Below are 46,042 nucleotides of genomic sequence, written 5' to 3'. Positions count from 1 at the left end.
CTCAGGCTGTCGAGAAAGTCTCGACAGCCTTTATTCTTTTGATACACTTTAATAATTCACCGCGTTAATATGTTATAATATATTTAATAAATTAGGGTTGGTGATATTGTGTTAAATACTAGGGAAAATACACAAAATGAAATTGAATTTGTATCAATTGACGAGCTTGTTCCAGATAACCATCTGTTACGAAAAATAGATAAATACATAGATTTTTCTTTTATAATTGAGAGAGTAAAACCTTACTACTCTGAAGATAATGGTCGACCTTCGATCGACCCTCTTGTTCTTTTTAAAATGATGTTTATTGGATATTTTTATGGTATCCGTTCCGAAAGACAGCTTGAACAAGAGATAAAACTTAATGTCGCATATCGTTGGTTTTTAGGTCTCAGATTTAAAGATCCTGTACCACATCATTCCACAATAAGCTGGAATCGTCATAAGCGTTTTAAAGATACAGACATCTTCCAAGAAATCTTTGATGAAATTGTTCTTCTTGCAATGAATCACAAAATGGTTGGCGGAAGAGTCTTATTTACGGACTCCACTCATCTCAAAGCTAATGCGAATAAACATAAATTTACAAGGGAAGAAGTTGAAGTAGAAACTCGTGAATATTTAAATGAGTTAAATAAGGCAATTGAAGAAGATCGTGCTGAACATGGAAAAAAGCCTTTAAAGGAAAAGGAGGAGGTGAAAGAAACAAAAGAGATTAGAGTAAGTACCACAGATCCAGAAAGTGGGTTTATGTCGCGAGACAATAAGCAAGAGATGTTCTGTTATTTAGACCATCGGACAACAGATTTGAAGTTTAACATTATAACTGATGCATTCGTAACTCCAGGTAATGTCCATGATTCAATACCATATCTTAGCCGTTTAGATCGTCAAATCTTACGATTTAACTTTAATGTGGAAGCTGTTGCTCTTGACTCTGGATACTTAACTAATCCGATTTGCAAAGGATTATCAGATCGTAAGATCTTTGGAGTTATTGCCCATAGAAGGTATCAACCAACAAAAGGACTCTTTCCAAAATGGAAGTTTAAATATAATAAAGAAAATGACATTTATGTTTGTCCAAATAGCGAGGAACTAACATATCGTTCAACTACAAGAGAAGGTTACCGAGAGTACAAGTCAGATCCCAAGAAATGTTCAACCTGCCCTCTTCTTGAACAATGCACTAGATCCCGGAATAAGCAAAAAGTTGTTACTCGTCATGTTTGGGAAGATCATAAAGATAAGGTGAGGCTAAATCGCCTCTCTCTGGAAGGGAAAATTCTTTATAAGTTTAGAAAAGAAACCGTAGAGCGAAGCTTCGCAGACTCAAAAGAGCTGCATGGGCTTCGCTACTGTAGGTTACGGGGAATTAAAAATGCTAGTGAGCAGGTATTACTTACAGCAGCCTGCCAGAACATGAAAAAGATTGCCAACCACCTAGCCAAGCAAGGCTAGATGGTTGGGAGTGATATTTTCAAGATTTTTGATAAAGAATAATGTCAACTTACAACTACAAAAACCACCGAAAACAAAAAGTGTAGAGAAAAAATACCCCTTTCTCTACACTCTGAGAGAGGGAAATCCCTCTCTTTTTTTGAATCTACTTTAGTTAAGAATCAAACCTCTTTCTTGTATAGTGAGTTGCACCAAGGTAAACTCCAATAAGGGTGAACAAAATACCAACTACTAGCCAGTTGTATATTGAAGTACTGGTCTTAGGTAGCTTCTTATTATCTGTTGGTTTCTCATTGTCTTTAGATGTGGCTTCTGAATGATCAGATCCTGGTGCTTGATTACCAGGCTGGGAGTTATCAGGGTTTTTATCAATTGGTTGGTTCGTTCCTGGTGTTTTATCGTCTGGTTGTTGTGTTCCAGGATTTTCATTCTCTGGTTCCTCTGTTTCTGGATTCTCCTCACCTGGTTTATCAGGTTCCTCGGTCATTGGTTCGTTGTATTGTGCAATAAAATCACCAAAAACACTCCAAACCCCGTTCCAATTAATATTCCCTTTCTGATCTCGCTCAAAGTCTTGAATAGATGCCAATGATTGGATCACATCAGGTGGTAGTGAAATTCCAGATTTATTAATGGAATCTATTCCGTTATACATAAAATTCTTTTCTGACTCTTGATGTTGATAGTTGTCCTTTGTTTTCTTTTCTCTCTCATCTGTATAGAACGAGATAAACCCATCAATTGAAAAATCTGGGGTAATATGGCCATATGTAGTGAACACCATATTTCCACCGTCATTGTTAAAGGCATAGTTGTTTCTCGCAATCACACCTGGATTACTATTACTTGTAAAACCAGCAGCACCGTTTCCAAATGCAACACTATTTTTGATGATATGTGGTACATGAACCCCTTCACCGCCTAGCTTAAATCCGTTCTTGTCTCCTGCACCAACAGTGCCATCTGTTAAGAACCCATTGTTATATGCAATACTATCCTCAATCGTTACTGCTCCAATTGCACCTGTACCAACTTTTGTGTAAAGGTCCCAGCCATCATCAATATTGTTATGAGCGACTGTTCCTCTAAAGATATTCCCTTCACCAACAGTTAATTTTGCGGCAAATCCGTCTGCATTATTATCGGATGGGTCACGGTTATCGAACGAAACACTATTTAGAATAAGGTTATAAGATGGCCAATCAGCGATATGATTGGAATTATCTGTACGACTAATTTGTAACCCTGTGTCACCATTTGCATATGTTTGAATATTTTCAATAATATTGAAACTCCCGCCAACTGTGTAGCCTTTCGTGTTACCAGCAGACTGAGTGAAGTCTATACCATTTACATGCCAGTAATTGCCACTGTGTACAACTCCTTCTGTTTTTCTATCAAAATCAATAACAGGTCTCGTTTTAGCAGCAGGATCAGCCCACAAGTACTTCAGTGAACTTTCAGTACCATCATTATATTTCTTAATCTCTAGTTTACTATTTCTTATATAATGACCTTCCATCACGTAAATGTATTGACCTGGTTTCACAAATTCAATGGCAGTATCTAAGTCTAAAGGACTGGCCTTAGATCCGTCTCCAGAACTTGTCCCATTTGGTGAAACATAAATATGCCCATTATCAGCATATGTTTTCATTTCAACTGTAAAGTTTCGAATAATTCGATCATAGTTTGTAAGTGTTTGAGTTTCATCGGGAATAAAAACAAAACTGTAGTTTGTGTTTCGATTACTCTCGATTGTTGTTTCAATTTCAAGTTTTTGACCAGCATTCATTGGTTCATCATAACGAATCACTTTATTTCCTTCTTTAATGGTAACAGAACCATTAACATTCGACTGGACAATTAGACGATAATTTGTAACAGATGTCTTGTCTAATGACAGAACATCAAATTGAGGTGACACCTCTTTAACAGGTGCTTCACCTTTAGGAGCATCTGTCGCTGCTGCTGTTACGTTAAGCTCGATATTACTAATCTCAATTGTCGCGACACGTGCAGTGTAGAAACCTACATATGCTTTCCCATTTTGCACATTTAAGATATCTGGTGCATATATTTCTTTTTCAAATATAGTTTTACCATCATCAAGTATTCCTGTAAAACCACTATTCGTTTTCCTAAGAGTAAGGCGGTATTCTTTTGTATTTTCTGGAGTAGGTTTTTCATTCTTTATCATTTCTCTTTGAATACCTAGACTTCCAGTTCCATCAGGTGATGTTACGCCTGTTCTTACAAATAGTTGTGTTCCATTATTCTCCCGTGTACCGCCAGAGTATCCTCCAATTGCAGCAATATTACTTGAGAAGATTCCTTTTTGATCACCACTCTCGAAAATGGCATCCCTCGCCATAATACCAAAGGATTCCTGGCCATCATGTGGATTCTTTGCATAATCTATTACTTTAATATCCGCTGATAGCTCGAAGTTATCTTCGTTGGCATCAATTTCAGTGTAATAGAAAGAAATTCCGTCATGGTCACCCGTGATTTTTCCAGCACCATCAATTGCTGCTAGACGAACGGCATCATTCTCTACATACTCAATGGTGTTCTTCTCGTCAGATGTAGATTGTCCAAAGCGAATAAATTCAAATGGATATTCGGTTTTCTCCCTAACTGTGACTTCATACGTAATAGGGGCAAGGTCCAAATCTGTCGTTGGAGTCACGGTAATGGGAAATGTACCAGGCGTATCACTATTAAAGGAACTAGAGTCAATAGTATATGCGTCAGTAGATAATACTTCTAGATCTCCATTATCATAGACTTTTGAAACAACTAACTCATCGGTTGTAAAGGTATCACCTACTGTAAAAGTGGTTGTAGGATACTGAGTAATTTTTAATTCGATCGCTTCTTTCTCTTTTACATTAAAAGTAATCGTTTCCCTAATGTTCTTGTGGCTAATTATTACACTTTTATCACCAGCTGTTGAAGAGTCAAAACCAGAAATATCGTATTCCTTATCTAATAATCTTACTTTTGAACCGTCTTTATAAATGGCATACACGACCATTCCTTTTAAATCAAGATCATCTCCGATAAAATATTGTGTTTTTTCAGGCTGCTTCCTTACTTCAAGCCCTATTAGCTCAGTATCTTGTACTGTTATATTCATACTAGCAGAAACAGTTAGGAAATCCTTCTGCATAATAGTGATGACTTTCACTCCAGGTGTAATAAATGTAAATGTATCATCAATCATCAATTCGCTAACTTTAAAAATAAGCTGTTCATCAGGAATTGTATAAGTTTCACCATTATCATATGTGCCTAGTACTTCTAATCCTGCTGGATCAAATGTGTCCCCTAGATAATAATTCGTTTTTGCAGGAAAATACTTAATCTTTAAATCTAGTAGACTTAGTTCCTTAATAGTAAGGTCTATTGTTTCTTTTACTCCGCCATAATGGATGGTAATTGTGTTCGTTCCAGGCTTACTACTATCAAATCCAGTTATAATATAATCATTTTCAGCTAAAGTTTCTTCTTCACCATTGGAATATTTCGCCTTAACAAGAAGACCTTCCGTATTTAATTGTTCATTTACAAGATATTCTGTCTGCATATTATCTTTGTTGACTTCAAGGCTAGAAACCTTCTTTGTATCAATGACTAAATCAAAATGACTGAATGTTATTTCGGCATCACGGGCAACGTACAGTCCTGCGTATATAGTTTCGTTAAATACATGGTCTAGCGTAATGACTTCAGAAACTCCATTAGTAGTGAATGTATATACATTTCCTGACTTTTGGATTTCAAACTCATATATCTCATTGGATGCTGGTAAACTCACATTCTCAAAGCTGTTTAATTTTGTTAATTGACCGTTTTGCTTATAAAATGGTTTTATCGTTAAATCTAGTGCACCAACAGCTAATAAATTTGAAGTTTGGGTACTGCTATCTCCGTTCACTCCAACCTTGTCCCTAAGCATAATTCCAAAAGATTTTTGATTAGGAGTAGAAATTCCACTATTATTATTAAAATTTTTTACAAGTGCTTTAGAAGTCAATGTGAAGTTTGTGTTGGCTGGAACTTCTTTAAAATAATAGGAGATTCCTTCATCTCCGTTTGCAATTTTTCCACCAGTTGCTAGTATTGTAATTGAACCATCATCATTTACTATTGGTGCGGGGTTTCTAGAATCACTAGTGTTTCCACCAAAAGCCCTGAATTCCCATTCTCCAGTTTCTATGGGGCGGTCTATTTTTAATTCAATATTGCTATAGGTAACACTCGCGTTCCTAGCAGCAAAAAGACCTACATAATTGATTTCTCCAGTATAATCTGTAATCGTTTTGGTTTCTTCACCGACTGTTAACTGATAGATGTTCCCGTCTTTTCTAATTTTTAAGGTGTATTCTTCACTTGTTATCGGTTTATTCTCATTAAAGTCAAGTTCCGCTGGGTATGTAGATGAAGAGTCCTTATATTTGTAAAATCCTTTAATTGATTGTTTGATCCCTCCTAAAGCTAGGTAGTCTCCAGTTATAACTTCTGTAGAATTTAATAAATTCCCCCTTAGCATTATCCCAAAACCAACTTGGTCATTGGCATGAATGGAATCAATTTTAACGTTTGCTGTCAGTTCATAATTATCGAGAGGATTCACCTGTTGATAATAGTAAGCAATTCCTTCTGAAGTACTCGAAATTTTACCTCGATTATTTTTTACGCTCATATTCACGGTTTGATCATCATTTTCCTTAATCAAGAAATTTTCAGAAGTTATTTTGTCTTTACCACCTACATCACCACCGACAGTACCTGTCCATTTTGAAGTAGAAGGAATGATTATCATATCCATAGATATATCTTCAGCTGCCACATTCACGTTCGTAGTTGGTAATAATAAAAGAAAACACATTAGAAATGTAATAAAACGCCTAAACCATCTCACCTTTATGACCTCCTTTTTGATGTGTAAATGAAAGATAAAATTAAGATACTTTAAATGTTATCACCTCCTTATAAGGGGATTTCCACTCTGGTTTGTTTGAGAAAATGTGCCAGTTAATCTAGGTGCTAAAATAGGTTCATGTCGTTTCACGATTTCTTCCTCGCTGATTAGACACTGTTGGAAATTATTTTTGCTACTTAAAAATGTTCTAGGAGTAAGTTTTGAGGGAGATGTTCAATTGGTTGTGTTTATTGCTTATTTATCTCAATAAGTAGCAAAAAAACATAGAGTGGGAAAAAAGGATAGCGCTTACATTAAATTTACCATAGCCATGATACTCATTAACGTGTATAAAATGGTATTTAAAACGAAGACATAACTGTTTATGTAAAATCTAATTAAATGATTATAGGTGTTATGAGGAAAAAAGGGGAAATGAATATTAATAGAAACTTAATTCTTTATTCATAGTTTGTTCATATTTTCTTCGTAAGATAAATACATGGAAAAGCCAAGCTTTTTCAGACCCCCCTTTTAAATGATCATAAAGCTAGGTTGCACTCTACATGAGAGCGTAAGTTGAGATAATTGATCATATCTTTTTAGTGTCCAGCTGATGCTGGACATTTTTTTTGATTGTTAAACATCAAGCTTGCGGATCATTTTACGTTAGGCTTTCTCATCTTCAAGCAGCCAACCCCTTAGGGATAGCTAATCCTATCAAGACCAGGCTTTTCACTGTATCATCTGATGATTGTCGGTCTAACACAGGACAAGGATGGCATCGAGAGCATCGTCATCGTAAGAAGAAAATGCAAAGCATTATCGAGAATATGTTGACATTGATGTTTGCCACAGGACCTGGGAGTCGTTAGTCGATGTTTATTTACAAGCTGCTTCCCACATTTGTTTAAATTGAAATATCCCTGGAAAATGCATAAAGTCTCTCGAATCAACCAAGATAAAAATATGGAAAAAACAAAAAAGGGGAAAATTAAATGAGACATATGCAATTGACACCAAGTCAGATGTTGAATCTTCATGGTTTCAATAACCTCACAAAATCGTTAAGCTTTAATATGTATGATATTTGTTATACAAGTTCACAAGAAGAGCGGGATGCATATATTGAATATATTGATGATGTGTATAATGCTGATCGATTAACTGAGATCCTTAGCAATGTTGCAGATATTATCGGTGCCAATATTTTAAATGTCGCAAAGCAGGACTATGTTCCCCAGGGTGCAAGTGTAACAATCCTTGTTTCGGAGGGTCCAGTAGATGAATCTCCTGAAGCTTTTAAGGAGTCCCCAGGGCCGATTCCTGGATCTGTTATTACGCAACTGGATAAGAGTCATATCACAGTACATACCTATCCTGAGTCACATCCAGATGAAGGGATTAGTACATTTAGGGCAGACATTGATGTTTCTACCTGTGGAGAAATATCTCCTCTAAAAGCCTTAAATTATATGATCCAATCATTCGAAACAGATGTAATGACAATTGATTATCGTGTTCGAGGATTCACAAGAGATGTAACAGGACATAAGCTGTTTATAGACCATGAAATAAGCTCCATTCAAAACTATATACCTGAGGAAATTCAGGAAATGTATCAAATGATTGATGTGAATGTGTATCAAGAAAACATTTTTCACACGAAATGTAAGCTAAAGGAATTTGATCTCGAGCACTATTTATTTTTTAATCATACGAAAGAAAAATTGACACCCGAAGAGGAAATGATTATCGCTGAAAAACTGATTACAGAAATGGATGAGATTTTTTACGGAAAAAATATAAAATAAACATTGACATATGTGTGAACACTATGTAAAATTAAGTATATAATAAATATTGAATAAATTGTTTCTCCTAAAGGGGAGTAGCTTTTACAGCAAAGTCGTCATTTCAGAGTGTAATCACTCTCGGCTTTGTTGGCGACGTAAACGTTGTTAGCAAGACCTTTACCAGATTACGGTAAAGGTCTATATTTTTGGCCTTTACCACATGCGGTAAAGGCCATTTTTGTTTTACTACGGTATTGAGAGGTGAGAAGAGGTATGCTTAAGAGAAAGATAGAGACATTGTCCATCAAGGAATTAATTAAAAAGAACAAAGAAGAAATTTTACAGGACAAAAAAGAGATTGAAAAGATTGAAAAACGTTTAGATGATAAACATTTAATGGCCATGAAGTAGTTTATTCTAGTGAAAAGCACTCTTGTTTTTCCTACAATTTATAGAATAAAATATTAAAAGATTAGAAGGGAGACCATTGATGGAAATTTTAAGTTTAGAATTTTTAACCGCACTATTAGTTATTATTGGTATTGATTTAGTATTAGCAGGAGACAATGCTATCGTAATTGGCTTGGCAGCAAGAAATTTACCAAAGGAACAACAGAAAAAGGCAATTATTTGGGGGACTGTAGGAGCGATCGCTATTCGAATCGCTGCAACCTTGGCTGTTGTATGGCTACTTGGAATCCCTGGTTTACGAGTTGTCGGAGGAATTCTCCTAGTATGGATTGCTTATAATCTATTAACAGATGATAAAGGTCATGAAATTAAAGCAGTTGGAAGTTTCTGGGCTGCCATTCGAACTATTATCATTGCGGACGCTCTTATGGGCCTAGATAATGTTCTAGCAGTTGCTGGCGCTGCTCAAGGTAACTTCTTACTGGTTGTATTAGGACTAATTATTTCAGTACCAATTATGATCTGGGGTAGTACATTATTTATTAAGTTAATTGATCGCTTTCCAATCATTATTACACTTGGTGCTGCAATATTAGCGTGGACAGCATCTAAAATGATTGTTGCAGAACCATTCCTAAGCTCAGTATTTAGTAATGGCTTCGTGAAATACGGCTTTGAAATCCTCGTTGTTGCTGCAGTTGTAGCGATTGGATATACAAAGCAGAAAAAAGCTGCGAAAGCACTTGAAGAGCAAGAAGTAAACCAAGTATTAAGTAAAGCTGAATAATGATCGTAGGCGGACTCAAAAAAGGGTCCGCTTTTATATTGTATATATAAATTACAAAAATGTGCATAAAATAGGTTGACATAATGGTTTAATTTGGAATAAACTAATTATTGAACAGTGGTTAATAAAAGGGGATTCACTTAATTATGTCACCTAGAAAGCAAGTAAAAGAGGAATTATCACGCGAAAAAATAATGGATGTAGCTCATGAATTGTTTGTTCAGAAAGGCTACCAACATGTGTCAATGCGACAAATTGCAAAAGAATTAAATTACAGCCATGGTGCGATCTATTATCATTTTAAAAATAAAGCAGATTTGTTTTATGCAATGGTTGTTGAAGATTTCAAAATGCTTAATGATGTGTTAAATCAAATTATCAGTCAGAAATTACCGCCAAATGAGAAAGTGAAAAAGATACTATTAGGCTATATTGAATTTGGTCTTACACATAAAAGCCAATATGAAGTGATGTTTCTTCTGAATGATGAAGAGGTTAAAAGCTTTATACAACAAGAACCAAATGAAAGTTATCAAATGTTTGCTGTTGCAATTTCTAAGTTAACTAATCAAAAGGCAAGCATCCAAGATATTTGGTCCATATTTCTTTCAATCCATGGCTTTGTTACACATTATTGTAGAAGTAACCAAACTTTTGATGATGTGAAGAGTTTGGCGGAATCTCATGTAGAATTCATCTTAACACCAATATTAAATGGGGAAGTGTAGTTTACTTTCCCGAATCTTAAACGTTTATTATTTTTTTTATAGCATTTTGACCACTGGTCAATTAAAGGTGAGGAGAGGATAACATGAAAAAGGCATTAGTATTAGGTGCATCAGGTGGAATGGGGTATGCAATTGTCGAGGAGTTAATCGAAAGAGGAATAGAAGTAATTGCTTTTGCACGAAATAAGGAGAAATTAGCGAAGTTATTTAAAGATAGAGAAAAAGTAAAGATAATTGCGGGAGATGTCTTTAACCGCCATGAATTAATCCATGCAGCAACTGATGTGGATGTTATATTTCACTCAATCAACATCCCTTACAGTGAATGGTACGAAAAGCAACCAACACTAATGAGAAATGTGGTTCATGCAGCTGAATCAAAAAACTGCAAGCTTGCCATAGTGGATAATATATATGCTTATGGCAAGGGAAATGGACAAAAAGTGAATGAAGAATATCCAAAAAATCCTCATACAAAAAAAGGGAAAATTCGGTTAGAACTTGGAAAAATTGCTTTTGAATCAAATGTTCCACTCTTTATTGCACATTTTCCTGACTTTTATGGGCCTCATGCAGAAAATGCCATGCTGACCTATACATTTAGAGGGATGGTTCAAAACGAGAAGGCAATGTTTGTTGGCAATCAAATAAATGCGAGGGAATATATTTTCACACCAGATGGGGCAAAGGCAATCGTTGAGCTCGCTCTACATGATAAAGCATATGGGCAGACTTGGAATATTCCAGCCGCAGGAGTAATTTCCGGAAAAGAAATAATAAATATAGCAGGTAGCCATCTTCATTATCGAAAAAAAGTTTCAACAGTTACGAAAGGGATGATTCGAGTATTTGGTTTTTTTGACAGACAAATGAAAGAAGTTGTTGAAATGCTGTATTTAACTGAGGAACCTGTAGTTTTAGATGGAACAAAATATGAGAAGGAGATAGGAGCTTTACCAAAAACACCATATGAAGAAGGAATAAAAAAGACTCTGGATTTTATGATCGCAAACCACTAATTGAATTACGCTTTAAGATATGTATTACTTTTCATTCATTAGAGCTCGTGAAAGTGTAAGGAAGGTAAATATTAGTCCTTACTAAAATTATATACACATTGAAAAAGACAGAACGACATGATATGATATCATTGTTCTGTCTTTTTTTATAGTTTGTAACAAATGCGTTCATTTTACCCTATTTTAATTATAAAACAATATTTTTGGTTTGTCAACATTTCAATTTTTGGGGTAGGAAACGTAAAGTTCACTTAGTAAGGAGTGGTGTTCATGGATAAGCAAAATAAAGATTGGTATCAGGAGCAAGAAAGACTCGAAGACGTTTTGGAAGTAATCGAAAGTAGAAAGGCTGCCATTGAATCAAAGGTTGGAGCTGTAAAAAGTGAAATTGTCGATCTCCGCAAATCTTTTTGGGAAGATGTAACAGTCAATCTTGATGAGCCTGATGACGTCTTAGAGACATTTCAAAGTATCAAGCAACAATCCGAACTATTAGGTGAACGAGAAAGAAACCATCGACAGGTTCATAAACAAATGAAGGTGTTAGATAGACTTAAAGAATCCCCATACTTTGGTCGGTTTGACTTTTTGGAAAATGGGGAGGACAAAGAGGAAAAAATCTACATTGGAATTGCGTCCTTGTTAGATAGCGACGAAGAGAATTTTTTAATTTTTGACTGGAGAGCACCTATTTCAAGTATGTACTATGATTATTATCCAGGTCCTGCGAAGTATGACACTCATTACGAGGAAATCAAAGGAGAAATGAAATTAAAGCGGCAATTTATTATAAAAAATGGCAAAATGAGAAGCATGTTTGATACAGGTGTCACAATCGGAGATGAAATGCTCCGAGAGGTACTTGGTAATAATGCAAACACGCAGATGAAGAGCATTGTGGCAACAATTCAACGAGAACAAAATAAAATCATTCGAAATGAAAAAAGTCGTTATTTAATTGTCCAAGGTGTAGCTGGCTCTGGGAAAACATCCGCCGCCTTGCAGCGGGTTGCATACTTACTGTACCGTTATCGTGATCAGTTAAGCTCAACTAACATTATGTTATTTTCACCGAATCCATTATTTAATAGTTATGTTGGAACCGTACTTCCTGAGCTTGGGGAAGACAATATGCAACAATCAACATACCAAGAGTATGTTGAACATCGTTTGGGAAACATCTTTGATTTGGAAGATCCGTTTTCGCAAATGGAATACTTATTAACCGCAATGAACCAACCCGATTATGATATAAGGCTTCATGCGATTACGTTTAAAGCAAGTCTTAAGTTTAAAGAACTAATCGATTCTTATGTAAAAGACCTTGGGGAAGCAAAACTTCTCTTTAAAGATATCCAATTTAAGCGTAAAACCATTGTTTCAAAAGACGAGATTCAGAACTATTTTTACTCCTTGGATCCAACTATTTCAATTCCAAATCGTCTGACTAAAGTGACAGAATGGCTTATGAAGGAAGTCATTAAAGTTGAGAGAAAAGAACGCAATAAAGACTGGGTTGTTCAAGAAGCTGATTTACTGGAAAAGGAAGAACTACTTGAAATATTTAAACGACTACAGAAAAAACAGGAGTTTTCGGAGAATACATTTGACGATTATCAACGTGAAGAAAAGTTAATTGCTAAGGAAATTGTCCGAAAACATTTTAAACCGATAAAAATAGCGATTAAAAGACTTAATTACCTGGATATAAAAGGATTATATAAGCAATTCTTTAGGCAAACAAAAGAACAAAAGGTGACTGAAAAATGGAGTGAAATCTGTTCGTATTCCATTAAACAATTGAATCTAAACCATCTGAAATATGAGGATACAACACCCATTCTGTACTTGCAGGACCTTATTGAAGGTAAGAAATCAAATACAAGTATTCGTCATTTATTCATTGATGAAGCACAGGATTATTCTCCTTTTCAGTTTGAATATTTACAGCAACTGTTTCCGAATTGCCGAATGACTATACTGGGAGATTACAACCAGGCGATTTATGCACATTCGATGAACGCACCAACACTTCTTTCGCCAGAGCTTTATACAGAGGAGAAATACGAAGTTATTCAATTGAAGAAAAGCTATCGTTCAACAAAAGAAATTGTTGAGTTTTCAAAAGGAATTGTAACTGGTGGCGAGGATATAGAAACATTTAATCGCTCAGGTTCACTTCCTTCACTAAAAAAACTGGAAACAAAAGAAAGTCTACACAAAGAAATTATTAATCATATCCAAACCCTTCAAGAAAAGGGGCATGAAACGATCGCGGTTATTTGTAAAACTGCAGTTGAGAGTAAGGAGGCTTTTGACGCGTTACGTGAATCGATGAAGGTTCGTCTAATGAGCCAAGAAACCTATCAATTTGATAAGGGTATCCTTGTTTTACCTACCTATTTAGCAAAAGGAATTGAATTTGACGCGGTTATCATCTATAACGCCTCTAATGAGGTATACGGTAGAGAGTATGAAAGAAAGCTTTTTTATACAGCCTGCACAAGAGCGATGCATAAATTACAGCTTTTTACAATTGGAGAAAAAAGTTATTTCTTCAATGGAATCGAAAGAGAGAAATATATAGAAATGTAAAAGGGGCTGTCCAAAAAGTCACTGAAAAATGACTTTTGAGGACAGCCCTCATTTTTTGTTTTTCGGGTTTACTAAAAAATCTGGTGTTGATTTCCGCTGCAGGTACTCGCTTTCCGCGGGTGGTCTGGGAGCCTCCTCGTCGCAAGCTCCTGCGGGGTCTCCCCTGGCCACGCTTTTCCCGCAGGAGTCTCGTACCTTCCGCTACAATCAACAAGGTTACAAAATTTAATAGTATCGACTCGTAACTTTTAAAAAAACACACAAAAAAATCATCCTTTTTAGTAAAATGAAGTTTTAGGTGATCGTAATAGTTATTCTAAAACGGACAAAGATGCCACTTTCATGCGTATGAAAGAAGATCATATGAAAAATGGCCAACTTAAGCCAGGATACAACGTAAAAGCAGGAACAGAAAACCAGTTTATTCTATACTATACAATACATCAACGCCCAACAGATACTCGGTGCTTCATCCCTCATATGGAAAAACTGGCAGCTTCTTCTTTACCAATACCCAAAACGGTTATTGCCGATGCAGGATATGGTAGTGAGGAGAATTATGTTTACGCTGTCGGAGATGAGAAAGAGCAACGATTCGAGTTTCTTATTCCGTATGGAAGCTATGTACAGGAACCAAACCCGTAAATATAAAAAAGACATCAAAAACGCAAAAAATTGGACTTACGTAGAAGATGACGACTATTTTATTTGCCCGAAAGGAATGAAAGTAACGTTTAAAAAATACCTGAATAAAAAGAATAAATCTGGCTACGAGCAAAGTTTCAAAATATATGAATGTGAAGATTGTACCGATTATCCACTAAAAGCACAATGCACAAAAGCAAAAGGGAATCGTCAGATTCATTGGAATACGATTTTTGAAGAAATGAAAGCCAAGGCTAAAACAGCCCTTGAATGTGATGAAAAGTCCGCTATCTACGCTCAACGTAAAGTTAAAGTAGAAAGTGTGTTCGGTCACATCAAGGGCAATAGGTCGTTTCGCAGATTTTAATCTGCGGGGGCTCGACAAAGTATATGTCGAGTTTGGAATGGTGGCATTAGCCCACAATATATTGAAAATAGCAGGCATACGCCAGCTACTTTCAGAGAAAAATCGAAAAAAACAAAAAGGCAAGGGAGAAAAACGATCGTTTTTCTCCCTTGCCTTATTTTTTAGGACTTATCGGACAGCCCCTTTTTTTTGTCTGGACAGTTTGTAGGTTTAAACTACCCTGGTTATGCGATGGAAAAGCTCTCTAGAACGTAACAACATTTGATGTTTGCACCTAAAAAGTTTTTTGGCTATTTTTAACGTGAAAAAACTATGCCTAGATAGATAAAAATAAGAAAAAGCAGCTTATTAAGGAGGCACAATTTATGACAAATTGCTTTTATTGCCAAGATTCTTTTGATAACGAAAGATTTCATTATGTAGCATTTGTAAACGTAGATGGAGAGCGTGAAGAAACATTATGTAAAGAGTGTTACAAAGATTGGCTTGAGGGAATCAAAGAATAGAACAAGAAGGGAATGAGGAGAAGGCACTCATTCCCACTCATCTGTTATAATTTTATATAAAAAAGATAAAGGTGGGAGAGTATGAATAGATGCGGTTGGGTGAATCAGGATCCACTTTACTTGGATTACCATGATCATGAGTGGGGTGTGCCCGTTTATGATGATCGTTTGCTTTTTGAATATTTAAACCTTGAAGGAGCACAGGCAGGTCTTAGCTGGTATACCATTTTGAAAAAAAGAGAAAATTATCGAAGAGCCTTTGATTACTTTGATCCTTCAAAAATTATTACATATGATGATAAGAAAATTGAAGAGCTTTTAACAAATGAAGGTATCGTCCGTAATCGGCTAAAAATAAAAGCTGTTATCACAAATGCAAAAGCCTATTTTAATATAGTTCAGGAATTTGGAAGCTTTCATACATATATTTGGTCATTCGTAGATGGTGTACCGATTAAAAATCATTACAAAACGTTAGAGGAAGTTCCAACAACAACAGAGATAAGTGATAAACTAAGCAAGGATTTAAAAAAACGAGGTTTTAAATTTGTCGGTTCCACTATATGCTACGCATTTATGCAAGCAACTGGTATGGTGAACGATCATCTTGTAGATTGTCATTGCTATACGCGAACATAATTATAAGAGGGACCTCCACACAATATGAGGGTCCCGCATTTTACATAATGACATTGTCGTCGTCATCTTCGTCGTCATACAAATATTGAAGCTCTTGTTCTCTGTGAGTCAAAGTATTTGTTAGGTCATGCCACCCTGTATATCCAAGAACTGTATCAAGAAGTCTTTCAATTCGATACATCTTATCACCTCTTTTTTTGGTTAGATTGTCCATACTTTCGAAAAGTATGTATCGAATCCAATGTTTTTTTATCATCAAACCTTCTCTATAATATAGAATAGAGGAGGTTCATCATGGACAAACATATTGGTTTTATAGGTTGTGGGAAAATGGCACAAGCCATGATACAAGGAATCATAGCATCTCAAGTTGCTACCCCGCAACAAATCATCGTGAGTGCAAAAACAGAAGATACACTACAATACGTGGAAAAAAACTATGGTATAAGAACAACATTACACAACAAAGAGGTAGCAGCTAATGCTGATTATTTATTTTTAGCTGTTAAACCAGAATTGTATGCCCAAGTCATTGACGAGGTAAAAGAAGTTGTAAAAGAAGAAGCGATTATCCTTACCATAGCTGCAGGAATAACGATTCATTCAATTGAAAAATGGTTTGAAAGACCAATAAAGACGGTCCGTTCAATGCCAAATACACCATCTTTAGTCGGTGAAGGTATGAGTGCCCTTTGTGTCAATTCATATGTGAATGAAGACGAGTTATTAGAAGTTATGCAAATATTTAAGGGCTTTGGAAAGGCAGAAGTTATTGATGAAAGACTAATGGATGCAATTCCAGCGGTAAGTGGATCTTCACCTGCATATGCCTATTTATTTATTGAAGCATTAGCAGATGGGGCGGTTATGCAGGGTATCCCAAGAAAACAAGCATACAAGCTTGCTGCTCAAGCATTATTAGGAGCGGCAAAGATGGTACTAGAAACTGAAAAACATCCTGGTGAACTAAAAGACGACGTGTGCACACCAAGGGGAGCAACTATTCAAGCAATCGCAGCCCTTGAGAAAAATGGCTTTCGTGCAAGTATAATTACGGCAATGGAAAACTGTACGAAAAAAATTAAAGAACTCTCAAAGGATTCGTAGAGGAGTTTATTTCGTTTCAAAAACTGCAATCAATTTGTACGATTGCAGTTTTTTTAGTTGATTTGTTCTTTAGAAAGAACGTATAATAAGAATATAACAAATATTACAAATTTTAGTAACAATTTTTAATTATCAATCGTCTAATGAAGTGAAAGGTTAACTTAATTCATTCTTTTCTATCACTATAAGTTAAAGAAAAGGCAAAATGGATAAACCATTTTCGTGATGTTTCAAACCATGGCGGTACCAATATTGAACCTCTTGCAGACGCCACGATTTTTCAGAGGACTTTTCGAGCTGTAGGAATAGGGTTAAAAGCGCAAGTTTCGATGTGGCAAACCACTTTCTAGTTGGCTTGAAAAATCGGACGCGATTACGCCATGGTGCATGTGATCTTATACTTCTTTGTTAATCATTACTATCTATTACCAAAGCACTTACTTCTAATCAAAGACTAAAACACAGCATGTAAGTGGCGAGGTCTTTGTGATCTTCATTGTAAGACCTAACATCTTAGTATATTTCCCAATTATAAGAAGGTAGATCTAGAACTTACAGTAAAAAGGAATATATTCTTTTTTCGTTAATAAAATTCCTATGTAAGTTCCTTTGTTAACCAATTTTAATATTCGTTACATTGTCCACCAAAAAAGTTTTAAAATACTATCAAATTATGGGAGAGAGTACTTTGAAGAAAACAACTTTGCCATTATTATTAGGTGTTTTATTAATGAGTGGGTGTAGTCTCATTGAAAAAGAACCAGTAAGCGTAGATCTACACCATGTTGCATCTGCTGCAGTCATTGAAACAAAGCAAGTTGTGGAGACACGAGAAGTTACAATTATTGATCCACGTGATAATACGGTGGTAGAAGTTTTGAACATGAATGAGTTTCAAAATGAAGAAGAATTAAAAGCAAAGGCTACACAATTAGCCAGTGATTTAGCTGCAACCATTGACCAGCCCATGAAACCAGCGAAACTTACAGCAACGGGAGAATTGCAGCAGGGCCAGAACCGAATCATTTTAAAAGAAAGTGAGCTTGTTAACCAATTACTCAATGATTCTATTTTTAATAAACAAGTTGTTTTGCCAATTGAAGAAACGATTCCAAATGTTACACCAGAGCAAGTTCAAGGCATTAACGAAATTGTCTTGGGAAGTTTCACAACGTATTTTGATGCTTCTGTTAAGGGGAGAAGCTTTAATATTAAGAAATCTGCGGATGAAATTAATAATATTGTTTTAGGTCCTGGAGACCAATTTTCATTCAACACGGTTGTTGGAAATGCATCTAAGGCAAATGGGTATGCGCTTGCGACCGTTATTGTAAACAAAGAATTTGTTCCAGGATATGGGGGAGGAATATGTCAAACTTCGAGTACTCTGTATAATGCGGTTGCAAAAGCGGGTCTTGAAATAGTACAAATTCATCATCACTCCAAACCAGTTGGGTATGTTCCATTAGGGAAAGATGCGACTGTAGCCTATCCATATTTAGATTTTAAGTTTGCGAATAATCGACCATATCCAGTTGTTTTAAAGTCATCTGTAAAAGGTGGGTCAATTCAATTTGAAGTTCGATCGGCGGCTAACTATGTGTCAAACTAGAATGGATAGCTAGGGCCAGCATTGCTGGCCCTTTTTCTGTTATACTACTAATATAGTTGCGTTGAAAGGGGTTGCAAAATTTTGAGGATACTAGTTGTAGGAGCAGGAGCAGTAGGTGGTTATTTTGGTGGACGACTCCTAGAAAAAGGGGAAGACGTAACCTTCCTAGTCAGGGACAAACGGCAAAAACAAATACGGGAAAATGGACTTCAAATCGAGAGTATTCATGGAAATGTGACTCTTTATCCGAAAACAATCAAATCGGGCGAGGAAGTAGGAGCTTTCGATGTGATTATTCTTTCCACTAAGCAATACCACCTCAAAGATGCCTTACATAGCATTGAACCTTATGTAGGTGAGGATACCATGATACTTCCATTATTGAATGGCTTTAGTCATCTGGATGTCCTTATAACCAAATTTAGCGCGCAAAAAATAATTGGGGGCTTATGTTTTATTGAGTCAACAATGGACTCTACAGGGAAAATAATTCAATCAAGTCCAAGTCATCGCGCCTTATTTGGAGAATTATCAGGAGAAAGAACAGAACGAATAGAAAAATTAGCTAAGGCAATGTCTGGAACAAAGACAACAATCGAATTGAGCGATAATATCATTCGTGATATGTGGCATAAGTATATGTTTATTACTTGTTTATCTGGTATTACAACATTAATGAGAGCTCCAATAGGTCCAATAAGAGAACAAGAAAATGGGCAAAAAATACTTTTATCCCTACTTAAAGAAGTAGCTTCAATCATGAGGGCGATCGGTGCACAAATAGATGAGAATATTGAAGAACAACATTTAAAGACATTGAATTTAATGACATATGAAATGAAATCATCGATGCAGCGTGATATGGAAAAAGGACTAGAAGTCGAGGCTGATGAATTACAAGGTTACCTATATAAAATTGCCCAGAAAAAAGAGATTGAGACTCCACTACTAGAGCTAATCTACTCAAACTTAATAGTTTATCAGATTCAAAGGAGGTAATCCTTGTGAAAAAGGTAGTGTTGTATACACTACCTTTTTGGTCGTATGGTAATTGGTGTATATAAAAAAGCACCCCTGTCAAGAATACCAGAAAAATTCAGCACTCGAGACAAGAAGCGATAGAAATAATACTATTATTCAATGACTTTTACAACAGGTTGAACGCTTACTTCGACATTTCCTTTGAGTGTTTGCGAGATGAAGCAGGCTTTCTCTGCACGATGAGCAAGTTGGAGCAATTTTTCTTGTAAGTCAACGTCCGCTTGTTTGACTGAAATTACTAGTTTATGGATAATTTTTTCGAAGACCAATCGCTTTCCATCTTTTTCAACAATTCCTTCTGTCTCAACTTCAAGGTGAGTATACTCAATGTCACGATTAGACAGAATGGCTGCGAGGGTAAGCATATAGCAGTTTGTTGCTGCGGCAACTAACAATTCTTCAGGATTGGCACCTACCCCAGGACCATCCAGTTGCTTCGGAGCAGTAACAACAGTATGTAGTCCGTCTGAGGTAATCGTACCTTCCCCATTTCGATCTCCAATCCATGTCCCTTTCACGATAAAAGAGCTCATATTGATCATCTCCTTGTCGATTTTTCTTACTACTATTCCTATTATATGCACAAAAAATGGAAACACGAAAGGGATTTGTCTGAAAAAACAAAAAGCTGATTTCGAATAACGAAATCAGCCTTAAATACGTTTGGGAATGCCACAAATGCCGTCCCCATATTGTTTCTCAACCTGCACTCGCACAGGTGGGTGTTTGCATAAATTGCGTCACCTTCCATCATGATAATGGCTTGGTGTTACAAATTAATCTCTTAAACTCCCTAAATCTTTAGTATACGGTTGAAACAATACTAGGAAACTAACACCACAGCATTTATTTCTTATGACTATATTTTACCGAGCAAAGTAAAAAAAGTAAATAGGTTGTTGTTACCAAGTCCATTCTTTTGGATAGAAGTAAGTTAAGAAGTGGATGAATTTTTAACTTTCATTACACATATGTAACAAAGGGTTTCAAAGGCCCTTGCCTCTGAAACACCTTATAGAGGGAGATATACGGGATACGTGGTGGATACACTCAAAAACTATCGATTAGTAGCTCCAATAAAATGCACCTACAATGATTAATAGGATAAATAGAACTACGATTAACGCAAAGTTGTTTCTTCCGCCTTCATAACCCATATTTAAGCACCTCCTTTTTAAAGAGATACTATATCGTATGAAAAAGGGGAATATGAGGAATAGACATACATGTAGAAATGAAAAAAAGGTTTGAACCTAGTATTTAATGGGAGAACAAGCACTAAATTTTTTCTACGAGTGTTTTTCTTGGTCCCAGTTTAGCAGTTCACCTTACCAAATTTTCAAGATGGATAACCATATCAAATTTCACACACAAAAAAACAACATCCTCAGGAATAATAGGGGATGTTGTTTTACCCAACTTCTTTTTCTTTAAGTCGATGTTTAAACGTGTGTAAGACGAAATGACAAAGCATATATAAGCAATAGGAAAACAAGAGAACTAGACCAATAAAGTCAAGTTGGAGTAGTTTGAAAAATAAGCTCACGCCAGTGGCTATATAGAGTCCAGCTAAGAAATGCCTCACTTGTTTATCCTCATACACATTTGTAATCCTTGCACCAAGTTGACCACCCACAAGTGCACCAACAATCAGGATGCCAATCACCCCATAATCAAGTTGAACAGTTGAAGCATAAGTAGTAAAACCTGCAACAACGATTAAAAATACGCTAAGCAAGCTTGTACCAACAGCATATCTCGGTTGATAAGCAAGAACGGTCATTAATAATGGAACGATAATGAAGCCTCCACCGACCCCTAATGAAGTTGAAAGAAAACCTGCAAATAACCCAATAAACACAATTTTTATATAAGAGTAGTCTGATTGACTGTTGGATTGTTCCTTATTAGAAGGTTTGCTTACAAGAATTGAAATTGAAAAATACAAGGTAAGTGCTAAATACATCAATGGAATAATTGTATTTTCTAATTGATACTTTTCAAGGAAAATGACAAATGGATGTGCAAGTTGTGTGGAAATAATTCCACTTATTCCAATGATAATGGATGTCTTCCACTTTATATGATTTAGTCTTAAGTGTGCAGTTACTCCGGAAAGAGTTGTTGCAACTGTATATAAAAGGCTTGTAGCGATTGCAGTAACTGGAGAAAACCCCAAAAGGATCAGCGTTGGAGTTAGAATAAACCCGCCGCCAATACCAAAAAAGCCAGACATTACTCCGATACTAAGACCTAAAATGACGTAAATAAGTAAGTCCGCCAATGGTACACTCCTTTCCATAAAAATACTGGTATATACATTATACAGGATATAACTATAACCTGCATGTGTACAAGACATATTTCTTGACAAAATTACACATTTAGATCTCGAAGAACAGGTGGAGGGTCTATAAGTGGTGCTTCACAGCTTATCCTTTCATTCGTAAATGGATGAAATAATTGAATTCTAGCTGCATGTAATGCTTGTCTAGGAGCAACTGGTTTTCCACCATACAAGGTGTCTCCTACAAGTGGGTAACCTAAATGGCTCAAATGGACCCGTATTTGATGAGTACGTCCTGTTAAGAGTTCAAGCTCTACTAAAGACAAACTTTTGTTTGGAAATGTCCGAAGGACGTTAAATTTCGTAACGGCTTTTTGCCCGTTAGGAGAGACTCTTCTACGGGTTGGATGATGTCGGTCACGTCCGATTGCAGCATCAATTGTTCCTTTTTTTTGTTTGATGATTCCATGAACTAAGGCAATATAGGTTCGTTTAATCTCTCTCTTTTCAAGTTTACGGTCTAAAATTGCAGCAGCAAGTTTGTGCTTTGCAAAAATAACTGCACCTGTTGTATCACGATCAAGTCGATGTATATGGCGAACCTTTGTGAACAATCCATTTGCTTGAAAATAATAGGCAATTGCGTTCGAAAGAGTACCGAGTTGATTTTCTTCGTTTGGATGTGTATCCATTCCTGATGGTTTATTTGCAATCAGGAGATGATCATCCTCATATAAGATGTGTAGGTCAGGAACAAATTCAGGCAGCACTCCAAATTCTTCTTCCCTAAAAAGGTGTATCTGGAATCGATCATTCACTTTTAATGGAGTATTCCAAGGGGAGAATTCTCCATTTAGCTTGGTCCCTTTTTCCATTCTTAATTGATGAAGCATTTGTTTTGGTACCACCCAATGATTTTTTAATACATCTTCAATCGTTTTTCCTTCCCAACTACTTGGAACCGATACTTCCAACCATTCTCCGTATTTTCTCGTTAACATCCAATCATCCTTTTTTATCTATTACGATTTAATCCTTTTAAAAGTATATCCAATTCACCAAATGATTGAAAGAGAAAGGTGGATATGTAGGAAAGACTTACCTTACACAAAACAAAGTCTCCTGTGTTATTCTAGTGTTAACTTTACTTTAGATTACAATGGAGAAATAAGGGTGGGTTTTACATTGAAAATAGTAGTAGCATCAACTCCAGAGCAGGAACATCATATTACGGAGCTAATCGATTACATGTATTCTTCCGTCTTTCCAGTCTATTTTGAAGATGAGTATATTGGAAAGTTAGAAGAATGGAACGTGTTAGCCCCGAAAGAGGAAGACGTCTACTATAACCGAACGTTGGATAAGGCTTTTAAAGTTATTTCAAGCCTTCAAGCGATCATTGCCGTTTTGGAAACGATCCAAGAAGAGGGTTGTAAGGAAAATTATGTTGAAATTTTTACAAAGAATGTGCAAATTTTAAATGATTACGGTTATTTGTTTCCATTCACCATTGAAGAATTTCAATGTGAGAATAATACGCAGGGTATAAGCAAGTATTCAAAACCAGCAAATAAATATCTAGCATAATACATAAGACTTGGTAGCTTTCACAAGTGAAAGCGTTCAGATTTAGGCGAAAAACATAAGACGCCTGATTATTAGAGAGCCGAGTGTCTTATGCTTTTGATAAGTGAAAAATCCCAGCTCTATTTTGTGAGCTGGGATTTTTGTTTTTAGAAATGATGTACATGAGTTTTATTGGTGTCAGAGCAAGCCCAAATTCTATCTTCTGTCTTGCCAATATTAAAGAGAAGAAGAATATGTAACCTTCTTTCCATTCAACCTATGGTTTGTCTGAGACTGGTCAAAGCGCTTATCGATTTGTTTATTTTGAACTAGCCATTGCGGATTCGAACCATGTTTTATACTGGTTATGATCTGGGTGATACCCAACAAGACGCGAAACTTCTTTACCATTTTCAAAATGAATTAATGTTGGTGTAGATTCGATTCCATATTTATTCCATTGATCTTCAAATTCGAGGAGGTTTAATTTTTTTAAATCAAGTCCCATTTCATCCACCATAGGTACGATTACTGGTGTTGTATTTTGACAATGTACACATGTAGGACTATAGAAATAAACGGTCATCGTCTCGCCATTTTCTAATTTTTTTTCTAATTCATCTGGTAGAATTTGATTTCCGTAGTTCGGATCGTCTAGCTGTTTGATTGTAGCAGGATCAAGAGTATCCTTACCGTATGGATTCCCTTCTGCCTGTTGTTTGTTTTGTTGAGTCGTTACAAATGCAAGTGCTCCAAAGATCGTAACGACTATCACCGTAAATAGAATGATCTTTTTCAAGGTTATTTCCCTTCTTTCAATTTAATTAGTGTTATAAAGCTAGTAACAGCAATAATTGTAAAACCGATCAGTGCTAAAAATGGGATCGTAACAAAGCCAAACCAATTAATATATTGGCCTGTACAAGGAACAATTCCACATGCTAATGAGCTTTCACCCACAGTTGGAATCTTTTGTACTAAATAATGATAGATGGAAATGGAACCACCAATTAAAGATAGAATAAAGATATAGAGTGCGATTGAATAATTCTTTTTAAAAATAGCAATTCCTAAAATGATGACAAGAGGATACATAAAGATACGCTGATACCAGCATAAATCGCATGGGATAAACTTTTGAATTTCCGAAAAGTAAAGACTTCCCAACGTCGATATTAATGCGGCAGCAAAGGCGATAAATAAGTATGTCTCCAGCATCTTTTCATTTTTTTTAGAATTCATCGAATCCCTCTCATTCCACATAAGTATACTAAAAATTATAGTATCACCATAGTCGAATGTAAAATGTAAATCTTGATGTAAAGATATTTTTGTGAACATTTTGTGACACTACACTTAACTGTTAATGATGAAAAATGGACTTTGTTATGTAATTCTTTATAATAGATAGAAGATTAGATAACAGGAGATGGTACTTTGATAAAAGCAGTCATTTTTGATTTTGACGGATTAATCTATGATACGGAAACAAATGAATACAATGTCTTAAACGAAATCTTTCAAGAACATGGTTCAGAGCTCCCACTGTCAGTATGGGGAAAAGTCATTGGAACACAAGCGGGATTTGATGCACTTGCCTATTTGGAAGAACAAATTGGTAAAAAAATAGACCATGAAAAATTAACGAAACTTAGACGTGAACGGTTTAACGAACGAATGAAAAATGAAGGCGCATTGCCTGGTGTTGAGGAGTATCTATCTGCTGCAAAAAAAGCAGGATTAAAAATTGGACTAGCATCAAGCTCTACTTACGATTGGGTTTCAAATCATTTGAAAAATCTTTGTCTTTTCGATTATTTTGAGTGCATTCGTACTTCAGATGACGTTGAAAAGGTTAAGCCAGATCCAGCCCTATACTTAGAGGCTGCAAAATGTTTGGGCGTATCACCTGAGGAATGTCTTGTCTTTGAAGATTCCGCAAATGGGGCATTAGCTGCGAAACGTGCAGGAATGTTCTGTGTCATCATACCAAACCAAGTAACAAAAGATTTGGAGTTCTGTGAGGTCGATGATCGTTTAGAATCGATGGCTTCCGTCCAATTACATGAACTCATCGAAAGAATCGGTAAAAAATAAAAGATAGAAACGAGAGTGGCCACATACTAGGCCACTCTTATAATTTAAGCTAAATTATCATTTGAAAATGTGAATTTATTAATGGTCAAATCACTCTATGAAAATTCACAATAGACTATAAGCAAAATACTGAAATAAGCATTAATATAAAGGAAATGGATGCAATGTAGATTTTCTACTTTATTTGAAAGATCATTATCAAGTGAGGGATTTCTTATTTTTTCCTATTTATATAGAAATCATTATTTTTAGGTTTAGGTATCGAAACCGATGTGTTAGGAAGTATTTGGTTCTAAATCTCAACTTTTTCTTAGTTTAGAACTTAAATACTAAATTAATCGAAAAAAATCGACTTAAATTTCTGATAGTAGTCAATTTACTACAAAATTTAAAAATAATAATTGAAAACGTTTTATATACGTGATATATTAATCATGAACCAACTGGTAATGACATCATTACTTCTTTATTTTTAATTCAACTGGTAATGACATCATTACATCATTACACTTGTATATAAAAGGGAGGAATCATTATGAAAAAAATTATGGGAATATTGGTATTACTTATTTCCATGATGGTGTTAGCAGCATGTGGTAGTTCAGGTGGAGAAAAAAGTGCTGGGGATACTGTTACTCTAAAATATGGGATGTGGAATAAGGATCAAGTACCAGCAGTTGAGAAAATCATTGAGAAGTTCGAGAAAGAAAACCCAGACATTAAAGTAGATATCGAATTAACACCTCGTGAGCAATATTTTCAAAAACTTGAAACCGCTGCCAATGGTGGGGCTATGCCTGATGTGTTTTGGATGAATGGTCCGAATGCTGCTCGATTTGCAAATGGTAAAGTACTATTACCATTAAATGAGCTTATTGAGAAAGATGAAGTTGACATGTCAAATTATCCAGAAACTGTGACATCTTTATATACGATTAATGATGAAGTTTATGGGATTCCAAAAGATTTTGATACAACAGGATTGTTTTATAATAAAAAAATATTCGACGAAGCTGGTGTTCCTTATCCTGATGAAACTTGGACATGGGAAGATCTAAAACAAGCTGCCGAAAAACTAACAAATAAAGAAAAAGGAATCCATGGAATTGCAGCAGATTTAAAGAACCAAGGATCTTATTATGATTTAATTTGGCAAAATGGTGGAGAAATCATTACAAACAATGGTAAAAGCACAGGTTTTGATGAGCCAGCAGCAATTGAGGCTTTAGAGTATTGGTATAGTTTTATAGATGAAGGATTATCACCTACATATGTACAATTAACAGAATCCTGGTCTGTTGATATGTTTATGTCTGGTAAACTGGCAATGATATTTGATGGTTCTTGGAGGGTACCAATTTTTAAAGACAACCCAGATATAGATGTTGCTGTATTACCACAAGGAAAAGAGCGTGCAGTAACGATTCACGGACTCTCGAATGTAATTGCAGCAAAAACGAAAAACAAAGAAGCTGCATGGGAATTTGTTAAATATCTAGGTTCAGAGGAAGCTGCGCAAGTATTTGCTGAAACTGGTACAGTTATTCCTGCATTTAATGGTATGCAAGATGCATGGTTAGAATCAGTTCCAACGATGAACTTACAGGTCTTTTTAGACGCAGTTGAATACTCTCAACCTTTACCAAACATTGAACAGACTAGTGCTTTGTGGGCATCTGAAACAAATATACTGAAGAGAGCATGGAGTGGAGAAATAAGTGTTGAGGATGCAGCTAAGGAATTAGCAGTTGAGGCTGAAGAAATTTTGAACAAATAGAATAATAAGCATGCGGGGGAGGTTAAGTGAATTTTACTTAACCTTCTAAGTTCATTAAAGGGGTGACAAAATGAGCAAATCTATTACCGAAGTAGAAAAAATAAGGACATTAAATAATCCAAAGAAAATCAAAACAAAATCCTATGCAAAAACCCAAAAACGTTCAGACTATTTTTGGGGGTATCTCATGATTTTACCTCTGATGGTTGGATTAACCATATTTTACTTTTGGCCAATTCTTCAAAATACGTATTTTAGTTTTACGGAAAGAAGTGCTTTTGGAGTATCTGAATGGATTGGATTAGATAACTATGTTCGAATGTTTTCAGACGGCCAGTTAGGACAATCCTTCCAAAATACATTTGTATATATTTTATTTACAGTACCGATTGGGATATTTTCAGCAATTCTTGTAGCAGTTTTACTGAACCAAAAAATTAAAGGAAAATCAATTTATCGTACAATTTATTTCTTACCTGTTATCACGATGCCAGCAGCAATTGGGATGGTTTGGAAATGGTTGTATAATGGCGATTATGGTTTAATCAATTTCCTTTTATCCAAGATTGGTATACAAGGACCTAATTGGATATCAGATCCAAAATTTGCTCTATATGCAGTCATAGTTGTTGCAATCTGGAGTGGAATTGGTTACAACATGATCATCTTTTTATCTGGGCTACAAGGCATTTCTAAGACATATTATGAAGCCGCGTTGATTGACGGTGCGGGTCCTTTCCGAACCTTTTTTCAAATTACATTACCATTACTTTCACCAATTATCTTTTTTGTATCAATCATATCGTTTATTGGTGCCTTCCAAGTGTTCGATTTAATATTTATGATTGTCCATCAGGATAGTATTGCTATTGATAAAACACAATCAATTGTATATCTATTTTATCAACATGCATTTGTATTAGGTGATAAGGGGTATGCGTCAGCGATTACGACTTTATTATTGGTTATTATTCTACTGATTACAGCGATACAAATGAAACTACAAAAGAAATGGGTTCATTACGACTGAGGAGGTAAATTAAGTGGAAATTGGAACTAATAAAGGGAAACCGATCGTCCATTTATTATTGCTTATAGGTTCAATATCAATGCTTGGACCTTTTTTATGGATGGTCTTAACAACATTTAAGACGTATGCTGAATCAATTCAAGTACCTCCATTGTTGTTTCCTACATCTTTTAATTTCAGTAATTATGTTGAAGTATTTGAATTGCTGCCATTTGTTACATTCATGAAGAATACCTTTATTGTCACTATAGTAATCGTAATTGGACAATTGGTATTCTGTTCATTAGCTGCCTATGCTTTTGCTCGTATCGAGTTCCCTGGCAGGAATGTATTATTTTTACTCGTACTATCAGTTTTAATGGTGCCTAGCCAGGTTTTTTTATTACCACAGTATGAAATTATGGCGAAGTTAGGACTACTCAATACATTGACAGCGGTTATTTTACCAAGCTTGTTTAGTGCATTTGGTACTTTCCTACTACGGCAATTCTTTATGGGATTACCAAAAGAATTAGAAGAAGCAGCACGATTAGATGGTTGTAACCATATTCAGATTTTCTGGAAAATTATGCTTCCACTTGCTAAACCAGGTCTAATTGCACTGGGAATCTACACCGCCCTTTTTGCTTGGAACAATTTAATGTGGCCACTAATTGTGAATAGTTCTACAGATAGTATGGTTTTATCCGTTGGTTTAGCATCTTTACAAGGACAATATTCAACAAACTATCCAGTACTAATGGCGGGTTCATTTTTAGCAATGATTCCTATGCTTGTATTGTTTATGTTTTTACAAAAGCAGTTTATTGAAGGAATTGCACTTACAGGCGGAAAATAAGGAGGTTTTTTCATAATGATAACAGCAGCACTTATTGGGGCAGGCGGTAGAGGATATTATTCATACGGTACGTATGCATTAAAGTATCCGAATGAGATCTCGTTTGTAGCGGTAGCTGATACGGATGAAAAGAAAAGAAACAAGTTTGCTAAAGCTCACAATATAGAAGAAAATCATCGTTACAGTGACTGGAGGGAATTGTTATCCCAAGATAGATTTTGTGATGCAATATTGATCTGTACACCCGATCAGTTGCATTATGAACCAGTGATGGAAGCAATTAATAAGGGATACAATATCCTCTTAGAAAAACCAATGTCTCCTAATCCTAGGGAAGTATTGGAGATTACAGAGGCAGCAGAAGAAAAGGGAGTTTTGCTAAGTGTTTGTCACGTGTTACGATATGCCCCATTTTATCAAGAATTGAAGCAGATTTTAGATCGAAAAGTAATTGGGGATATTATGTCAATCCAATGGATCGAAAATGTTGGGTATTATCGCCAAGCTCATAGTTTTGTTCGTGGTAATTGGGGAAAAGAAGAAACGTCTAGCTCAATGCTATTACAGAAATCTTGTCATGATATGGATATGCTTCAGTGGTTGATTGGTGAGAGATGTAAGAAAGTATCATCATTTGGTCACCTATCCTATTTCAAGGAAGAAAATGCTCCAGAAGGATCAGGGGAACGCTGTTTAGAGTGTGCCATCGAAAAACAATGTCCATTTTCAGCGGTTAAATGGTATCTTCATGATCGTGACGAATGGCCAGCAAATACAATTACTGCTAATTCGGACATCGAGAGTCGTTTGAAAGAAATCCAAGAAGGGCCATATGGTCGTTGTGTGTGGCGTTCTGATAATGATGTAGTCGATCATCAAACAGTGAATTTACTTTTTGATAAAGAAATCACTGTAGCATTTACTATGTCTGGTTTTACGGCAAACAATTGTCGGCAGTTCAAAATTATGGGAACAAAAGGGACCATCGAGGGTGATGATACAAAAAATGAAATTCTTGTTTCTTACTTTAGTGGAAAATCAGAAGTAATTACTCCTATGACAATGGATGGAGGTCATATGGGAGCTGATACAAGCATCATGGAAGACTTTGTATACCGTGTTGCAAATGGGATAACTGAAAGTTTAACTTCCCCAACCGTATCAAGGGATAGCCATTTAATTGTATTTGCAGCAGAAGAATCCAGAAAAACTGGAAAAACAATTGATTTTGATGAATTTGTAAAAAATAATCAGATGACTGTTTCACTTACTTAATTAATTCATACTTAGTGAAACATAAGTTCTAAAAATGAGAGAGGTTTTCGTAGATATGATGTCAAATGTCCAGTTGCCATTATATTATCAATTAATGGAAAAATTAGTAAAGAAAATAGAAGATAATACATGGCCAGAGCACCATAAGTTACCATCTGAAAGAGAGCTATGCGAACAGTATGAAATGAGCCGTACCACTGTTCGAAAGGCAATGGAATTATTAGAACAGAATGGGTATATAACGACGAAGCATGGCAAAGGAAGTTTTGTTGCACCTAAGGTTTATGACCAAAGTCTTGTCAATTTTTATAGTTTTACAAATGAAATGAAGAATTTAGGCAAAACCCCATCGTCACAGGTGCTTAATTTTCAAAAGGTGCCCTGTAAACCAGAAATTGCGCCAAAATTAAAGATTGAAGAAGGTGATGAAATATATGAAATCACACGTCTTCGTCTCGCAGATTTAAAACCAATGATGTACGAAACTTCCTATTTACCAGTAAGTAGATTTGAGAATCTAACAAAGGAACGATTAGAAGAATTACCAATGTATGAAATTTTTAGTAAAGATTACAGAGTGCAAATCACCAATGCACACGAACGATTCCACGCTGTATTGTTAGATAAAGAAATTAGAGACATATTTGGTATTCCAGAATCCGTTCCAAGCTTAAGGATTGAAAGGACAACGTTTGAAAATCAGCTTGTTGTTGAGTATACCGTATCCTACGCACGTGGAGATAAATTCTCATATTCTATTGAATTAAATCCAGGCAATAAATCTTAGGGCTGACATTTGGTACCTTGGAAAAAATTGCTCTAACTCTGAGGTACCTTTTTATGCTTCTTATTCCACAATATAAAAGGTTTATGGTGAGGTGAGAATGAATAAATGAAACATGCATTAGGAGTGGATATCGGTGGTACAAAGATTGCCGCGGCAATTATAGATGAAGATATGAACATTTATCACCGTTCAGAAATACCAAGTGACCCAACTGATAAAGAAAAGATGTTTCAGCAAGTTGTGAAAGTAATCAATAATGTATTGAAAGATTCACAGTTAGATGTACAACAACTTGAAGGCATCGGGATAGGGGTACCAGGAATACTAGATAGAGAATTAGGCATTGCTTTATTTCAAAATAATCTCCCCTGGAAGGATTTTCCTATAACGCAGAGAATAAAAGATACTTTTTCTGTAGATAAAGTTGTAATAGATAACGATGTTTATATGGCAACATATGCCGAATGGAGTCTACATGGAGCAAATCCAAATGAAACTTTTGTCTATCTTACGATTAGTACAGGTATTGCAGTTTCAATTATACATAATGGAGATTTTATTCGCGGAATGGGATTTGCTGGTGAATTAGGACTTTTACCAGTTAAATCTGGAAATGGTCTAGAAAGACTTGAGCAAGCGGCATCAGGTCCCTCTATCCAACGAATAACAAACGGCAGCATGACTGCCAAAGAAATATTTGAGAAGTACCAACAAAATGATAAATATGCGAAGTCAGTGATTTCACAGGTTGTTGATTCTCTCGCTCATGGTAGTTATTCAATTGCATGTCTATTGGATCCTCAAAAAATTGTATTTGGGGGAGGGGTAAGTAATAACAATCCTTTTCTCTTACCATTAGTCCAACAAAAAATGGAAGACTACTGTATTCCAGAACAAAAATCAGTTATAAACCGCATGTTCTTGAGTAAGTCAAAAGGAAATGCAGGTGTACTAGGAGCAGGACTTAAAGCGATATATTCATGAGCCGTGAAAAAATCATCAGTCTGATTGCGCCTATAATTCGAATAACATAACACCTAGTCCAACTTAAATGAACATGCTACGGATATCACAAAATACTAGAATCATAGAAAAATATAAAAAAAGTGAGGATATGTATTTATGTTGAAGTTAGAAGGAGCTACTTATACAAGTACTGAAATATTCCAACAACCAAATGTGTGGGAGAAATCACTCTCTCTTTTTGCACAAAAAAAGGATAAATATAACTCTTTTTTACAAGCAATTTACGCAAAACATGAAGTTGTTAAAGTTATTTTTACTGGCGCAGGAACATCTGCTTTTATAGGAGATATTCTCGCACCCATTTTTAAACAAGAAGCCAAAAATAAAGTCTTCTTTGAAGCTGTTCCTACAACTGAAATTGTATCAAATCCAAAAGAATATTTAGTTTCAGAAATTCCAACTATTCTTGTTTCGTTTGCACGTTCAGGGAATAGTCCAGAAAGTGTAGCAACTGTAAATCTCGGGCAGCAGTTAATTAAAGATTTTTATCAGGTAGTCATCACTTGTAACAAAGAGGGACAGCTAGCCCAAAATGTAAAGGATGATAAGGATAGTCTAGTTATCCTACTTCCTGAAGAAGCAAATGACAAATCATTAGCAATGACAAGTAGTTTTTCATGCATGTTGTTAATGGCATACGCCTTCTTTACAAACAATCCATCTTTTGAACAAGAAATGGACCTAATAATTGAGAATGGAAAGCAATTGATTCATACAGTAGAAGCATCGGTAGACAAAGTGTTGGAATCTGATTTTAACCGGATCATCTATCTTGGTTCAGGATTACTCGGACAATTAGCTCATGAAGCTTCTTTAAAGATGCTAGAGTTGACGGCTGGGAAAGTAGTTGCAACCTACGAATCTTCATTAGGTTTTCGTCATGGTCCAAAATCAATTCTTAATGATCAATCTATTGTTGCATTATTCCTATCAAGTGACCCTTACACAAGAAAATATGATCTTGATATTCTTAAAGAAGTTTCAGGAATTGAAGGAGTTAAAGTCATCGCATTAACGGATAAAGTAGATGAAACAGTAGAGCAATATGCTGATTGGAAGTTCTCTGTGAATACGTCTTCAGAACTACTGAAGAACGACTTTTATTTGGCCTTATTATATATTGTATTTGCCCAAACATTAGCAATGAAAAAGTCTATTAATCTAGGTATTTCGCCAGATAATCCGAGTCCAAATGGTGTCATTAGCCGAGTTGTTCAGGGCGTTACAATCTATGATTATGAATGATATCTAAATAAAGGATGAATGACAATGTCATATTATTTAAAGGCCGATAAGTATCTACTTGAAAATGAGGAAAAACACGGTGGCTATTTGTTGATTGATGATGGGAGATTTGGCTCGTTTGTGAGCCAAGTCCCATTGGACGCAAGAGTCATTGATTATAGTGGTTATACGATTGCTCCAGGGCTTTTTGATACACATATTCACGGCATAAAAGGCAATGACATTATGGACGGTGAGGTTAAAGCGGTTCAAGAAATATCTAAGACACTTGTTTCGCTTGGTGTGACACGATTTTTACCTACCACTTTAACCTCTTCTAAAAAGGACTTAGATCGTGCAATCATCGCCATTCGGGAAGCGGTAACAGAAGGTCTTCCAGGTGCACAATCTGAAGGAATCTTCCTAGAAGGTCCATATTTTACTGAGCTTCACAAAGGTGCTCAAAATGCTAGCTACTTTAGAGACCCTGATATTGAAGAATTCCAATATTGGCAACAATTAGCGCACGGTACCATTAAAAAAATTGCAATCGCACCTGAGAGAGAAGGCGCTTTGGATTTTATTCGAAAAGTAAGTATCGAGGGTGTATTAGTGAGTATTGCGCATACTGATGCAACGTATGAATGTTGTAAAGAGGCAGTGGATACAGGGGCTAGAAACTATGTCCATTTATTTAACGGAATGACTGGACTACATCATAGAAAGCCAGGTGTTGTTGGGGCAGCGTTGATGGACGACAGGGCTTATGCAGAACTAATATGTGATAGTTTTCATGTGCACCCTGAGGTTACTGCGCTAGCATTACGGATTAAAGGAGACAAATTACAGCTTATTACAGATTGTATGCAAGCTGGATTAATGCCAGATGGCAATTACCAACTTGGTGAATTTCCAGTTGTTATGAAAGATGGAATTGCCCAATTGAAGAGTGGTTCCCTTGCTGGTAGTACTTTAAAACTGGTTGATGGTGTAAAAAACTTACAAGAGTGGAGTTCAGAACCATTGTATAAAATCTGGAATCTTGGCTCACTTACACCAGCCAAAAGTTTAGGGCTGGATTTGTATCTTGGTAGCATATCTCCAGGTAAGATTGCTGATTATGTCGTTTTGGATGAACAACTTGTGATACAGGCAACAGCAGTTGCTGGAGAACTAAAGTTTATAAAGAAATAGATCAGTATCTTTTTCATGGCTGTTTTCGCACTGATTGTTGCTCATTAATCCTCTTAGTTAATGTAAATTGATGTAACGATGTGTTGATTTCTGCCTGGTGGTGAACAATTTTTTGCGGTCATGGCCTTAGCCTCCTCGTCTAGCAAACTCGGTTGTGACTCTTCGGCTCATGCAGGAGCACAGGTCTCGGCGAAACCATGCAGTGTGGAGCGTGAGGAGGCTCAACAGTCGCCCCGTGGAAAGAAGTGTGTAGCCAGAACAGTTTCTTAAGTGCAATTTTTAATATATTACTTAGTACTTTGTTTGTTTAGCCATACAACAATCTTTTTAAAAAAGCCTTTTTCATAAAAATTTGATATGAGGATGATGCAAATTGGTATCTGTTCAACAAACTAGTTATATTCAAAATACGAAGGAAATGTTATTAAAAGCTAGTCGTGAAGGATATGCTGTACCCGCGTTTAATATTCATAATCTTGAAACAATACAAACGGTTGTTGAAGCAGCAGTGGAAATGAAATCTCCTATCATTCTAGCAGCAACACCAGGGACAATGAAATACGCAGGACGTGCCTATATTCAAGCAATTGTAGAAGTAGCAGCAAGAGAAAATGATATTCCTATCGCGTTACATCTTGACCACCATGAAACCTATGAATCAATTGTAGAGTCCTTAGAATTAGGAACAAAATCGGTTATGATTGATGGCTCTCATTTATCATTTGAGGAGAACATTGCCCTCGCGAAAAAAGTAGCTGATAAGGCACATGAATATGGGGCTACAGTAGAAGCTGAGCTTGGAAAATTAGTGGGTCAAGAAGACGACCTTATTGTTGAAGCGGAAGACGCTGCTTATACAGATCCAGATACTGTAGAAGAATTTGTAGCACGTACAGGTATTGATTCGCTTGCAGTTGCCATTGGAACAGGCCATGGATTATATGAAACAACCCCAAATCTTGATTTTGATCGACTTGCCAAAATAAAAAGTTTAATTAATGTACCAATCGTATTACATGGAGCATCTGGTATCTCGAAAGAAGATGTTCAAAAATGTATCTCTCTTGGCTGTGCAAAGGTTAATATTTCAACAGAACTAAAAATCCCGTTCTCGGCAGGACTGCGTGACCATCTTATTGCTCATCCACAAGAAACAGATCCTAGAAAATATTTCGGTCCAGCTAAAGCAAAAATGAAAGAAGCTGTAATTGAAAAAATCTTGATTTGTAAGAGTAACGGAAAAGCATAACCTTGATTGAGGTGAGGTATCGAAAACCTACGTGTGTTTACACACCAGGAATAGATCCTCACCTTTTTCCATAACGAAAAATAGGGGTGTTAACATGATATTAACCATTACATTAAATCCGTCTGTCGATATCAACTATAAGCTCGAACACTTTAATTTAGATAATGTGAATAGAGTTAAAAGTGTTGGTAAAACGGCAGGCGGGAAAGGCTTAAATGTAGCTCATGTACTACGACAATTAGGAGAAAAGACAGCTGCGTCAGGATTTCTAGGTGGTAGTTTGGGAGGTTTTATTCGTAAAGAGATAAATAGAAAGGGAATTGAAGACTTTTTTGTAGAAATAGAAGGGGACACTAGAAATTGTATAGCTATTATTCATGAAGGGCAGCAAACCGAAATATTGGAAAGTGGACCGACAATCAATGAAAAAGAATCAATGGATTTCTTGAATAAATATTTAAAAGACATAGAGCAGGCAACGTATATCACCATTTCAGGAAGTACTCCAGAAGGAATCAATGACAAATATTATAGCCAATTAATAGAAATCGCTCATAAGAATCAGAAACCTGTTTTGCTAGATACGAAAGGTTCACTCCTAAAAACTACATTGTTATGTAATTATAAACCGTTTTTAATAAAACCAAATCAGGAAGAATTAGGAGATTTGGTCGGAAAAACGTTAGGGAGCGAAAAAGAAATTGTTCTAGCTTTACAAGAGAAAGATTTTCAAGGAGTAGAATGGGTTGTTGTAACTTTAGGTGGTAATGGCGCGATTGTTAAACATTTGGAAAAACTATATCGCGTGCGTATTCCAAAAGTAGATGTTGTAAACCCTGTTGGTTCTGGAGATTCAGTGATTGCTGGTTTTGCTGCTGGATTATCACGTGGGCTAGGGGAAGAGGAATTAATAAAATTTGGCCTTACTATGGGTACGTTAAATGCTATAGAGGAAGAAACAGGAAGTATTGACGTAAATAAGATTAATTGGTGTATGGATGCAATAAAAGTAGAACAAATCGTACAGGAATATATAAAATCTTAGGTGGATCTATTTTAATTGTAATTTCTAACGAGTGCTAGTGCCGACGTCGCCACAGGACGTGGCGATTAGTCGGCCAAATTCTTTTTTTTGTGAGAAACGCCTCCACATTCTGTTATGGAGAAATTAGTCCTGCTTATTCAAAAAGCACTCAGCTCCAGCGAAAAAACAACTGTGTTAGTAGCAACAAGTTTTTAAAAATGGGTCGAGTTAGTTTTGAATAAACCTCTTAATCCACTCAAATGCTTCGTCTTCGTCAGGTCCATTCACTCGAACAGTGATAACTTCTCCTTGACGAATCCCTGCACCCATCAGTCCTAATATGCTTTTTGCATTATAAGCTCTATTTTTTATACGAAATTCTACATCACTTGTGTATCTGCTTAGGTTCTGTACTAGTTCTCCAGCTGGCTTGGCGTGTAATCCATCCTTGATCGTAACGGTAACTTCTTGTTGAATCAATGCATTTCACTCCTTAAAAGGGGTAATTTTTTTTGCGACCATTATTACATTTATTCTGGAGAATTTCTTTTAGACCTAAAATAAAATTGGACTAGCTGGTAGTCAAAAGAATGTAAGCGTGTTAATTTTATGTTATGAAAAAGTTTGAGGGGGGAATTAGGTGGAGAAGTACATTTTATCATTAGATCAAGGTACTACTAGTTCACGAGCGATTTTGTTTAATCAAGAAGGGGAAATCGTTCATGTTGCACAAAAGGAGTTTACGCAAATTTTCCCAAAGCCAGGCTGGGTTGAACATAATGCGAATGAGATTTGGGGATCAATTTTGGCAGTCATAGCAACAGTATTATCTGAAACAAATACTAAGGCAGAGCAGATTGCTGGGATCGGAATTACAAATCAACGTGAAACAACCGTTGTCTGGGACAAGGAGACGGGACAGCCAGTCTATCATGCAATTGTTTGGCAATCTCGTCAGACTGCAGATATTTGTGAAGAGTTAAAAGCAAAAGGATTAAATGATAAATTCCGTAAAAAAACGGGCCTATTGATTGACGCTTATTTTTCAGGAACAAAAGTAAAATGGATTTTAGATCATGTGGAAGGTGCACGTGAAAAAGCCGAAAATGGGCAACTCTTATTTGGGACAATTGATACCTGGTTGATTTGGAAACTTTCTGGTGGGAAGGCACACGTGACAGATTATTCGAATGCCTCACGAACACTTATGTATAACATATACGAGTTAAAATGGGATGATGAGCTACTTGAAATTTTAACTGTACCAAAGTCAATGTTACCTGAAGTGAGGAAGTCATCTGAAGTATATGCAAACACAGCTCCTTATCATTTTTTTGGTCAAGAAGTTCCGATTGCAGGAGCAGCGGGTGACCAACAATCAGCACTTTTCGGTCAAGCTTGTTTTGAAGAGGGAATGGTCAAAAACACTTACGGAACAGGCTGCTTTATGTTGATGAATACAGGGGAAAAAGCAGTACCATCTAATCATGGTTTATTAACAACTATCGCATGGGGACTGAACGGTAAAGTCGAATATGCATTGGAAGGCAGTATCTTTGTAGCAGGCTCTGCGATACAGTGGCTTCGTGATGGCCTTCGGATGTTTAACGATGCAAAAGAAAGCGAAGGCTATGCAATAAAGGTTGAATCAACTGAAGGGGTATATGTGGTTCCAGCATTTGTCGGGCTTGGCGCACCTTATTGGGACAGCGATGTTCGCGGTGCCGTATTTGGTCTTACAAGGGGAACTTCCAAAGAGCACTTCGTACGCGCAACATTGGAATCATTGGCCTACCAAACAAGGGATGTTCTAACGGCGATGGAGGCAGATTCTGGTATAACCTTAAAGAAACTTCGTGTAGACGGTGGAGTTGTGAAAAATAATTTCCTTATGAATTTTCAAAGTGGGATTTTAGGAGTTCCAGTTGAACGTCCTGTCATCAATGAAACAACGGCTTTAGGAGCTGCTTATTTAGCAGGTCTAGCCGTTGGGTTTTGGTCGGGACAGTCTGAAATCTCTAGTAAATGGGCAATTGACCAAACATTTGAAGAGAAAATGAATGAAGAAAAGCGAGAAAACTTATACAATGGGTGGAAAAAGGCAGTCCAGGCTGCTATGGCATTTAAATAAGAATTATGTTATGATAAAAATAAGTTAATATTTGGTAGGAGACAAGGAGAGACCGCAGGAGCATTGTCACATTGTGACAATGACTTTTGTGGTCTCTTTTTTTCTACCTCAAAGAGGATGATCAAAAAGTTCGGTAAAAATGACACGTCCATCTAGGCACTTCGACTAACAGCCGACACGTCCTATGTCGAACGTCGAAGTCATCACATATTGTGAAAGCTTGTTGGCTTGCACGTTCCGCTACTCTAAGCTGTGCTGCCTTTAACATTGGACGCACAAGACTTGCTAGTGTCAACAGTACGACAGGAGGTCGCATCTTGTGGACATTGTCCTTTTTATCCTCCTTTTTGAACACGAATTTTTGAAGGAGTGGGGATTATGACACGCTTTTCAAGTTTAAATAGAAGTGAAATTTTGAAAGAAATGGAAAAAGAAGTTCATGATTTATTTATTATAGGTGGTGGAATTACTGGTGCTGGAATTGCACTGGATGCTTCATCTCGAGGGTTGAAAACAGCCCTTGTTGAAATGCAGGACTTTGCAGCTGGAACATCCAGTCGATCCACTAAACTAGTACACGGTGGACTTCGTTATTTGAAACAGTTTGAAGTTAGTCTTGTAGCTGAAGTGGGAAAAGAAAGAGCGATTGTATATGAAAATGGACCACATGTTACAACCCCTGAATGGATGCTGTTGCCCCTTCATAAAGGAGGTACATTTGGTAAATTTTCAACTTCCCTCGGCCTACTACTTTACGACTTTTTAGCAGGAGTGAAAAAGTCAGAAAGAAGAACGATGTTAAATGCAGTGCAAACTATAGAAAAGGAGCCCCTTATTAAAAAGGATGGACTAAAAGGTGGCGGATATTATGTAGAGTATCGAACAGATGATGCTCGACTAACAATTGAGGTATTGAAAAAAGCAATTGAAAAGGGTGCCAATGCAGTCAATTATGCGAAGGTTGAATCCTTTATTTATGAAAATGAGAAAGTAAAGGGAGTGAAGGTAGTTGACCAATTATCTGGGAGAGAATTTCAAATCTATGCCAAAAAAATAGTGAATGCTACAGGGCCTTGGGTTGACATCATGCGTGAAGCAGACCGCTCAAAAAAAGGGAAAGTATTACGCCTCACAAAAGGTGTCCATATTGTCATTGATCAATCCAAGTTTCCGTTAAAACAAGCTGTATACTATGATACACCAGACGGGCGGATGGTGTTTGCGATCCCACGTGACGGAAAAACATACGTTGGTACCACTGATACCTTCTATGACAAAGATACAGCTCGTCCTACAATAACTGCTGAGGACCGTGCATACTTAATTGACACAATTAATTATATGTTCCCGACTGTAAAAGTAAGGGATACCGATATTGAGTCGAGCTGGGCTGGTTTACGACCATTGATATATGAAGAAGGAAAAGATCCATCTGAAATTTCGCGCAAGGATGAAATTTGGGTTTCAGATTCTGGATTAATCACCATTGCGGGTGGTAAACTGACTGGTTACCGCAAAATGGCTGAAATCGTCGTAGACAAGGTGGGAAAGTTGTTAGAAAATGAAGGTTCTCCTGCACTTAAACCATGTCAAACAAAGGAAATTCCCATTTCTGGTGGGGATGTTGATGGTTCGAAAAACTATCCCTCATTCGTAACAAAAAAAGTGAAAGAGCTCACGAAGGAATTCCAACTTACAAGTGAGGATGCCCAAAGGCTCGTTCGATTATATGGATCAAATATTGACATCATTAAAGAAATTATGACGGACATATCGGATCAAGAAGCTGAACTTCCTCTACCAGTCCTTGCATCATTGGAATATAGTATCCAATATGAAATGGTTACAAAACCAATTGATTTTCTCATTCGCCGAACGGGTGCAATGTTCTTTAACATTGCATGGGTTAATCAATGGAAGACTGAAATTATTGCCTACATGGCTAGGAAATTTAATTGGTCCGAAAATGAAAAACAAAACTATAAATCAGAAGTAGAGTCTTACATTAAAGAGGCAACAGAGGCTAGAAGTGAAGAGATGTAATATTATTTGGAAACAGACAGAGAAATCTGTCTGTTCAAACTGTTGACAAACGCTCGCATACTTCGTTGCTAGCCTCACTCGTCCGCTCATGAAGGCAACTTCTATTCGCGTCTTCGATCGGCTTCGCGCCTCGTCTGACAAGCGTTTTCAAGACAGTCTGGGAAAGTGAATCTTACGAGTGTTTCCTATAAAAATGAGTGTAGACAAAGTCAAGTTTGACTTTGTCTACACTTTGAACAGACAGAGAAATCTGTCTGTTTTTTTTGTATGGGAATCGTGAACTTACAACTGGAAATAGTAGGAGAATATTTTATTAATATTATATTAAGATGATGACAATCTTTCATAAAACATTGGAAAATAACAGGATTTTATATAGAATATGTAGAAGATAGTACATAACACATTATTTACAACTGAAAATGGAGGATCATAGAACATGAGCTGGAAGGAAAAATATAGCCAATGGCTTAATACACCTGAGTTAGATGCAGAAATAAGAAATGCGTTACTAGAAAGAAAAGACAATCCTAAAGAATTAGAAGATTGCTTTTATAAAAATCTTGAGTTTGGAACTGGTGGAATGCGTGGAGAAATCGGGCCAGGTACAAACCGTATGAATATTTATACAGTAAGGAAGGCATCAGCGGGGCTTGCTGCGTATATTGAATCTTTTGGTGAAGAAGCGAAACGTCGTGGAGTTGCAATCGCATACGATTCTCGCCATAAATCACCTGAATTTGCAATGGAGGCTGCGAAGACACTTGCTACATTCGGTATTCAGACCTATGTATTCGATGAATTAAGACCAACCCCAGAACTTTCCTACGCTGTTCGTCATTTAAATGCTTTTTCTGGAATCGTTGTGACAGCTAGCCATAATCCACCTGAGTATAATGGATACAAGGTGTATGGTTCTGACGGTGGGCAATTACCACCTGAAGCTGCCGATACTGTAATTGAAAAAGTATATGCAATTGAAAATGAGCTGGAATTGAAAGTGGGGAGCGAAGAGGAATTAAAGGCTTCTGGGCTTATTAAAATGATTGGATCCGAAATTGATAATGCTTATACTGAAAAGTTGAAAACAATTTCAATTAATCCTGAGCTTTCTAAAGAGGGCATTAAAGTAGTCTTTACTCCGCTTCATGGAACAGCTAACAAGCCAGTTCGAAATGGTTTAAAAGCATTTGGCTATGAAAATGTTACGGTAGTAAAAGAACAAGAACTTCCAGATCCGAATTTTTCAACTGTAAAATCACCAAACCCTGAAGAACATGCTGCATTTGAATTGGCGATTATTGAGGGTAAGAAAATTGATGCGGATATATTAATTGCAACAGACCCAGATGCAGACCGTTTAGGCGTGGCTGTGAAGGATGACAAAGGTGAATATGTTGTTTTAACTGGAAACCAAACAGGAGCTATTTTACTTCACTACATTTTATCTGAAAAGAAAAAGCAAGGCATCCTTCCAGAAAACGGAATTGTTCTTAAGACAATTGTAACATCTGAATTAGGACGTGAAATAGCATCTTCATTTGGTCTTAAAACAGTTGATACGCTTACAGGATTCAAATTTATTGGTGAAAAAATTAAGGAATATGAGGAAACTGGTGAATTCAAATTCCAATTTGGCTATGAAGAAAGTTACGGGTACCTAATCGGTGATTTTGCTCGTGACAAGGATGCCGTTCAAGCTGCTTTATTAGCAGTAGAGGTTTGTGCTTATTATAAGAACAAAGGCATAACCATGTATGAAGGTTTAATGGAGATTTTCGAGAAATATGGTTATTACCGTGAAGGTCTAGAATCCTTGACTCTAAAAGGAAAAGAAGGGGCAGAGCAAATTAACAACCTTCTTGCAAGCTTCCGTAGTGAGCCACCAACAGTAGTTGCTGGTCGCAAAGTAACTCGTATAGAAGATTATAAGGAAAGTATTCGTACGAACGTAGAAGAGGGTCAAAAAGAGGAAATTACACTTCCTAAATCAAATGTCTTAAAATACTTCTTAGAAGATGGAACTTGGTTCTGCTTACGACCGTCAGGAACAGAGCCGAAAGTAAAATTTTATTTCGGAACGAAAGGAAATTCACTTGAAGACAGTCAAAATACATTAAATAGCATTTCTTCAGATGTAATGGAACAAGTTCATAATACCCTTAAATAAAAAGACAGGACCCAGACAGGACCCAAGGGGCCTGTCTTTTTATATCACAGTTCAATACGAATTTCTGATTTTTGCTGAGTTAATATATTCAAATACCTACTTCTAAACCCGTATTAGTGAAATCATTTAATAAGAAAAATACAAATTAAAAAAAGTGGGGAATCATATCCCCACTTACATATGTGCGGCTAATTCTTCCATGCTTTCTGAAGAAGCATGGTCTATATAACGAAGTAAAGAATATAAATGTCGTTCAATTACCGAATAGTCTTTTTCAAAATTATAGGCATGAAGGAAATGCTCAATTTTCTTGGAAAGAAAATCATCCTTCGTTCGAACCATTAAAATAAGTAGGTTATCCCATTGTGAACGATGGGTGTAGTATAGTGCCTTGTCATAGTCTACACTATTCACTGCTATCCCTCCTTCTAAGGAGTTGACTTTAGTTTGTGGAGAAAATCACTTTTTTCTCGCTGTAAATAATGGACAAGAATCCAATTGCATTTTAAATATCAAAATAGAGTACATTGTCTCCTTAGGAAAATAAATAAATGATTAATTATCCTTAAAAAGGCGCAAAATACAATTGATTTTTACATAGGAGGTAATGACTTTGGTAAGACGTGTATTGATTCCAGTATTTTGTAGTATGTTTCTGTTAATAGGGGGAGGACTAGTAAGTGCCCAACCAAGTACCCCACAAAAACCGCCTCAACAGGAGCAAGAGCTTCCAACCGATTATGAAAAATGGAGCAAAATTGCAGTGGATGTGGCGAAATTAAATTATCCAGACAGTAAGATTAGTGATTATCAGTATAAAGGACGAGAAGAAATCACAGATTCGCAAGCGAAGGATACATTCGAATTAAAGGTTCAAACAAAAGAACGTACATTTACAGCTAGAGTCATGATTTTGTTTAACCCACAAACGGAATCCCTTTTATCGCTAAGTATTGAAGAGGTAAAATAATAAGCCTAAATTTTGTTTTTTTATGTTAAATCCCTAATACAATGAAATCTCCCTCATCATTTGGTCCGATTCCTCATAAATTGTGATAAGGACGAAAAGGGGGAGATCAACTGTGAGAGATTCTGACCGCCAGGCGCTTGAGTACGCGATTGATGAAATCACGGAAATTGCAGAAGGCTTTGGGCTTGATTTTTATCCAATGAGATACGAAATTTGTCCTGCTGATATTATTTATACATTCGGTGCTTATGGTATGCCTACTCGTTTTTCCCATTGGAGTTTTGGTAAGCAGTTTTATCGAATGAAGCTGCAGTATGATTTAGGTTTAAGTAAAATTTATGAACTTGTTATTAATTCGGATCCTTGTTATGCGTTTTTGCTTGATTCCAATTCCCTCATTCAAAACAAATTAATTGTTGCTCACGTACTAGCACACTGCGATTTTTTCAAAAATAATGTTCGTTTTAGTAATACTAAACGAGATATGGTCGAAAGCATGGCTGCAACAGCTGAGCGGGTAAAGAACTATGAGCATTTATATGGAAAACTTGAAGTTGAGACGTTTTTAGATGCTGTTCTTGCTATTCAAGAGCATATTGACCCGTCACTTATGAGAGCAAAGCTTGCCTGGGATATTGAGGATGAACAAGAAGAAGAAATTAAGCGTAAGCCTACACCTTATGATGATTTATGGAACATGGATAAAAATACAAAAGAAGAGAAACCAGCTCCTCGTAAGAAAAAGAAATTCCCACCTCAGCCAGAAAAAGATTTACTTTTATTTATTGAACAATACAGTCGGGAACTGGATGACTGGCAAAGAGATATCTTAACAATGATGCGTGAGGAAATGCTTTATTTCTGGCCGCAGCTTGAAACAAAAATTATGAATGAAGGCTGGGCTTCATATTGGCATCAACGGATTATCCGCGAGATGGACCTGACTTCTGATGAGGCGATTGAATTTGCGAAGCTAAATGCTGGAGTAGTCCAACCATCAAAAACAAGCATTAATCCATATTATTTAGGTTTGAAAATCTTCGAAGACATTGAGGACCGTTATAATAATCCAACGAAAGAAATGATGGAACTTGGCGTACAGCCTGGATCAGGTCGTGAGAAAATCTTTGAGGTTCGTGAAATCGAATCTGATATTTCCTTCATCCGAAATTATTTGACGAAAGATCTTGTACTCAGAGAGGATATGTATTTATTCCAAAAGCAGGGCCGCGATTATAAAATCATTGATAAAGAATGGACACAGGTCCGCGATCAGCTTGTAAATATGCGTGTTAATGGTGGTTTCCCATACATCACTGTCAATGACGGTGATTACCTAAAAAGCGGGGAACTTTACCTAAAACATTGGTATGAAGGTATTGAACTAGATCTGAAATATCTCGAAAAGGTACTCCCGTACATTTATCAACTTTGGGGTAGGCCAGTGCATATGGAAACTGTCTTAGAAAATAAAACAGTTGTATTCACATATGATGGGAAAACCGTGCATAGGAAATATGTCTAATGAGTAAGAAGCTGCCGATTGGTGGCTTCTTTTATTATTTTAAATAAATTCTGAAAAAGTGACCTTTTTCACTGAATTTATAATAAAAATAAACTAAAATAAACTCAATCAAAACACGGGGAGGGATATGAGGTTGGAAAAGAGAAATTTACCTATTGTATATTCATGTTCAGGTTGTTCTTCTG

General features: G+C 36.3%; 40 protein-coding genes, 1 other RNA gene and 1 pseudogene (1 of these 42 cut by a window edge). 31 read left to right on the top strand and 11 right to left on the bottom strand.

All coding sequences use genetic code 11. The features are described 5' to 3' along the window. The first annotated feature begins 108 nt into the window (after positions 1-108). Positions 109-1,461, top strand: coding sequence for an IS1182 family transposase (locus tag ACWPVE_RS03805; RefSeq protein ID WP_453990812.1), 1,353 nt, complete (start codon positions 109-111; stop codon positions 1,459-1,461). Positions 1,462-1,615: 154 nt separating this feature from the next. Here ACWPVE_RS03805 and ACWPVE_RS03800 read toward each other — a convergent pair whose 3' ends face one another. Beyond that, entirely contained in the window at positions 1,616-6,391 is a 4,776-nt protein-coding gene (locus ACWPVE_RS03800) for a bacterial Ig-like domain-containing protein (protein ID WP_453990810.1), read from the bottom strand. Positions 6,392-7,398: 1,007 nt separating this feature from the next. Between ACWPVE_RS03800 and speD the strand changes: the two genes are divergently transcribed. The 9 genes and pseudogenes from speD to ACWPVE_RS03755 all read left to right on the top strand — a co-directional run bounded on the left by speD (position 7,399) and on the right by ACWPVE_RS03755 (position 15,884). Continuing rightward, entirely contained in the window at positions 7,399-8,205 is an 807-nt protein-coding gene (gene speD, locus ACWPVE_RS03795; RefSeq protein ID WP_453990861.1) for an adenosylmethionine decarboxylase, read from the top strand. A 255-nt stretch (positions 8,206-8,460) separates the two neighbouring features. Beyond that, the gene (locus ACWPVE_RS03790; protein WP_453990808.1) at positions 8,461-8,598 is read left to right on the top strand and encodes an FbpB family small basic protein; all 138 of its coding nucleotides are present in this window, start codon (positions 8,461-8,463) and stop codon (positions 8,596-8,598) included. A gap of 79 nt (positions 8,599-8,677) precedes the next feature. After that, a complete protein-coding gene (locus ACWPVE_RS03785) occupies positions 8,678-9,385 on the top strand; it encodes a TerC family protein (RefSeq protein ID WP_453990806.1) in 708 nt (235 codons plus the stop codon). 146 nt (positions 9,386-9,531) lie between these two features. After that, positions 9,532-10,113, top strand: coding sequence for a TetR/AcrR family transcriptional regulator (locus ACWPVE_RS03780; protein ID WP_453990804.1), 582 nt, complete (start codon positions 9,532-9,534; stop codon positions 10,111-10,113). An 83-nt stretch (positions 10,114-10,196) separates the two neighbouring features. After that, positions 10,197-11,132 carry an SDR family NAD(P)-dependent oxidoreductase gene (locus ACWPVE_RS03775; RefSeq protein WP_453990802.1) on the top strand — a complete coding sequence of 312 codons (936 nt, stop codon included), beginning with the start codon at positions 10,197-10,199 and terminating at the stop codon, positions 11,130-11,132. A 270-nt stretch (positions 11,133-11,402) separates the two neighbouring features. After that, complete coding sequence (gene helD / locus ACWPVE_RS03770) at positions 11,403-13,727, top strand: RNA polymerase recycling motor HelD (RefSeq protein WP_453990800.1); 2,325 nt, start codon at positions 11,403-11,405, stop codon at positions 13,725-13,727. A gap of 285 nt (positions 13,728-14,012) precedes the next feature. After that, positions 14,013-14,739: pseudogene (locus ACWPVE_RS03765) on the top strand (transposase); the annotation flags it as partial. A 365-nt stretch (positions 14,740-15,104) separates the two neighbouring features. After that, the gene (locus ACWPVE_RS03760; RefSeq protein WP_453990798.1) at positions 15,105-15,245 is read left to right on the top strand and encodes a hypothetical protein; all 141 of its coding nucleotides are present in this window, start codon (positions 15,105-15,107) and stop codon (positions 15,243-15,245) included. A gap of 81 nt (positions 15,246-15,326) precedes the next feature. Beyond that, positions 15,327-15,884, top strand: coding sequence for a DNA-3-methyladenine glycosylase I (locus ACWPVE_RS03755; RefSeq protein ID WP_453990796.1), 558 nt, complete (start codon positions 15,327-15,329; stop codon positions 15,882-15,884). A gap of 40 nt (positions 15,885-15,924) precedes the next feature. On the opposite strand, the gene ACWPVE_RS03750 is transcribed toward ACWPVE_RS03755, so the two are convergent. Next, positions 15,925-16,065 (bottom strand): hypothetical protein, encoded by a 141-nt coding sequence (locus ACWPVE_RS03750; protein ID WP_453990794.1) that lies wholly within the window; start codon positions 16,063-16,065, stop codon positions 15,925-15,927. A 113-nt stretch (positions 16,066-16,178) separates the two neighbouring features. Here ACWPVE_RS03750 and proC point away from each other — a divergent pair, with 113 nt between their 5' ends. The 3 genes from proC (at position 16,179) to ACWPVE_RS03735 (ending at position 19,602) form a co-directional block, all read left to right on the top strand. Further along, on the top strand, positions 16,179-16,991 hold the full coding sequence (proC, locus tag ACWPVE_RS03745) for a pyrroline-5-carboxylate reductase (protein ID WP_453990792.1): 813 nt from the start codon (positions 16,179-16,181) through the stop codon (positions 16,989-16,991). A 688-nt stretch (positions 16,992-17,679) separates the two neighbouring features. Next, on the top strand, positions 17,680-18,603 hold the full coding sequence (locus ACWPVE_RS03740) for a VanW family protein (RefSeq protein ID WP_453990790.1): 924 nt from the start codon (positions 17,680-17,682) through the stop codon (positions 18,601-18,603). An 81-nt stretch (positions 18,604-18,684) separates the two neighbouring features. After that, on the top strand, positions 18,685-19,602 hold the full coding sequence (locus ACWPVE_RS03735) for a ketopantoate reductase family protein (protein WP_453990788.1): 918 nt from the start codon (positions 18,685-18,687) through the stop codon (positions 19,600-19,602). A gap of 134 nt (positions 19,603-19,736) precedes the next feature. Here the strand turns inward: ACWPVE_RS03735 and ACWPVE_RS03730 are convergent, their stop codons facing one another. The 5 genes from ACWPVE_RS03730 to ACWPVE_RS03710 form a co-directional block, all read right to left on the bottom strand. Next, entirely contained in the window at positions 19,737-20,177 is a 441-nt protein-coding gene (locus ACWPVE_RS03730; protein WP_453990786.1) for an OsmC family protein, read from the bottom strand. Between the two features lie 132 nt (positions 20,178-20,309). After that, positions 20,310-20,493, bottom strand: a non-coding RNA gene (gene ssrS / locus ACWPVE_RS03725) — 6S RNA. Between the two features lie 215 nt (positions 20,494-20,708). Continuing rightward, positions 20,709-20,801, bottom strand: a complete 93-nt coding sequence (locus ACWPVE_RS03720) for a YjcZ family sporulation protein (RefSeq protein ID WP_453990784.1) — start codon at positions 20,799-20,801, stop codon at positions 20,709-20,711. Between the two features lie 254 nt (positions 20,802-21,055). Continuing rightward, on the bottom strand, positions 21,056-21,928 hold the full coding sequence (locus ACWPVE_RS03715) for a sulfite exporter TauE/SafE family protein (RefSeq protein WP_453990782.1): 873 nt from the start codon (positions 21,926-21,928) through the stop codon (positions 21,056-21,058). Positions 21,929-22,020: 92 nt separating this feature from the next. Beyond that, complete coding sequence (locus tag ACWPVE_RS03710) at positions 22,021-22,932, bottom strand: RluA family pseudouridine synthase (protein WP_453990780.1); 912 nt, start codon at positions 22,930-22,932, stop codon at positions 22,021-22,023. Positions 22,933-23,116: 184 nt separating this feature from the next. Between ACWPVE_RS03710 and ACWPVE_RS03705 the strand changes: the two genes are divergently transcribed. Beyond that, positions 23,117-23,518, top strand: a complete 402-nt coding sequence (locus ACWPVE_RS03705; RefSeq protein WP_453990778.1) for a DUF5365 family protein — start codon at positions 23,117-23,119, stop codon at positions 23,516-23,518. 298 nt (positions 23,519-23,816) lie between these two features. Here the strand turns inward: ACWPVE_RS03705 and ACWPVE_RS03700 are convergent, their stop codons facing one another. Together ACWPVE_RS03700 and ACWPVE_RS03695 are read right to left on the bottom strand one after the other, a co-directional pair. Next, positions 23,817-24,296 (bottom strand): thioredoxin family protein, encoded by a 480-nt coding sequence (locus ACWPVE_RS03700; protein ID WP_453990776.1) that lies wholly within the window; start codon positions 24,294-24,296, stop codon positions 23,817-23,819. A 2-nt stretch (positions 24,297-24,298) separates the two neighbouring features. Continuing rightward, positions 24,299-24,739: a disulfide oxidoreductase gene (locus tag ACWPVE_RS03695; RefSeq protein WP_453990774.1), complete on the bottom strand. Its 441-nt coding sequence runs from the start codon at positions 24,737-24,739 to the stop codon at positions 24,299-24,301. Positions 24,740-24,934: 195 nt separating this feature from the next. Here ACWPVE_RS03695 and ACWPVE_RS03690 point away from each other — a divergent pair, with 195 nt between their 5' ends. The 11 genes from ACWPVE_RS03690 (at position 24,935) to ACWPVE_RS03640 (ending at position 37,039) form a co-directional block, all read left to right on the top strand. Then, positions 24,935-25,594, top strand: a complete 660-nt coding sequence (locus ACWPVE_RS03690) for an HAD family hydrolase (protein ID WP_453990772.1) — start codon at positions 24,935-24,937, stop codon at positions 25,592-25,594. A 535-nt stretch (positions 25,595-26,129) separates the two neighbouring features. Then, a complete protein-coding gene (locus ACWPVE_RS03685) occupies positions 26,130-27,371 on the top strand; it encodes an extracellular solute-binding protein (RefSeq protein WP_453990770.1) in 1,242 nt (413 codons plus the stop codon). Between the two features lie 70 nt (positions 27,372-27,441). Then, a complete protein-coding gene (locus ACWPVE_RS03680; RefSeq protein ID WP_453990768.1) occupies positions 27,442-28,401 on the top strand; it encodes a carbohydrate ABC transporter permease in 960 nt (319 codons plus the stop codon). 79 nt (positions 28,402-28,480) lie between these two features. Beyond that, positions 28,481-29,239: a carbohydrate ABC transporter permease gene (locus ACWPVE_RS03675; RefSeq protein WP_453990859.1), complete on the top strand. Its 759-nt coding sequence runs from the start codon at positions 28,481-28,483 to the stop codon at positions 29,237-29,239. Between the two features lie 15 nt (positions 29,240-29,254). Beyond that, positions 29,255-30,514, top strand: coding sequence for a Gfo/Idh/MocA family protein (locus ACWPVE_RS03670; RefSeq protein WP_453990766.1), 1,260 nt, complete (start codon positions 29,255-29,257; stop codon positions 30,512-30,514). Between the two features lie 55 nt (positions 30,515-30,569). Next, complete coding sequence (locus tag ACWPVE_RS03665; RefSeq protein ID WP_453990764.1) at positions 30,570-31,301, top strand: GntR family transcriptional regulator; 732 nt, start codon at positions 30,570-30,572, stop codon at positions 31,299-31,301. A gap of 105 nt (positions 31,302-31,406) precedes the next feature. After that, positions 31,407-32,285 (top strand): ROK family protein, encoded by an 879-nt coding sequence (locus ACWPVE_RS03660; RefSeq protein ID WP_453990762.1) that lies wholly within the window; start codon positions 31,407-31,409, stop codon positions 32,283-32,285. Positions 32,286-32,423: 138 nt separating this feature from the next. After that, entirely contained in the window at positions 32,424-33,572 is a 1,149-nt protein-coding gene (locus ACWPVE_RS03655; RefSeq protein ID WP_453990759.1) for an SIS domain-containing protein, read from the top strand. 24 nt (positions 33,573-33,596) lie between these two features. Further along, positions 33,597-34,745 carry an N-acetylglucosamine-6-phosphate deacetylase gene (gene nagA, locus ACWPVE_RS03650; RefSeq protein WP_453990757.1) on the top strand — a complete coding sequence of 383 codons (1,149 nt, stop codon included), beginning with the start codon at positions 33,597-33,599 and terminating at the stop codon, positions 34,743-34,745. Between the two features lie 373 nt (positions 34,746-35,118). Further along, positions 35,119-35,994: a tagatose-bisphosphate aldolase subunit GatY gene (gene gatY, locus ACWPVE_RS03645; RefSeq protein ID WP_453990755.1), complete on the top strand. Its 876-nt coding sequence runs from the start codon at positions 35,119-35,121 to the stop codon at positions 35,992-35,994. Positions 35,995-36,088: 94 nt separating this feature from the next. After that, the gene (locus tag ACWPVE_RS03640) at positions 36,089-37,039 is read left to right on the top strand and encodes a hexose kinase (RefSeq protein ID WP_453990753.1); all 951 of its coding nucleotides are present in this window, start codon (positions 36,089-36,091) and stop codon (positions 37,037-37,039) included. Between the two features lie 207 nt (positions 37,040-37,246). On the opposite strand, the gene ACWPVE_RS03635 is transcribed toward ACWPVE_RS03640, so the two are convergent. Further along, a complete protein-coding gene (locus tag ACWPVE_RS03635; protein ID WP_453990751.1) occupies positions 37,247-37,498 on the bottom strand; it encodes an HPr family phosphocarrier protein in 252 nt (83 codons plus the stop codon). A 160-nt stretch (positions 37,499-37,658) separates the two neighbouring features. On the opposite strand from ACWPVE_RS03635, the gene glpK reads away from it, so the two are divergent. The 3 genes from glpK (at position 37,659) to ACWPVE_RS03620 (ending at position 43,362) form a co-directional block, all read left to right on the top strand. Continuing rightward, a complete protein-coding gene (glpK, locus tag ACWPVE_RS03630) occupies positions 37,659-39,149 on the top strand; it encodes a glycerol kinase GlpK (protein ID WP_453990749.1) in 1,491 nt (496 codons plus the stop codon). Between the two features lie 378 nt (positions 39,150-39,527). Next, positions 39,528-41,192, top strand: coding sequence for a glycerol-3-phosphate dehydrogenase/oxidase (locus tag ACWPVE_RS03625; RefSeq protein ID WP_453990747.1), 1,665 nt, complete (start codon positions 39,528-39,530; stop codon positions 41,190-41,192). 439 nt (positions 41,193-41,631) lie between these two features. After that, positions 41,632-43,362: a phospho-sugar mutase gene (locus ACWPVE_RS03620; protein ID WP_453990745.1), complete on the top strand. Its 1,731-nt coding sequence runs from the start codon at positions 41,632-41,634 to the stop codon at positions 43,360-43,362. Between the two features lie 174 nt (positions 43,363-43,536). On the opposite strand, the gene ACWPVE_RS03615 is transcribed toward ACWPVE_RS03620, so the two are convergent. Beyond that, entirely contained in the window at positions 43,537-43,776 is a 240-nt protein-coding gene (locus ACWPVE_RS03615; protein WP_453990743.1) for a YhdB family protein, read from the bottom strand. 199 nt (positions 43,777-43,975) lie between these two features. Here ACWPVE_RS03615 and ACWPVE_RS03610 point away from each other — a divergent pair, with 199 nt between their 5' ends. From ACWPVE_RS03610 to ACWPVE_RS03600, 3 genes are all read left to right on the top strand, one after another. Continuing rightward, complete coding sequence (locus tag ACWPVE_RS03610) at positions 43,976-44,332, top strand: DUF3889 domain-containing protein (protein WP_453990741.1); 357 nt, start codon at positions 43,976-43,978, stop codon at positions 44,330-44,332. Between the two features lie 112 nt (positions 44,333-44,444). Next, positions 44,445-45,857: a SpoVR family protein gene (locus ACWPVE_RS03605; RefSeq protein WP_453990739.1), complete on the top strand. Its 1,413-nt coding sequence runs from the start codon at positions 44,445-44,447 to the stop codon at positions 45,855-45,857. A 133-nt stretch (positions 45,858-45,990) separates the two neighbouring features. After that, on the top strand, positions 45,991-46,042 hold the 5' portion of the coding sequence (locus ACWPVE_RS03600; RefSeq protein WP_453990737.1) for a putative zinc-binding protein. The gene runs 317 nt beyond the window's last position; the window shows 52 of its 369 coding nt (coding positions 1-52); its start codon is at positions 45,991-45,993; the stop codon falls past the right edge of the window.

Source organism: Bacillus nitroreducens, from assembly GCF_964021195.1.
The sequence above is the reverse complement of the archived record's forward strand: the minus strand, read 5'-3'. Positions and strand labels throughout refer to the sequence as shown.

Bases quoted from the DNA above. Each gene is read 5' to 3' on its own strand.
- speD (WP_453990861.1), top strand. From the start codon at position 7,399: ATGCAATTGACACCAAGTCAGATGTTGAATCTTCATGGTTTCAATAAC.
- ACWPVE_RS03790 (WP_453990808.1), top strand. From the start codon at position 8,461: ATGCTTAAGAGAAAGATAGAGACATTGTCCATCAAGGAATTAATTAAA.
- ACWPVE_RS03785 (WP_453990806.1), top strand. From the start codon at position 8,678: ATGGAAATTTTAAGTTTAGAATTTTTAACCGCACTATTAGTTATTATT.
- ACWPVE_RS03780 (WP_453990804.1), top strand. From the start codon at position 9,532: ATGTCACCTAGAAAGCAAGTAAAAGAGGAATTATCACGCGAAAAAATA.
- ACWPVE_RS03775 (WP_453990802.1), top strand. From the start codon at position 10,197: ATGAAAAAGGCATTAGTATTAGGTGCATCAGGTGGAATGGGGTATGCA.
- helD (WP_453990800.1), top strand. From the start codon at position 11,403: ATGGATAAGCAAAATAAAGATTGGTATCAGGAGCAAGAAAGACTCGAA.
- ACWPVE_RS03760 (WP_453990798.1), top strand. From the start codon at position 15,105: ATGACAAATTGCTTTTATTGCCAAGATTCTTTTGATAACGAAAGATTT.
- ACWPVE_RS03755 (WP_453990796.1), top strand. From the start codon at position 15,327: ATGAATAGATGCGGTTGGGTGAATCAGGATCCACTTTACTTGGATTAC.
- ACWPVE_RS03750 (WP_453990794.1), bottom strand. From the start codon at position 16,065: ATGTATCGAATTGAAAGACTTCTTGATACAGTTCTTGGATATACAGGG.
- proC (WP_453990792.1), top strand. From the start codon at position 16,179: ATGGACAAACATATTGGTTTTATAGGTTGTGGGAAAATGGCACAAGCC.
- ACWPVE_RS03730 (WP_453990786.1), bottom strand. From the start codon at position 20,177: ATGAGCTCTTTTATCGTGAAAGGGACATGGATTGGAGATCGAAATGGG.
- ACWPVE_RS03720 (WP_453990784.1), bottom strand. From the start codon at position 20,801: ATGGGTTATGAAGGCGGAAGAAACAACTTTGCGTTAATCGTAGTTCTA.
- ACWPVE_RS03710 (WP_453990780.1), bottom strand. From the start codon at position 22,932: ATGTTAACGAGAAAATACGGAGAATGGTTGGAAGTATCGGTTCCAAGT.
- ACWPVE_RS03695 (WP_453990774.1), bottom strand. From the start codon at position 24,739: ATGAATTCTAAAAAAAATGAAAAGATGCTGGAGACATACTTATTTATC.
- ACWPVE_RS03685 (WP_453990770.1), top strand. From the start codon at position 26,130: ATGAAAAAAATTATGGGAATATTGGTATTACTTATTTCCATGATGGTG.
- ACWPVE_RS03680 (WP_453990768.1), top strand. From the start codon at position 27,442: ATGAGCAAATCTATTACCGAAGTAGAAAAAATAAGGACATTAAATAAT.
- ACWPVE_RS03675 (WP_453990859.1), top strand. From the start codon at position 28,481: ATGCTTGGACCTTTTTTATGGATGGTCTTAACAACATTTAAGACGTAT.
- ACWPVE_RS03670 (WP_453990766.1), top strand. From the start codon at position 29,255: ATGATAACAGCAGCACTTATTGGGGCAGGCGGTAGAGGATATTATTCA.
- ACWPVE_RS03665 (WP_453990764.1), top strand. From the start codon at position 30,570: ATGATGTCAAATGTCCAGTTGCCATTATATTATCAATTAATGGAAAAA.
- ACWPVE_RS03660 (WP_453990762.1), top strand. From the start codon at position 31,407: ATGAAACATGCATTAGGAGTGGATATCGGTGGTACAAAGATTGCCGCG.
- ACWPVE_RS03655 (WP_453990759.1), top strand. From the start codon at position 32,424: ATGTTGAAGTTAGAAGGAGCTACTTATACAAGTACTGAAATATTCCAA.
- nagA (WP_453990757.1), top strand. From the start codon at position 33,597: ATGTCATATTATTTAAAGGCCGATAAGTATCTACTTGAAAATGAGGAA.
- ACWPVE_RS03640 (WP_453990753.1), top strand. From the start codon at position 36,089: ATGATATTAACCATTACATTAAATCCGTCTGTCGATATCAACTATAAG.
- ACWPVE_RS03625 (WP_453990747.1), top strand. From the start codon at position 39,528: ATGACACGCTTTTCAAGTTTAAATAGAAGTGAAATTTTGAAAGAAATG.
- ACWPVE_RS03620 (WP_453990745.1), top strand. From the start codon at position 41,632: ATGAGCTGGAAGGAAAAATATAGCCAATGGCTTAATACACCTGAGTTA.